Source organism: Streptomyces sp. NPDC127117, from assembly GCF_042677325.1.
Classification (GTDB): Bacteria; Actinomycetota; Actinomycetes; order Streptomycetales; family Streptomycetaceae; genus Streptomyces.
Genome location: NZ_JBHXTM010000002.1, coordinates 156260 through 213930 on the forward strand (window position 1 = coordinate 156260; position 57671 = coordinate 213930).

44 protein-coding genes, 1 tRNA gene and 1 riboswitch (2 of these 46 running past the window's edge) are annotated in these 57671 nt (G+C 70.7%); of the genes, 16 read left to right on the plus strand and 29 right to left on the minus strand.

Annotated features, from left to right (window positions below):
* Positions 1-510 carry the 3' portion of a cytochrome P450 gene (locus tag ACFVH0_RS02740; protein ID WP_385817647.1) on the plus strand. 858 nt of this gene lie to the left of the window's left edge, so only the last 510 of its 1368 coding nucleotides appear in the window; its start codon lies off the left edge, out of view; the stop codon is at positions 508-510.
* A 352-nt stretch (positions 511-862) separates the two neighbouring features.
* Positions 863-1384, plus strand: a complete 522-nt coding sequence (locus ACFVH0_RS02745; protein WP_385817648.1) for a DUF4232 domain-containing protein — start codon at positions 863-865, stop codon at positions 1382-1384.
* Positions 1385-1391: 7 nt separating this feature from the next.
* Here ACFVH0_RS02745 and ACFVH0_RS02750 read toward each other — a convergent pair whose 3' ends face one another.
* From ACFVH0_RS02750 to ACFVH0_RS02760, 3 genes are all read right to left on the minus strand, one after another.
* Positions 1392-1799 carry a hypothetical protein gene (locus ACFVH0_RS02750; protein WP_385817649.1) on the minus strand — a complete coding sequence of 136 codons (408 nt, stop codon included), beginning with the start codon at positions 1797-1799 and terminating at the stop codon, positions 1392-1394.
* 48 nt (positions 1800-1847) lie between these two features.
* Positions 1848-1957: riboswitch (SAM riboswitch) on the minus strand.
* Positions 1958-2007: 50 nt separating this feature from the next.
* Entirely contained in the window at positions 2008-3270 is a 1263-nt protein-coding gene (locus ACFVH0_RS02755; protein ID WP_385817650.1) for a cytochrome P450, read from the minus strand.
* Positions 3267-4580 carry a cytochrome P450 gene (locus ACFVH0_RS02760; RefSeq protein WP_385817651.1) on the minus strand — a complete coding sequence of 438 codons (1314 nt, stop codon included), beginning with the start codon at positions 4578-4580 and terminating at the stop codon, positions 3267-3269. The genes ACFVH0_RS02755 and ACFVH0_RS02760 overlap by 4 nt, the downstream gene beginning before the upstream one ends.
* 385 nt (positions 4581-4965) lie before the next feature.
* On the opposite strand from ACFVH0_RS02760, the gene ACFVH0_RS02765 reads away from it, so the two are divergent.
* Positions 4966-7638, plus strand: a complete 2673-nt coding sequence (locus ACFVH0_RS02765; protein ID WP_385817652.1) for a TIM-barrel domain-containing protein — start codon at positions 4966-4968, stop codon at positions 7636-7638.
* Between the two features lie 66 nt (positions 7639-7704).
* Here ACFVH0_RS02765 and ACFVH0_RS02770 read toward each other — a convergent pair whose 3' ends face one another.
* Positions 7705-8544 (minus strand): SAM-dependent methyltransferase, encoded by an 840-nt coding sequence (locus tag ACFVH0_RS02770; protein ID WP_385817653.1) that lies wholly within the window; start codon positions 8542-8544, stop codon positions 7705-7707.
* A 120-nt stretch (positions 8545-8664) separates the two neighbouring features.
* Complete coding sequence (locus ACFVH0_RS02775; protein ID WP_385817654.1) at positions 8665-9489, minus strand: SAM-dependent methyltransferase; 825 nt, start codon at positions 9487-9489, stop codon at positions 8665-8667.
* A 299-nt stretch (positions 9490-9788) separates the two neighbouring features.
* Here ACFVH0_RS02775 and ACFVH0_RS02780 point away from each other — a divergent pair, with 299 nt between their 5' ends.
* Positions 9789-10217: a GtrA family protein gene (locus ACFVH0_RS02780; RefSeq protein ID WP_385817795.1), complete on the plus strand. Its 429-nt coding sequence runs from the start codon at positions 9789-9791 to the stop codon at positions 10215-10217.
* A gap of 567 nt (positions 10218-10784) precedes the next feature.
* The gene (locus ACFVH0_RS02785; protein ID WP_385817655.1) at positions 10785-12197 is read left to right on the plus strand and encodes a hypothetical protein; all 1413 of its coding nucleotides are present in this window, start codon (positions 10785-10787) and stop codon (positions 12195-12197) included.
* Positions 12198-12216: 19 nt separating this feature from the next.
* On the opposite strand, the gene ACFVH0_RS02790 is transcribed toward ACFVH0_RS02785, so the two are convergent.
* A complete protein-coding gene (locus ACFVH0_RS02790) occupies positions 12217-14349 on the minus strand; it encodes a tetratricopeptide repeat protein (RefSeq protein ID WP_385817656.1) in 2133 nt (710 codons plus the stop codon).
* 400 nt (positions 14350-14749) lie between these two features.
* On the opposite strand from ACFVH0_RS02790, the gene ACFVH0_RS02795 reads away from it, so the two are divergent.
* Positions 14750-16582, plus strand: coding sequence for an AAA family ATPase (locus ACFVH0_RS02795; RefSeq protein WP_385817657.1), 1833 nt, complete (start codon positions 14750-14752; stop codon positions 16580-16582).
* A 26-nt stretch (positions 16583-16608) separates the two neighbouring features.
* Here the strand turns inward: ACFVH0_RS02795 and ACFVH0_RS02800 are convergent, their stop codons facing one another.
* A complete protein-coding gene (locus ACFVH0_RS02800; RefSeq protein WP_385817658.1) occupies positions 16609-17466 on the minus strand; it encodes a maleylpyruvate isomerase family mycothiol-dependent enzyme in 858 nt (285 codons plus the stop codon).
* Between the two features lie 315 nt (positions 17467-17781).
* Here ACFVH0_RS02800 and sph point away from each other — a divergent pair, with 315 nt between their 5' ends.
* From sph to ACFVH0_RS02830, 6 genes are all read left to right on the plus strand, one after another.
* Positions 17782-18759: a sphingomyelin phosphodiesterase gene (gene sph, locus ACFVH0_RS02805; RefSeq protein WP_385817659.1), complete on the plus strand. Its 978-nt coding sequence runs from the start codon at positions 17782-17784 to the stop codon at positions 18757-18759.
* A gap of 139 nt (positions 18760-18898) precedes the next feature.
* The gene (locus ACFVH0_RS02810; RefSeq protein WP_385817796.1) at positions 18899-19609 is read left to right on the plus strand and encodes a response regulator transcription factor; all 711 of its coding nucleotides are present in this window, start codon (positions 18899-18901) and stop codon (positions 19607-19609) included.
* The gene (locus ACFVH0_RS02815; protein ID WP_385817660.1) at positions 19599-21584 is read left to right on the plus strand and encodes a sensor histidine kinase; all 1986 of its coding nucleotides are present in this window, start codon (positions 19599-19601) and stop codon (positions 21582-21584) included. Before ACFVH0_RS02810 ends, ACFVH0_RS02815 begins: the two co-directional genes overlap by 11 nt.
* 125 nt (positions 21585-21709) lie before the next feature.
* A complete protein-coding gene (locus ACFVH0_RS02820) occupies positions 21710-22135 on the plus strand; it encodes a hypothetical protein (RefSeq protein WP_385817662.1) in 426 nt (141 codons plus the stop codon).
* Positions 22136-22265: 130 nt separating this feature from the next.
* Positions 22266-22898: a class F sortase gene (locus ACFVH0_RS02825; RefSeq protein ID WP_385817663.1), complete on the plus strand. Its 633-nt coding sequence runs from the start codon at positions 22266-22268 to the stop codon at positions 22896-22898.
* Positions 22899-23028: 130 nt separating this feature from the next.
* The gene (locus ACFVH0_RS02830) at positions 23029-24984 is read left to right on the plus strand and encodes a DUF262 domain-containing protein (protein WP_385817664.1); all 1956 of its coding nucleotides are present in this window, start codon (positions 23029-23031) and stop codon (positions 24982-24984) included.
* 346 nt (positions 24985-25330) lie between these two features.
* On the opposite strand, the gene ACFVH0_RS02835 is transcribed toward ACFVH0_RS02830, so the two are convergent.
* From ACFVH0_RS02835 to ACFVH0_RS02870, 8 genes are all read right to left on the minus strand, one after another.
* Positions 25331-26170 (minus strand): RimK family alpha-L-glutamate ligase, encoded by an 840-nt coding sequence (locus tag ACFVH0_RS02835; RefSeq protein WP_385817665.1) that lies wholly within the window; start codon positions 26168-26170, stop codon positions 25331-25333.
* Positions 26167-27126 (minus strand): RimK family alpha-L-glutamate ligase, encoded by a 960-nt coding sequence (locus ACFVH0_RS02840; protein ID WP_385817666.1) that lies wholly within the window; start codon positions 27124-27126, stop codon positions 26167-26169. Before ACFVH0_RS02840 ends, ACFVH0_RS02835 begins: the two co-directional genes overlap by 4 nt.
* A 157-nt stretch (positions 27127-27283) precedes the next feature.
* Complete coding sequence (gene rbsD, locus ACFVH0_RS02845; RefSeq protein ID WP_385817667.1) at positions 27284-27673, minus strand: D-ribose pyranase; 390 nt, start codon at positions 27671-27673, stop codon at positions 27284-27286.
* The gene (locus tag ACFVH0_RS02850; protein ID WP_385817668.1) at positions 27670-28614 is read right to left on the minus strand and encodes a ribokinase; all 945 of its coding nucleotides are present in this window, start codon (positions 28612-28614) and stop codon (positions 27670-27672) included. The genes rbsD and ACFVH0_RS02850 overlap by 4 nt, the downstream gene beginning before the upstream one ends.
* Before the next feature lie 111 nt (positions 28615-28725).
* Positions 28726-30699 carry a substrate-binding domain-containing protein gene (locus ACFVH0_RS02855; RefSeq protein WP_385817669.1) on the minus strand — a complete coding sequence of 658 codons (1974 nt, stop codon included), beginning with the start codon at positions 30697-30699 and terminating at the stop codon, positions 28726-28728.
* A complete protein-coding gene (locus ACFVH0_RS02860; protein ID WP_385817670.1) occupies positions 30689-32251 on the minus strand; it encodes a sugar ABC transporter ATP-binding protein in 1563 nt (520 codons plus the stop codon). The genes ACFVH0_RS02855 and ACFVH0_RS02860 overlap by 11 nt, the downstream gene beginning before the upstream one ends.
* Complete coding sequence (locus ACFVH0_RS02865) at positions 32248-33264, minus strand: LacI family DNA-binding transcriptional regulator (RefSeq protein WP_385817671.1); 1017 nt, start codon at positions 33262-33264, stop codon at positions 32248-32250. Before ACFVH0_RS02865 ends, ACFVH0_RS02860 begins: the two co-directional genes overlap by 4 nt.
* Positions 33265-33575: 311 nt before the next feature.
* Positions 33576-33663, minus strand: a tRNA-Leu gene (locus ACFVH0_RS02870).
* Positions 33664-34007: 344 nt separating this feature from the next.
* Between ACFVH0_RS02870 and ACFVH0_RS02875 the strand changes: the two genes are divergently transcribed.
* The 4 genes from ACFVH0_RS02875 to ACFVH0_RS02890 all read left to right on the plus strand — a co-directional run bounded on the left by ACFVH0_RS02875 (position 34008) and on the right by ACFVH0_RS02890 (position 40556).
* A complete protein-coding gene (locus tag ACFVH0_RS02875; RefSeq protein ID WP_385817672.1) occupies positions 34008-35690 on the plus strand; it encodes a thiamine pyrophosphate-binding protein in 1683 nt (560 codons plus the stop codon).
* A gap of 16 nt (positions 35691-35706) precedes the next feature.
* Positions 35707-36936, plus strand: coding sequence for a formyl-CoA transferase (frc, locus tag ACFVH0_RS02880; protein WP_385817673.1), 1230 nt, complete (start codon positions 35707-35709; stop codon positions 36934-36936).
* Between the two features lie 3 nt (positions 36937-36939).
* A complete protein-coding gene (locus tag ACFVH0_RS02885; protein WP_385817674.1) occupies positions 36940-39078 on the plus strand; it encodes an acetate--CoA ligase family protein in 2139 nt (712 codons plus the stop codon).
* Positions 39079-39146: 68 nt separating this feature from the next.
* Positions 39147-40556 carry an OFA family MFS transporter gene (locus ACFVH0_RS02890; RefSeq protein WP_385817675.1) on the plus strand — a complete coding sequence of 470 codons (1410 nt, stop codon included), beginning with the start codon at positions 39147-39149 and terminating at the stop codon, positions 40554-40556.
* A 45-nt stretch (positions 40557-40601) separates the two neighbouring features.
* Here the strand turns inward: ACFVH0_RS02890 and ACFVH0_RS02895 are convergent, their stop codons facing one another.
* The 14 genes from ACFVH0_RS02895 to ACFVH0_RS02960 all read right to left on the minus strand — a co-directional run.
* Positions 40602-41633 (minus strand): sugar phosphate isomerase/epimerase family protein, encoded by a 1032-nt coding sequence (locus ACFVH0_RS02895; protein WP_385817676.1) that lies wholly within the window; start codon positions 41631-41633, stop codon positions 40602-40604.
* A 30-nt stretch (positions 41634-41663) separates the two neighbouring features.
* The gene (locus ACFVH0_RS02900) at positions 41664-43070 is read right to left on the minus strand and encodes an alkaline phosphatase family protein (protein WP_385817677.1); all 1407 of its coding nucleotides are present in this window, start codon (positions 43068-43070) and stop codon (positions 41664-41666) included.
* Positions 43067-44242, minus strand: a complete 1176-nt coding sequence (gene eboE, locus ACFVH0_RS02905) for a metabolite traffic protein EboE (protein ID WP_385817678.1) — start codon at positions 44240-44242, stop codon at positions 43067-43069. Before eboE ends, ACFVH0_RS02900 begins: the two co-directional genes overlap by 4 nt.
* 4 nt (positions 44243-44246) lie before the next feature.
* The gene (locus ACFVH0_RS02910; RefSeq protein WP_385817679.1) at positions 44247-45095 is read right to left on the minus strand and encodes a TatD family hydrolase; all 849 of its coding nucleotides are present in this window, start codon (positions 45093-45095) and stop codon (positions 44247-44249) included.
* The gene (locus ACFVH0_RS02915; RefSeq protein ID WP_385817680.1) at positions 45095-45757 is read right to left on the minus strand and encodes an EboA domain-containing protein; all 663 of its coding nucleotides are present in this window, start codon (positions 45755-45757) and stop codon (positions 45095-45097) included. The genes ACFVH0_RS02910 and ACFVH0_RS02915 overlap by 1 nt, the downstream gene beginning before the upstream one ends.
* Before the next feature lie 21 nt (positions 45758-45778).
* Positions 45779-46636, minus strand: coding sequence for a sugar phosphate isomerase/epimerase family protein (locus ACFVH0_RS02920; protein WP_385817681.1), 858 nt, complete (start codon positions 46634-46636; stop codon positions 45779-45781).
* Positions 46633-47700, minus strand: a complete 1068-nt coding sequence (locus ACFVH0_RS02925) for an SCO3242 family prenyltransferase (protein ID WP_385817682.1) — start codon at positions 47698-47700, stop codon at positions 46633-46635. The genes ACFVH0_RS02920 and ACFVH0_RS02925 overlap by 4 nt, the downstream gene beginning before the upstream one ends.
* Complete coding sequence (locus ACFVH0_RS02930; protein WP_385817683.1) at positions 47697-48815, minus strand: inositol-3-phosphate synthase; 1119 nt, start codon at positions 48813-48815, stop codon at positions 47697-47699. The genes ACFVH0_RS02925 and ACFVH0_RS02930 overlap by 4 nt, the downstream gene beginning before the upstream one ends.
* A gap of 131 nt (positions 48816-48946) precedes the next feature.
* Positions 48947-52675, minus strand: a complete 3729-nt coding sequence (locus tag ACFVH0_RS02935; protein ID WP_385817684.1) for a ThuA domain-containing protein — start codon at positions 52673-52675, stop codon at positions 48947-48949.
* A gap of 313 nt (positions 52676-52988) precedes the next feature.
* On the minus strand, positions 52989-53993 hold the full coding sequence (locus ACFVH0_RS02940; RefSeq protein ID WP_385817685.1) for a sugar phosphate isomerase/epimerase family protein: 1005 nt from the start codon (positions 53991-53993) through the stop codon (positions 52989-52991).
* A gap of 12 nt (positions 53994-54005) precedes the next feature.
* Complete coding sequence (locus tag ACFVH0_RS02945) at positions 54006-55244, minus strand: Gfo/Idh/MocA family protein (protein ID WP_385817686.1); 1239 nt, start codon at positions 55242-55244, stop codon at positions 54006-54008.
* A 72-nt stretch (positions 55245-55316) separates the two neighbouring features.
* Complete coding sequence (locus ACFVH0_RS02950) at positions 55317-56354, minus strand: substrate-binding domain-containing protein (protein WP_385817687.1); 1038 nt, start codon at positions 56352-56354, stop codon at positions 55317-55319.
* Positions 56355-56425: 71 nt separating this feature from the next.
* Entirely contained in the window at positions 56426-57475 is a 1050-nt protein-coding gene (locus ACFVH0_RS02955) for an ABC transporter permease (RefSeq protein ID WP_385817688.1), read from the minus strand.
* Positions 57472-57671 carry the end of a sugar ABC transporter ATP-binding protein gene (locus ACFVH0_RS02960; RefSeq protein ID WP_385817689.1) on the minus strand. 1327 nt of this gene lie beyond the right edge of the window, so 200 of the gene's 1527 nt are visible here — the last part of the coding sequence; its start codon lies beyond the right edge, outside the window; the stop codon is at positions 57472-57474. Before ACFVH0_RS02960 ends, ACFVH0_RS02955 begins: the two co-directional genes overlap by 4 nt.

Genomic DNA, 57671 nt, shown 5'->3' on the forward strand with positions numbered 1-57671 from the left:
AATCCGCGGGTGCGTGCCGCGCTCGCCGAGGAGCTGGACCGGGTGCTCGGCGACCGGGAGCCGGAGTTCGACGACTACGCGCGGCTGACGTACACGCAGTCCGTGGTCAAGGAGACGCTGCGCCTCTACCCGACGATCTGGCTGATCACCGGTGTCGCGAAGGAGGGTGCGCGGATCGGCGGTGTGCCGATGCCGGAGGGCACCCGGGTGTGGACCAGCCAGTGGGTGACTCAGCGCGACGCGCGGTGGTTCCCCGAGCCGGAGGAGTTCCGTCCCGAGCGCTGGGATCCGGAGGCGGGCGACAGCATCGCGGAGTACGCCTGGTTCCCGTTCGGCGGCGGCCCCCGGGTCTGTCTGGGTACCCGGTTCGCGATGGTCGAGGCTGTGCTGATCCTGGCCGTGCTGGCCCGCCGCTTCGAGCTGGACGTGGACCCGGGCGTCATCGAGCCGGTCCCGTCGCTCACGCTGCAGCCGGACCGGGAGGTGCTGGCGACGGTCCGGACCCGGTGAGGCTCGCGGGGCGGGCCCGGTGGCCGCTCCGGTCGCTCTCGGGCCCGCCCCGCAGGCTGCTCCGGTCCGCAGTGCCGCACGCCCTCCGTGCCGGCCCGGTCCCCGGCCGAGGAGGCTGAAGGGCGGTTCCAGCAGGCCCGGCCGGCGCAGGGCCTCGTCCGCCTCCCTGGCGCACACCGCACGCCGGCCGCTCGGCTCCACCGCCCCGTCCCGCCGCCGGATATGCCGAACCGATATGTCCGATCTGTCGCGGAGGTCAGGTCATACGGTTCACACTGTCCATGTCGGCCGCACCCGCCGACGGGCCGTCCGGCCGCTATCCGCAGGCTGTCGATCCAACGGGAGAAACACCATGCGTCTTCGCTCCGCTCTCACCGCCGCACTCGCCGTCGCGGCCACCCTGCCACTGACCGGCACCACGGCGTCCGCGACGAACGGCACCGCGAGCCGCCTCGCGACCTGCCAGGAGAAGTCCCTCTCGGTGCACGCAGCACCCGGCGGACAGCGGAACGCGGCCCGGATCGACGTCGTCAACAACGGCGGCCGGGCCTGCGTGGTGGACCGGATCCCCACGATCACCTTCCGGGGCCTCGACGGCTCCGCCGAGGCCGTCCCGCCCGCCGGGAGCGGCCCCTACGAGCTGTCCCCGGGCGAGCGGGCGTACGCCGCCGTGCGGACCGCGGACCCGGCGGCCGCCGAGGGCCACGTCGTCGGCAGCATCTCGGTGGCGGCGGACCCCTCCCACCTGGGCGTCGCCTTCCGCGCGGCCGCCGTGGGCATGCCGCAGGGGATCCATGTGTGGGTGCCGCTGACCACCCGCTGGCAGGAGTCACAGGCGGCGGCGGACAGCGCGCTGGCGGACGCGCTGGGGTGATGTGCGGCTACAGTCCGTAGCTTGTGCCGCCGACCGTCCGCCGTGGGTCGGGGGCGGTCGTCGCGCACGGCGTGCCGCCCTCGAAACCCGCATTGACCAGGGCCGTGGCCCGGCCCGTGGAGTCCACCAGCTTCAGGGCGTGCCACCGCGGCAGCCAGAACACCCGTCCGCGGTGGACCGTGAGCAGTTCGGTGAGTGCCGCCGGGGCGTGCGTCCACACCTTCGGCAGCTCCTCGGCATGGTCGAAGGCGGGGCGCAGTGCGAACCAGCCGTCGGCGCCGATGTCACCGGAGGTGAGCAGCAGCTCCATGGCCTGGCCGGGCTCCTGGTGGCACTTCTTGGTGTGGATCCAGTGGACGTGGTGGCCGGGGCCGTAGCTGGTGCAGCCGTCGTTCCGGACGAGGTGGGGGAGCATGGTGCTTCGCCTTCCCGGGATCCTGGACCCCAGGTGCTCTGCCCCGACGGTCCGCTGTTCCCCGCGCGCTGCGCACGGGGCCGGTCGTCACCCGGAGCACCCGCAGCGGAGCGGGATGCCGTCCAGTTAGCCGGGGCTGTGCACTGGAACTCATGACCTGCGAGAACTGTATCCCACGGACGGCGGTGCCCGACGGGTGGTCAGGTGCTCAGCCGTGCAGCAGTACGGGGAAGGCCTCCATGTCGTTCTGTGTCATCACCGGCAGCTTGCGGACCTCCGTGTCCGGGACGGCCGCCCGCAGCGCGGGGAAGCGCGCGAAGAGTGCCGGCAGGGCGATGCCCGCCTCCACGCGGGAGAGCGCCGCTCCGGGGCAGATGTGCGGGCCGTGGCCGAAGGTCATGTGGCGGATCGGAGCCGGCCGGGCGATGTCGAAGGCGTCGGCGTCCGCCCCGTGCTGCTCGATGTCACGGCCGATGGCGCGATAGGAGATCACCACTCCCTCGCCCTTCGCGATCACCTCGTCGCCCACCTGGATGTCCTGGGTGGCGAACCGCATCAGCAGATGGGTGGTGGGGGTGTCCCAGCGCAGGGTCTCCTCGATCACCGTCTCCCACGGGATCTGGCCGTCGAGGACGCGTCGGAGCTGGTCGGGGTGGGTGAGCAGGGCCCGTACGGCGTTGAGGATCAGCCCGATGGTGGTCTCGTGCCCGGCGGCCACCATGGCCTTGAGGTTGCCCACCACCTCTTCCTCGGTGAGCGGTGCGCCGCCTTCCTCGGCCAGGATGAGCGCGCTGGTGAGGTCGTCGGTCGGGCGCGCCGTCCTCTCGCGTACGAGAGCGGCGTAGAACACGTCCAACTCGGCCAGCAGCGCCAGGCGTTCCTCCTGCGGGGTGAGCATGGAGAAGAACGCCTTGTACCGCTTCATCAGCATGGGGTGCTCGGCCTCGTCCACCCCCATCAGCATGCCGACGACGCGCATCGGCAGCGGCTGGGCGAACACGGACTTGAGGTCGACCACGCCGTTCTCGCTCCTGCGGCTCTGTTCGTCGAGCGCGTCGAGCAGTTCCTCGGTGAACTTCTCGATGTCCGGGCGGATCTCCTCCAGCCGGCGCGGGGTGAGCGCCTGGGAGGTCTTGGTGCGCAGCCGTCGATGCTCGGCGCCGTCCACGGTGAACATGGAGCGCCCGGCGTCGATCATGCCGATCAGCGGCCACTCGTGGGTGACCTCGCCGCGCTGCCAGAGTCCCCAGGCGTCGAGGTCCTTGACCAGGCGGGGATCGACGAGGAGTTGGCGGGCCAGCGCGTGCCGGGTGACGGTCAGGGCCGGAACGCCGAGCAGTTCGATCCTGGCGAGCGGACCCGCGTCGCGCAGTCGGGCCGTCTCTCCGTCCAGGTCCTGGACCAGCGGATCGATGACGACGGGAGCGCCGCTCGAAGCGGCACCCCGGGCGGCGGCGTGCGGGCAGTTCACGACGGGTCTCCTGTCGGACGGACGGGGGCGAACCGGACGGGCAGCGCGGTCATGCCCCGCAGGAAGGCGGACTGCCGCCGGACCAGCTCGGGGACGGGAACGGCGAGGTCCAGGTCGGGGAGCCGGTCGAGCAGCACCTCGATGCCGGTGCGGGCGATGATCTCGGCGATCTCCTGCGCGGGGAAGGGGCAGCGGTACTCGCCGTGGCTGAACGCCAGGTGGGCGCTGTTGCCGCGCTGACCGGACGGTCCGCCCGAGGCGGAGAGGTGCTGGCGGATGTGCGGATCGGCGTTGGCCGCGCCCAGGCCCAGCAACAGCATGTCCCCGGCGCGGATGCTGCGGTCCCCCAGCCGGGTGTCGCGGGCCGCCCAGCGCCCGGCGAGGATCTGCGTCGGACCTTCCTCCCAGAGCACCTCGTTCATGGCTTCGGCGACGCTGTGCCGGCCGCCGGTGAGCGCCACGGCGAACTGGTCGTCGGTGAGCATCAGCCGGAGCGAGTTGCCGATCCAGTCGGCGGTGGTGAGGTGTCCCGCGGCCGTGATGGCCATCAGGTCGAGTACGTACTCCTCGTCGGTGAACTCCCCCGCGTACGCCAGCATGCGCGAGGTGACGTCGTTCCCGGGCGAGGCCCGGCGGGCCGCCAGCAGGCGCTGCATGCTCTCGCCGAACCGCAGATGGGCCTCCTGCGCGCCCGGTCCGCCGTCGGCCAGGTCCCGGAGCACCTCGGCGATCCGCGGCCCGTCCGCGTCGGCGAAGCCGACCAGGCGGGCGAGCACGAGCACCGGCAGCGGAACGGCGAAGTCGGCGATCAGGTCGGCCGTGCCGCGGTCGCAGAACCCGTCCACGAGGCGGTCGGCCAACTCCTCGCAGTCCCTGCGGAGTTCGAAGTGCTCGACCTCTTCGAGGGCCTGCCCGACCATCGCGGCGTGACGCCGGTGCTCGGCACCGGCGGTGAAGTAGATGGACGGCATGGGCCGGCCGACCATCGGCAGCAGCGGCCAGTCCTCGGGGATGTTCCCCCACTGGTTCCACAGTCCGACGTCCCTGGGGAACAACTCGCCGTCACTGGTGACCTGGTGGAGTTCGCGGTAGCCGATGACCAGCCAGGCCGGAACCCCTCCGGGCAGCTCGACGGGTACGACGGGGCCGTGTTCGCCTCGCATGGCGCGGTAGACGACATGGGGTTCCGTGTGGAACTCGGGTCCGCTGAGCGGCACGGCGGAGCGGCCGGCTCCTGCCGGGCAGTGTCCGGCGGCGGTCGGCGTGGATGCGGTCGGGTGTCCTGACACCGCGGATGCGGGCGTCGTCATCGTACGGAATCTCCTGCGACGAAGGCTTCGCTCGTTGCGGTGGTCGGTTGATCAACGCGCCTTCACTATAGGGAAATTCGGTGAGCCTTCGGGCACTGTTCACAACCATTCCCGCCACTCTTGCGATCCTGTGAGCCCGTTTTTCGACCATGCCTGACCAAAAGGGCGGGATGCTCCCACCGCCCGCCCCCACCACCGCCCTTCCGTGAATTCACGATCCGGGCACTTTCCGGAACGTTGACCGGAGCACCGGCAAGGAACGCCGATCCGGACGTTGACATGCACCGGTCGCACGGTGAATTCTGATGCTCGAATCTCCCGAGTTTCAATCATGTCTGCGCAGGCATTGCCTATTTCACTGTTCGGTACGAACGGAGAACACTCCTTGCGGATACTCAAGAAACGTCCCGGTCGAGCGGCGGCCGGCACGCTCTCGGTGATCGTCCTCGCGCTCACCGCCCTGACCGCCCCCGCCCCGCGGGCACACGCCGCGGCCACCCCCTCGGGCACCCTGGACAGCACCACGAAGAACGTGACGTGGCAGAGCCCGGTCTACGCCAAGGGCACCGTCGACTCGCCCGCCAAGTGCGGCACGGCCGCCGAGGACCCCGACAACGCGGTCTGCGCCCGGTTCGACCTGACCGTCGACCCGCCCGAGGGCCAGTGGGACGACAACCCCGAGGGTGGTGTCCCGGTCTCCATCCAGTGGGAGACGCCCACGGACGACTTCGACATGTACATCTACGACTCGGCCGACAGACAGGTGGCCTCCAGCGCCGGCACCGCCGACCCCGAGTCCGCGGTCATCCCGAAGGCTTCCGGGACCTACCACGTGGTGGTCGTCCCCTACGACGTGCACAACAATTCCTTCAGCGGAAAGGCGTATCTGCCCGAGGCCACCGACGCCGGGAACCTCACCGGTTTCGGCGGCTCGCACGGCAGGTACGAGATCGCGGCCGGTGCGCTCAAGGCACGCGCCGAGTTCTTCACCGACGACACACTGCGGCTGCAGGCTTCCCCGGACGGCGTACTCGCCGACCCGAAGGACAGCCACATGATCCGGCAGCAGCCCAAAGCCCAACCGCGCACCGAGTCCTTCGACGCGGGCACCTATTACGGCATCCGCTCCAAGGGCGTCGTATTGCGTGTGTACAAGAAGCCCTTGCGTTTCGGCCTCTACAAGGCCGACAACCGCACGGCCATCTGGCAGGAGGCCGATCCGCTGCGCTGGACCGGCGGCGGCATGCGGCAGAGCCTGAAGCGCGGCGCGGACGAACAGTTCTTCGGCGGCGGCGAGCAGAACGGCAGCTTCTCGCACCGCGGCCGGCTCATGAACGTCGGCAACAACACCAACTGGAACGAGGGCGGTTACAACAACTCCCAGCCGTTCTATCTCTCCACTGCCGGCTACGGCGTGTTCCGCAACACCATGACGCCCGGCATCTACGACTTCAACTCCCCGGTACGGACCGGCCAGCAGGAACGGCGCCTGGACGCGTACTACTTCACCGGTGACACCAAGACGGTCATCGGCAAGTACACCTCCCTGGTGGGCAAGCCGTTCATGCCTCCGGTGTACGGGCTGGAGCCCGGCTCCGCCGACTGCTACCTCCACAACGCCAACCGGGGCGAGCGCCACACCCTGGACGCGCTGAAGGTCTCCGACAGCTACGTCGACAACGGGATGCCGCTCGGCTGGATGCTCGTCAACGACGGCTACGGCTGCGGTTACGAGAACCTGCCGGAGACGGGTGCGGGGCTCAACAAGAACCACGCCCAGCTCGGGCTGTGGACCCAGGACGGTCTGCCCGACGAGGCCTCGGAGGCCAAGGCCGGGGTACGCGTCCGCAAGCTGGACGTCGCCTGGGTCGGCGGCGGCTACGGCTTCGCGCTGGACGCCTGCGACCAGGCCAAGGCCGGCATCGAGAACAACAGCGACGCCCGCGGCTTCGTCTGGCTGCCCGTGTCCTGGGCCGGTGCGCAGCGCTGCGGTGTGCTGTGGAGCGGGGACCAGAGCCTGTCCTGGGACTTCATCCGCTGGCAGATCCCGACGTACGCCGGAGCCACCATGTCCGGCATCGCGTACAACACGGGCGACGTCGGCAGCATCTACCGTCACGACCCCGAGATGTACACCCGCGACCTTCAGTGGAAGGCGTTCCTCCCGGCCATCATGACCATGGACGGCTGGGCCAGTGACATCACCACCAAGCAGCCGCACGATCAGCAGCCGTGGCTGGACGGTGAGCCGTACACCTCCATCAACCGCAAGTACCTGATGCTGAAGGAGCGGCTGCTGCCGTACATGTACACCCTGTCGAAGGAGGCCACGGAGACCGGTGTCGGCGCGGTCCGGCCGCTCGCGCTGGAGTACCCCGACGACCCGGCCGCGCTCGGTCCGGACGCCAAGTACGAGTTCCTGGCCGGACCCGACTTCCTGGTCGCGCCGGTGTACAGCGACACGGACGTCCGTGACGGCATCTACCTGCCGAAGGGCACCTGGACCGACTACTGGACGGGCAAGACGTACCGGGGCCCGACCACGGTCAACGGCTACAGGGCTCCGCTCGACACCCTGCCGCTCTTCGTCCGGGGCGGATCGATCGTACCGATGTGGCCCGAGGGCACCGTGTCCTGGGAGTCCCGGGACCGCACCCGGCTCGGCTACGACATCCACCCGCAGGGCACCACTGAGTACACGCTCTACGAGGACGACGGCGTGACGCGGAAATTCGCCGAGGGCGCCTCGGCCACCCAGCACGTCCGGGTCCAGGCACCCGCCCACGGCAAGAAGGGCACCACCACCGTCAAGATCGGTGCGAGTGTGGGCAGTTACCGGGGCAAGGTGTCCGCCCGCTCGTACGACCTCACCGTGCACGGCGAGCACACACCGTCGCAGGTCGTCATGGGCCACAGCCGCCTGCACCGGGTGAGCTCGGCGGCGGAGCTCGCGAAGGCCGGATCGGGCTGGTTCACCGACCCCGCGACCGGGATCACGCAGGTCAAAACGCCGTCCCTCTCCACCGGACGCGGCTTCACGGTCGAGCTGCGGAAGTAGCCGGCCGGCACGGCAGCACATGGTCGGGGCCGTCTCCGGACGGCCCCGACCCCTGCGCCCGGGACGCTACGGCTTGCGGGCGACCGCACCGTAGATCGGCACCGGCTGCGTCTCCACCGGAAGCTCGCCGACGCTCAGCTCCGGATGCCAGTCGACGACCGGCACGAGGCCGGGCTCCACCATTTCCAGCCCGTCGAAGAACCGGCCGACGGCCCGGTGGGACCTCGGTACGAGCGTCACACCGCCCGCCGCGTACGAGGCCACCCCCTTCGCCACGCTCTCGGGGTCGAAGTCACCGGTGAGCTGCGACAGCACCAGGCAGCTCCCGGCGGGAAGCCGCCCCATCAACCGCTCCACCAGCGCGTACGCCCCCTCGCTCCGCCCCTCCCCCTCGCCGCCGTCCCCGTCGTCGATGAAGTGCATCAGGGCGATGAGGGAGAGCGCGACGGGCCGGTCGAAGTCGAGCACGCCGGCGGCGAGTTCGAGGATCCGCTCCGGCTGCCGCACATCGGCGTCGAGGTACGCCGTCACTCCCTCGGCGGTCCCGTTCAGCAACGCCCCGGCATGGGCCAGGACGATGGGGTCGTTGTCCACGTACACGACCCGGGCGTCGGGAGCCGTGCTCTGGACGATCTGGTGCAGGTTGGGCTCGGTGGGAATGCCGGAGCCGATGTCGAGGAACTGCCGCATCCCCTCCTCGCCCGCGAGCCGGCGCATCGCACGGTGCATGAACCACCGGTTGTGGCGAGCGATGCGCTTCGTGTCCGGCGAGAGCCCGGCGATCTGTCTCCCCAGCTCCTCGTCGACGGGATAGTTGTCCTTCCCGCCGAGAAACCAGTCGTACACCCGCGCGGGATGCGGCCTTGTGGTGTCGATGCGGTCCGCACCGGATCCGTACCCTGTCATCTGGCACTCCCCCTGGTACTGATCAGCTTCCTGCCTCAGGATCTCCCAGCGATCGCCCGGCCGGCCGCGCGGACACACGTGATCCGGCGGCCGGCCACCCTCATCGGGCCCCGGGGCACCTCACTCCTTCACGCCGATACCCCCGAAGGCGTCGACGTCCGCGGGCACGGTCGCGCTGTCGGCGTCGGGATGCCACTCGCTCAGCCGGACGAAGCCCGGGTCGAGGATCCGCAGTCCGTCGAAGAGCGTGACGATCTCGTCGGGCTCGCGCACGTAGTACGGCACCGCGCCGCTCTCGATGTACGCCTTCTCCGCGGCGATCATGCCCTCGCTGGTACGCGTCCCGTCGTACATCACGAGGTAGCTGCCGACGGGCAGCCCCGCCATCAGCTTGCCGACCACCTCACGCGCCTTCGCGAAGTCGCCCGCGTGACCGAGGATGCCGAGCAGCATCAGGGCCACGGGCCGGTCGAAGTCGAGCGTCCTGGCCGCCTCGGCGAGGATGGTGTCCGGGTCGTAGAGGTCGGCGTCGATGTAGTCGGTGACGCCCTCGGGGGAACTGGTCAGCAGCGCACGGGCATGGGTCAGCACGAGCGGGTCGTTGTCGACGTACACGATCCGCGATTCGGGCGCGATGTCCTGGGCCACCTGGTGGGTGTTGTCCGCGGTGGGCAGCCCCGTCCCGATGTCCAGGAACTGCCGCACGCCCCGCTCCGTCACGAGGTGGCCCACCGAACGCCGCAGGAACTGCCGCCCCGCCACCGCCACGTCGACGAGCCCCGGGAAGAAGGCCTTGATCTGGTCACCGACCTCGCGGTCGACCTCGTAGTTGTCCTTGCCGCCCACGAAGTAGTTCCAGAAGCGGGCGGAATGAGGCCTGGTGGTGTCGATCCGGTCCGACACCGGGTTGGCGGGAGGGGTGACGGATGACTGCTGCTCACTCATGAAGACCTCCGGACGCGGAACTGATCAAGCTATGGCCTTAACCTACCTGGGCGTCGCGAGAGTTATGGCCGGGTACGTCACCCAATACGTCTCCCGGGGCCGGTCCGGAGTGGGTTCCCGGTTGTTCCCCACTTGAACCGGACGTTATCGGGTCGCTCGAACGACGCTGACTCCGTAGGTTCTGGGGTGGAATCGAATCGCCGTTCCCCCGACCTTCCGGAGGCCAGCCCGTGACCGCCCCAACGCGTCGGCGGACGCGCGCCCTTCGGCCCCTGGCCTCGGCCTTCGCGCGGTTCGTCGTGTGTGGAGGCGGGGTCGGGCTGGCATCGAGCGCCGCGGTCGTGCTGCTCAGTGGGCGAATACCGATGGCCGTCGCGAACGCGCTGGTCACCGTCGTCTCCACGGTGGTCGCGACCGAGTTGCACCGGCGGATCTCGTTCCGGAGCGAACGCCGGGGGTGGCGGGTCCATCTCCGGTCCGGGGCAACGGTCGCCGTGAGCTACGCGTTCACCACGGGGGCGCTGCTCTGCCTGTACGCCGTGCGGCCCGGCCCCCCGCCCCTGGTCACGCAGACGGTCTATCTGTCGGCGTCCGCCCTGGCGGGGGTCGGACGGTTCGTACTGCTGCGGGTCGTCGTCTTCGGGAACCGGAACCCGAGCCGGAGCGGACACGGTCGCGCTGCGCACGACGACGCACTGAACAAGACATCGGTGGCGATGGCCGTGTGACGCCCCCTCGGTGGCCGGCGCGGCGATCGTGCTGGTTGACTGGCGTGGCCGGTCGCACGGGCGACGCGGAGCCCGCGGACGGGCCGGGGTGGATGAGGGGCGTGCGGATGGAGTACGGGCGGGCCGGGTGGGTCCGGGTGCCGGTGGGGGACGATGCGGCGCGGTGGGCGACCCGGGGGAAGTGCCTGCGGGTGCTGCTCGTCGTGCACAACGTGACCGCCGCGACGCGGCTGCTCGATGTACTGCCCCTGTTCGACGACGACCTGCGGGTGCAGTTGCTGGTGACCTGCACGGGCTCCTCCGCGTTCACGGCCGGCACTGCCGAACTGCTCGCCGACACTGGGGTGCCGGTACTGCCGTGGGAGCAGGCCGCCGCGACTGCGGTCGACCTGGTCGTCTCCGCCAGCTTCGGCGGTGAACTGGACGTATTTTCAGGGCAGTTGGCCGTCCTCTCGCACGGCGTTGGCTACACTAAGAGGCTGGCGACACCGGACACCGGACACCGGACACCGGACACCGGACACCGGACACCGGACACCGGACACCGGATCGGGGGCGAGGGCCGCGGTGCCCGCGCCCGTGTTCGGGCTCGCGCCTCCGTGGCTGCTGTCGGACCGGGGTGCTCCCGTCGCGGACGCGCTCGTACTCTCCCACCCCGAACAGTTCGAACGGCTGCGCCTCGCCTGCCCCGAGGCCGCACCCACCGCCGTGCTCGCCGGGGATCCCTGCTTCGACCGGATCCTCGCCGCACGGCCCCGTCGCGAGCGCTTCCGCCGGGCGCTGGGCATACGCCCCGGTCAGCGGCTCGTCCTGCTCACTTCGACCTGGAACTCCGAGTCGCTCTTCGGTGACGGGACCGAGGTCCCGGGGGACGGCTGGTGCGGAGGAGATGTCGTCGCCGCGCTGCTGGACCGGGTCGCCGACGAGTTCCCCGTGGACGAGTACCGGTTCGCCGCCGTGCTGCACCCCAACATCTGGCACGGGCACGGCCCCGGTCAGATCCGTGCCTGGCTCGATCGCGCACGGCGCGGCGGGATGGCGCTGATCGATCCGCTGACGGGGTGGCGGCAGGCACTGCTGGCCGCCGACGCCGTGATCGGGGATCACGGTTCCGTCACCTATTACGCGGCCGCCCTCGGCACTCCGGTGCTCCTGGGGGCCGTGCCGCTCCACGCCCTCGATCCCGACGCGCCGATCTCCGCGTTCATGCGGGAGGCACCGAGGCTCGACCCCGAAGCGTCCCTGGCCGCGCAGATCGACGAACTCATCCGCTGCCACCGGCCGTTGCCCGGTCCGGCCGAGTTCACCACCTCCGTGCCCGGTGAGTCGGCGGTCCGGCTCAGGAAGCTGTTCTACTCGATGATGGGTGCGCCGGAACCCGGTCGGCCCGCGACACTGGAGCCGCTACCGCTGCCCGGGTACGAGGCCGGAACGGTCACCGTGCCGCTGCGGGTTCTGACCCGGGTGCTCGGACCGGGGGAGATCGCCGTCGGCCGCTGGACGGGAGCTCGGCCCGGGGCCGGATCCGACCCTGCCGGCGAGCTGCACATCGCCGTCCACGAGGACACCCGCGAGGTGGACCGGTTGGAGCTGGCCGACGTCATCTTCCGGGAGGGCGAACCCGACGACCCGCGGTTCGGATCGCCGTCCGTCTGGACCGCCGAGGTGCTCCGCCGCCATCGCGGCTGCTCGTTGGCGGCCTATGTGACCGGCCCGTCGGAATGCGTGGTCCGGGTGCGTGACGAGGAGCCGCTCCGGATGGTGGCGGTGCCCGACACGGAGACGGCGGACGTGGCCGGCGCGGACCCCGCCGCGTACGCCTCCGCCCTGCACGCCTGGCTGGCCACGGAGAGCCCGGAGGCGGTCACCGCCCACGCGCGACTGGAGCGGGCAGTGACCGACGGGCTCGTCCTGCGGACGGGCGACCGGCTTCATCGCGTGCGGGTCGTTCCGCTGTCGCCGTCCGGCTCGGCGTACTGAGGAGAGCCGTGACGAGCGGCTACGGCGCCACGCAGCGTTCCCGGAGCCGTCGCAGATGGACCAGGTGGTACGTGGCACGCTGGCCGTCGAGGGTCCTGATCGCCGCCTCGACGAGCGGGCGCGCCGATTCGGTGTCGTCCTCGTCCAGCCAGGTCTCGGCGAGATCCGTGAGGCTCCGGGCCGTGTTGTACGTGTCACCGCTCGACCGGAAGTACGCCAGCGCCGTCTCCAGCTTCCGCCGGGCGTCCTCGCCTCGCCCGAGCCCGCGCAGCGCCCGCCCGCGATGGCGCTCCAGCAGTGCCTCGGCGCGCGGCACGTCGCCCGTGCCCTCGTCCTGTCCGTCCATGGTGCCCAGGATGCCGCCGGCCTCCTCGAAGCAGTCGTGGGCCTCCTGGTAACGCCACTGGCGCAGCCTCAGCAGCCCCAGGAATTCGACGGCCGAGGCGTGGCCCCGCTTGTGGCCTGCCGCCTCCTCGGCCTCCGCCGCTGCCCGAGCCTCTGTCTCCGCCTCCCGCCAGCGCTTCAACTCGGTCAGGGAGTGGGCGAGTTGTGCGTGGAGTGCTCCGGCGTCGAGGCTCGTGGGGCGATGGGTGTCGATGAGACGCGCCCCGATGCGGAGCGCCGGCAGCAGCATCTCGTGGTGGCCGGCCTTGAGCTGTAGCGGCCACAGGGCACGGCACAGGCGTACGGCGGTGTCCGGGTCGCCGGACTCCTCGGCGCAGCGCACCGCCTCGACCAGATTGCCCGATTCCGCGAGCAGCGCGTCGAGGGCGGCCCCCCGGTCCTCGTACATCTGCCCGGTGTGGCGCTCGGCGGGCGCGGGGACGCGCCAGCTCTCCGGGAGCGCCTGGTGGGCGGCCGATGCGGCCAGGTCGGCGTAGGCGCTCAGAGTGCGGGCGAGCGCCGCCGAGCAGGCCGCGATGCCGTCGTCCCGGATCGCCGCCGCCTCGGCGTGCGCGCGGACCGCGTGGCGGTAGTGGTAGCGACCGCTGCCGGTCGCGCCGGAGCCGCGCTCCAGGAGCATCCGGTCGGCCAGGTCCTCCAGGAGTTCCGCCGTCGCGTCGGGGTCGTGGCCGGTGGTCCGGGCGGCCGTGGCTGCGTCGAGGGCGGGCCAGTCGCGCAGCGCCATCAGCCGGTACAGCCGGGCGGATTCCGGGGCCAGGAGCCGGTAGTTGTCCTCGGCGGCCGCTCGTACCGGGTCGCCGTCCGCCTCGGCGCGACGCGGCGGGAGGGTGGGCGCGGAGAGCTGGTGCGCCGCGGCGCGCAGGGCGTACGGCGACCCGCCGCAGCGCTGGAGCAGCGAGGGCAGAGTGGCACGGGCCGCGGCGACCGTGGATTTGCCGGTGATGTCGGTGAGCAGCCGCACCGCGTCCCGGTCGGTGAGCGGGCCGACGGGCACCCGGACGGCGTCGATGCCGGGGAAGGGGGCGCGGGCGACCAGGATCGTGAACACGCCGAGTGCCGGGGTGAGGAACGGCCTCACCTGCGACGCGGAGTACGCGTGGTCGAGCACGATCAGGAGTTTCCGGTCCGCCACGCGGTGCCGGAAGAATTCGCCCAGCTCGTCGGTCCCGGTCGGCATCTCCTCGTTCGGCACCCGAAGTTGACGCAGCAGGGCACGCAGTACGGTTCCGACGTCCCGCGCGCCACCGACGCCTCGGCCACCGAGGTCGGCGTAGATCTGACCGTCCGGGAAGAGGCGGGTGGGCTGTGCTCCGAAGTGCACGGCGAGGGTGCTGGAGCCCATGCCGTCCGGACCGTGCACCAGGGCGAGCCTGGGCCGTCCGTCGGCGCGGCGCGACGCCTCCTTCCGGAGTTGCTTCATCGCCTCCTTGCGATCCGTGAAGAACCTTATGGAGGCGGGGAGGTCCGACCGGACGGAGCGGGCCGGGCCGGGGTCGCGGCGCGTCCGGGCGGCGAAAGCGGTCCAGGAGGCGGCGAGTTGCGGATCGGTACGGAGCCGGTCGTGGACCATGCGGGCCACGTCCTCCCGCTCGTCCGGGGCCACGGGGGCGGGAACCTCGCGGCCGACGATTCTCCGCACGACACCCCCGGTGGACTCCCAGGCCCATCTGCCGGCCTCGTTGGCCATCCCCGAGCCGACCGCGCCGAGTACCGCCGAAATCGCCGCCACCGAAGTGGGATCGAGCATGTCGCGCACTCCTCGTTCCCGGTGTTCCGCGCGGTGCGCCCTCCCCGGCACCGTCGCTGTCACCGTGCGGATCAACGTTAGCGTCACACGGGCCGGTCTCCCCCGGACATCGTGGCGGTGACCGTACGGGCCGACGCGGCCGACCGTTCAACTGCCCTGAAAGCGACCCTTCCATCGGTGTCCGGGCGGATTCGGCGCCTCGGCATCGCCGCCCCGTCGCCGCCCGTTCACCGTCTCTCGGCGTCTTTCGCCGCCCTTTCGCGGATGTGGCCGGACGGTCGTCGAGTGTGTTCACCGGCCGCCGGGTCGTGTTGGATATCCTGGCGGTTGTTCCAGGTCGTCACGGCGAGCCCCGTCGGCCGTCGGCGCGCGGGCCGGGGGCCCGTCGAGGGGAGTAACTGTGCACGGAGCAGCCGCACACCGGGGTTCGCCCAGGAAGGCCGAGCAGGCTTGGCAGCAGGCAGTGGCACTGCTCAACCAGGGCAATGAAGCGGCCGCCGCGGAACGGTTCTCGTTCGCCGCCGAGCAGGATCCCCTGGCCGCCGACGCCTGGCTCGGGCTGCATGCGACCGGGCAGCGCCAGAAGGAGGCGCTGGACGCCATGGTCCGGTCTTCCGGCTCCTTCGGCGCGCTGCGAACGAAGTTCGGGATGCCGCTCCGCTCCCGGTTCCAGCTCGGACACTACGTCACCTTCCGGCTTGAGAACGCCCGTGACCTGTGGGTGGCGGCGATGACCTCGCTGCTTGACGCCGGGAAGCTCGACGAGGCCTGGGCCGGGCTTTCCACGGCTCAACTGGACTGCGACGAGACCCGGTTCGTCTGTACGCGGTACGCCTTCCTCAAGGAGGACTGGGCCCTCGTGCTCCGTTTCGCCCCGGGGATCCGTGACGCCTTCCTGCACGACGAGTCACAGCTGTACGTGGGGGCGGCGCTGTTCGCGCAGGGGGTCTGCCACGAGGCGCTGAACGTGCTGGCGGAGCTGCCGAAGAAGCTGGAGTCGGGGAGCCGTTTCGACGCGGAGGTCAAGTACTTCATGGGCCGGTCCCTGGAGTCGCTGGGCCGGCCGGAGGAGGCTCTCAGGCGGTACCAGTACGCGTTCCGGTGTGCGCCGGGCCTCTTCGACGTGGACGTACGGGCGCAGGCCCGCTCCACGGCTCCGACGGCCTCGTCCGTGGCCGGGGAGGCTTCCGCACCCTCCCCCACATCTTCCTCCCCGTCCCCTTCCCCGTCGGTACCCCCGCGGCCCCGAACGCCCGCGCCCACCTCCGCACCCCCTGCCCCGGCGACCGCCCCGGGCGCGGGACAGGACTCCGGGCCGGCGGGGACGGACGGTGCGGACGGGCTGTCGCGGGAGGAGATGGCCCGCCTGCTGGCGGAGGCCCAGCAGGCGCTGGACGGCATGATCGGCCTGGAGCCGGTGAAGCGGCAGGTGCTGACGCTGATCGCTCAGCTGCGCATGGCGGCGCTCCGCGAGGAGCAGGGCCTGCCCAGCGGCGCCCGGCCCCGGCATTTCGTCTTCGCGGGTCCTCCCGGCACCGGCAAGACGACCGTCGCCCGCATCATCGGCAAGGTCTTCGCCGGACTGGGGCTGCTGCGTTCGGGCCATGTCATCGAGGCCCAGCGCGTCGACCTCGTCGGGCAGCACCTCGGATCCACCGCCATCAAGACCAGCAAGGTCATCGACTCCGCCCTGAACGGCGTGCTGTTCATCGACGAGGCGTACGCCCTGTCCAACAGCGGGTACAGCGGTGGCGACGCGTTCGGCGACGAGGCGCTCCAGGTGCTCCTGAAGCGGGCCGAGGACGACCGGGACCGGCTCGTCGTCGTACTCGCCGGGTATCGCGAGGAGATGACCGGTCTGCTCGCCGCCAACCCGGGACTGGTGTCCCGGTTCAACACCCGGGTCGACTTCCCCTCCTACTCCGCGGAGGAACTGCTCCTGATCGCCCGGTCCATCCTGGGCGATCAGGGCGACGTACCCGACGCCGCGGCCGCCGTCGCGCTCGGCGACCTCTTCGCCGCCGCCGTGGACGGCGGCATGGCCGACACCCTGGGCAATGCCCGCTTCGCCCGCGAGCTGTGCCAGAAGGCTGCCGCGCAGCGGGATCTGCGTCTGTACGCCGAGCACTCGGGCGGTTCGACACCGACCCGGGAGGAGATCACCACCGTGCTCACCCAGGACGTGATGGCGGCCCACCAGGAACTCATGGAGTCCCACGGGAACCCGGCGTAGGGCTCAGTCCGCCCCGGCCTCAGGGCTCAGGGGGCTTTGAACAGCCCCGGGAACCGGAGTGCGAGCCAGGGCTTGCGGCCCCGGGCGAACACCCGGCCCCGGGCCATGGCGCCGTTCGGGCCGATGCGGCCGAGTGCCATCAGGAGGAAGGTGACCGGCTCGATGAGGATGGTGCAGTCCGGGCGGGCCGGCGGCCGGGGGGTGACGGTCACGGCGCCGTCGGTGAACGTGACACCGAATCGGGTGCCGCCCCACAGGCGGATCGTGTAACTGGCGGTGAGCCGGGCGGTGGTAGCGGCATCGGTGACCCTGGGCATCACCGTGATCAGGAACGGCAGGGACAGTTCGACGCGAGCGCGGTCGATCATGTGAGGCCGCCCCAGCGCACGGGCGAGGTCGTAGCCATGGCCGAGCATGTGCGTCAGCAGGTACGAGCCCAGCACCTCCCGGCTCATCGGCCCGAGCGGTGTGACCACCGTCCCGGCCGCGTCACCGGTCCCGCCGCCGGTCTGGGTGCTGTCCGTCGCGCACCGGTCGAAGGCCGCGAGGCAGGCATCGGTGTGCGTCACGATCAGCTCCGCCAGCGGCCCGGCGGCCCGCTCGCCGAACTCCGCGAGCGCCCGCTCGTTGGCGGCGGCCAGGCTCTGCGGCGTGCCGTCCCCGTAGTTGCGTTCCCGGCCGGCCGCGATATCGGCCATCAGCTCGTTGGCCTGCGCCAGGTGTGCCGCGGCCTCCCCCACGGTCCACTCCGACCGGGGCACCGGAACGCTCGTGTCCGCGGCCCCGCGCAACACCGCCGCTATCTCCTCGGCGGTGGCCCGCAGGGCATCGCCGAGCCCTTCGGGCAGCGTGCCCCGCGCGTCGTGTCCGGTCGCTGATTCCACGCTTCTCCCCGCATCGGCCGGGCCTGCCCGCCCGGATGTGAACAGCCCGCCCGCGGGCTCCGTTCCGGGGCGCCGCACGGCGCCCGGGGTACAGAAGACCAGGTGGCGGGGGCTGCGACAAGGGCCGGAACGCCACCGGACCAGATCGGCCTCCGTCGCCGTGCGGTGCCGGGCGAGCCGGCACGGCCGCACCCCGGCGCCCATTCGTACGGTTGCGGCAAGTCTGACGGCATCCGATGTCTACCCACGGGTAACTCCCCCTGCTTTGATGGGCGGCACCACCTTCCGCCCCCTCCCCCCACACGAGGAGACCCTGTGCCGAATCCCGCGATCCGTCGTCTCTCCGGCGCGACTCTGGCCGGCGCGCTCGCCGCGGCGGCACTGGCCGCCAACGCGCCGCAGGCGTCGGCGGCCGAGACTCCGTCGCTGCGCGTCCTCACGTACAACACGTTCATCTTCAGCAAGACGCTGTACCCGAACTGGGGCCAGGATCACCGCGCCGCGGAGATACCGAAGACCTCGTTCTTCCGGGGCAATGACGTCGTCGTGCTCCAGGAGGCGTTCGACAACTCCGCGTCCGACGCTCTGCTGCGCAACGCGTCCGCCCAGTACCCGTACCAGACCCCCGTGGTGGGCCGGAGCAAGAGCGGCTGGGACGCCACCAGCGGGGCGTACTCGGCCGTGACTCCGGAGGACGGGGGTGTCACGGTGCTGAGCAAATGGCCCGTCGTCCGCAAGGAGCAGCACATCTACAAGGACGCCTGCGGCAGCGACAGCTGGTCCAACAAGGGATTCGCGTACGCCGAGCTGAACGTCCGCGGTGCACGGGTCCACGTCGTGGGTACCCACACGCAGTCGACGGACTCCGGATGCAAGGCGGGTGAGGCCGCCGCGAAGCGCAGCCTGCAGTTCAAGCAGATCGACGCCTTCCTCGACGCCAAGAACATTCCGGCCTCCGAACAGGTCATCGTGGCAGGAGACCTCAACGTCGACTCGCACTCTTCCGAGTACGCCTCGATGCTCGCCGACGCGGACCTGACCGCCGCCACCCGCACCGGGCACCCGTACTCCTTCGACACCCAGGACAACTCGATCGCCGCCGACCGCTACCCCGACGACCCCCGCGAGGACCTCGACCACGTGCTGCACCGCGCCGGGCACGCGCAGCCGTCCGGGTGGACGAACGAGGTGGTCCAGGAGCAGAGCGCGCCCTGGACCGTGTCGAGTTGGGGCACGAGCTACACGTACACGAACCTCTCCGACCACTACCCGGTGGTCGCGTCGGTCCGGTAGCGCTCCGGAGCGGGCGGGAAGCCGGCCGCGGTGCGGGAAGTCCGCACCGCGGCGGCCCGGCCGGCACGACCGGCACAATCCGGCGCCATGAATGGTCGCTTCGTGGTCATCTACGATCGTTCGCGTGTGCGCAAATGTCATGGTCGCCGAAGACGACGAGAAACAGGCCGAACTCGTACGCCGCTACCTCGAACACGAGGGCCACGCGGTCACGGTCGTCGGTGACGGACTCGCGGCGCTCGCCGAGGTCCGGCACCGGGAGCCCGATCTGCTGGTGCTCGATGTGATGATGCCGCGGGCCGACGGTCTGGACGTGGTACGTGTGCTGCGCGCCGAGCACCGGGAGCTGCCGGTGCTGATGCTGACGGCCCGCAGCACCGAGGACGATCTGCTGCTGGGGCTGGATCTCGGCGCGGACGACTACATGACGAAGCCGTACAGCCCGCGTGAACTGATGGCCCGCGTACGGACCCTGCTGCGGCGCAGCCGGCGGGGTGCGGAGGGCGCCGGGCCCGCCGTGGACCAGGCGCTGAGGGTGGGTGCGCTGGTCGTCGACCCGGACCGGCACGAGGTGTCCGTGGAGGGCAGGCCGGTGGATTGCACCCCCGGTGAGTTCCGGATCCTCGCCGCCATGGCGACCGAACCGGATCGGGTCTTCACCCGGCAGCGGCTCCTGGAGGAATTGCACGGCTTCGACCGGTACATCAGCTTCCGCACGGTCGATGTGCACATCATGAACCTGCGCAAGAAGACCGAACCCGAACCGCGCCGGCCGATCCGGCTGCTCACCGTCTTCGGTGTCGGCTACAAGCTGACGGACCCGGCGAGGAACGCCCCGCGTGCGTCGTGACCGGCGGCGGAACCGGCCGCCGCTCCGCAAGAGCCTGTTCGGCCGTCTACTGGCGGTGTCCGCGCTGGTGGCGGCCTGTTCGGTGGCCGCCACGGCCTGGCTGGCCGTACAGACCACTTCCGGCGCCATCAAGCAGGAGCAGGGCCAGAACCTGACCGCCGACGCCCGGATCTACAACACCCTGCTCGGTTACGCGGCCGGCCACCCCACTTGGGAAGGCGTCGACGGCACCGTGCGCGAGCTGGCGCGGCAGTCCGGCCGGCGGATCGCGCTCACCACCGAGCAGCGCCGTCCGCTCGCCGATTCCGCTGCCCGGTCGGCACCGCCCGCCCTGCCGCCCCGGGCATCGGCGATCGTCGACCCGCTGTCCGTGGACACGGCCCTGTCCCGGACGGCCGACCGGACCGGGAACGCGGCCGACCGGGTCGACCCCCGTGCGGTCGGCCCGTTCCGGTTGCCCGCGGCGGAGCGTACGGCGTTGCAGCGCGCCGCCGACCGGAGCGCGGCATGTCTGAGCCGGGTCGGGATCGCGGCGGACGTGGTCAGGGGCCCGAGCGGGCGTCCGCGCATGGAGATCGTGGGCAATGATCCGGACCGGGTGCACAACACCCGGTGCACGACCGAGGAGCTGGACTCCCCGACCGCGACCGAGAAGAAGGCCCTGGACGCGCTCGACCAGCTGGCCAACGCCTGTCTGAAGCGCCAGGACCGTCCGCCCGTACGGCTCAACCTGGACCTGTCCTGGGGAGACGGCCCCATGACGAAGGTCGCCGCCGAGGCCGAGGCCGCGACTCCCACACCCTCGCCACTACCGGGCGTCCGCACCGACGAGGACGACCGGGCCACCGCGTCCTGCGTGGACACGGCGCGCCGTGAACAGCTCAGCTCCTATGTCGCCTCGCCCGCCCTGCTGTTCATCGGCGACGAGGACAGCCCGACCGTGCCCGGTTTCGACCTCTCCCCCGCGAACACCGCGAAGATCGCGGGCGCGGCCGCGCTCGTCCTGGCGCTCACCGTCGGAGCCACGATGCTCGCCGGATCCCGGCTGGCACGACCGCTGCACGCGCTGACGGGCGCGGCCCAGCGGATGCGGGACGGCGAGGACTCCGCGCCCGTGCTGGTCACCGACGACAACGAGATCGGCCGGCTCGCCGCGGCCTTCAACGACATGGCCGACCACCGTGCGCGGCTGGAGGCGCAGCGCAAGGACATGGTCAGCGACGTCGCCCATGAGCTGCGGACCCCGCTGAGCAATATCCGGGGCTGGCTGGAGGCGGCACAGGACGGCCTGGCGGAGCCCGACCCGGCGTTCATCGCCTCGCTGCACACGGAGGCCATGCAGTTGCAGCACATCATCGACGACCTCCAGGATCTCGCCGCGGCGGACGCCGGTGCCCTGCGTCTGCACCCCGAGCCGGTACGTATCGAGGACGTGCTGGCACAGGTCGCCGCGGCGCACCAGGCGGGGGCCGAGTCCGCCGGGGTGGCGCTCTCGGCACTGCCGGCGGTGGACGACGCGCCCTCCCCCGTGTTGTGGGCCGACCCGGTGCGGCTTCGCCAGGCCATCGGCAACCTGGTCTCCAACGCCGTACGTCACACCCCGTCGGGCGGACGTGTGACGGTGCGCGCGTACGGCGCGGGAGTGTCGGCGGACGAGGCGGCGGCCGGCCGGGTGGTCGTGGTCGAGGTCGCCGACACGGGCACCGGTATCTCGGCGGAGCACCTGCCGCATGTCTTCGACCGCTTCTGGCGGGCCGAGAAGTCTCGCAACCGCCGCACCGGGGGCAGTGGGCTGGGCCTGGCGATCGTACGGAAACTCGTGGAGGCGCACGGCGGCTCGGTGAGCGCGGCGAGCGTCGAGGGTCAGGGTTCGGTGTTCACGCTCCGCCTGCCCGCGGGCGCGGCGGACGCACCGGGTCCGACGAGCGCCGTGGATCCGGTCGACGAGTCCCCGACCGCCGCTGACCGGGCCTGATGCGATGACCACAACGTTCTGACAGCTTCTTCATAACTTCACGCCAGCCTGTCGGCATGCCTCGTGCCCCGGTGCGAACCGGCACCCGGGCACCATCGAGGCCGACCTGGAATGGAGCGATGTCCATGCCCCACCGACTGTCCCTGCGCACTGCTGTCCTCGCCGCTGTCGCGGCCGGCGCGGTGCTCGTACCGTCCGCCGCCGCCTTCGCCGACTCCGCGCCGTCGCCTTCGGCGCCGTCCGTGAAGAGGTCCGCGGCAGCCCGCGCGGAGGGCGGTGCCACCGCCGAGCCCAAGAGCGCACAGCCGTCGGTGGCGCCCCGTGGCGGTGTCGCCGCGGGCGACAGCCCGGCACCGGCCAAGGCCGAGGCCACTGTCGAGCGTCCGGGGGCCGCCGCTCCGCGCGGTGGCGTGGCCGCCGGTGAGCGACCGGCCGGGACCTCCGGCGACCGGACCACCGCTCTTGCCGGATCGGCCGCGGCGGCCCTGCTGGTCGCCGGCGCGGGAACGATCGTGCTGCGCCGCCGCTCCGGCGCGCAGCGCAACGGCTGACCGGCGGCAACCGCACCGAGTCGACCGACTCTGCGGGCCGGTTGACGCCCGCCAACAGTTGACGCCCCCTCGTGGCGCCGCCCTCCCCGGGCGGCGCCACTGCCGATTCCCGCCCAGACCTGGAGCCCCCATGTTCCGCACCCCGCCCTCGCTCCGACGCGCCGCGCTGCCGCTGCTCGCCGGTCTCTTCCTCGCCGGCTGCTCCTCCGACGCCACGGACGGCGCGTCCGCCACGACACCCGGCAGCAGCAGGACGGCCACGGTCGACGCTTCGGAACAGGCCGGTTCGACAGGGACCGGGAAGTCCGGCGATGCCCCGGCAGCCGCCCCCGTCCACATCAGCATCCCGTCGCTCGGGATCGACAGCGAGCTGATGCGCCTCGGCCTCAACCAGGACGGCACCGTCGAGGTCCCGCCCGCGGAGAAGGGCATGACCGCCGGCTGGTACACCGGCGGCGCCGCTCCCGGCGAGCGCGGGGCCGCGGTCGTCATCGGACACAACGACACCCGCTTCGGGAAGGCCGTCTTCCACGATCTGAAGAAGATCGCCAAGGGGGCGGACATCGCCGTCCGCAACGACCGCGGCGCCGAACTCCACTTCCGGGTCACCGCCACCGAGTCGGTCAGCAAGAAGGCCTTCCCGACCGAGAAGGTCTACGGTTCCACCGGTGCACGCGCCCTGCGTCTCATCACCTGCGACGGCGCCTTCGACGCCCAGGGCCACCCGGTCGACAATCTCATCGTGTACGCGAACCGGAGCTGACAGCGGCACATCGATGCTGTCGTGAGCTGTCCTGATCAGGACCACACGATCCCGCCGACTGCTAGTTTCACAACGTCGCGGGTGCGGTTCACGGTGGAGGATCCGCCGGTCGGGAAGGCGGAAGAGCGGTATGCAGATCTCTCAGATCCTGGACAAGGTCGACGCGGGCGACATCGCCCTGCCGGAGTTCCAGCGCGGCTATGTGTGGACCCGCGACCAAGTGCGCGACTTCTTCAAGTCCTTGTACCGCGGCTATCCGATCGGCGGATTCCTCACCTGGAGCACCAAGGCCGAGACGGCCGACACTCGCGGCGGCGCGATGGGCAAGGACGGAACCATTCAGCTCCTGCTGGACGGCCAGCAGCGAGTGACCACCCTCTACGGTGTGACCCGCGGCCGGCCTCCCCGCTTCTTCGAGGGCAATCCGTCGGCACTGACCGGGCTGCACTTCAATCTGCAGACCGAGTCCTTCGAGTTCTACGCGCCGGGGAAGATGAAGGGCAATCCCCACTGGGTCGATGTCTCCGCACTGTTCCAGGACGGCCTGGCCGGCCAGTTGCTCGCCGTCACGCAACTCGCCGGTCAGGACGCGGTGTTGCAGGGAACGTTCATCGAGCGGCTCAACCGGATCACGCAGATCAAGGACCGCGCCGTCCACGTCGACGAGGTCACCGGTGCGGACAAGACCATCGATGTCGTCGTGGACATCTTCAACCGCGTGAACTCGGGTGGGACCAAGCTCTCCAAGGGAGACTTGGCTCTGGCCGCCATCTGCGCGACCTGGCCGGCCGCGCGGCCGACCATGAACGAGGCGCTGGACAACTGGTCCGCCGCCGGATTCGACTTCAAGCTCGACTGGCTGTTGCGCAACGTCAATGCCGTACTCACCGGCGAGGCACAGTTCTCGAAGCTCGCGGATGTCGATGTGGAGCTGTTCCGGACCGGGCTCAAGGAGACCGTCGACTCCGTCTCGTACTTGCTCAACGCGCTCGGCGGACGCCTAGGACTCGATCACGGGCGTGTGCTGAACGGCCGGGCCGCGTTTCCCGTCATGAGCCGCCTCCTGCACCATCACGGTGGCCGGTTCCCGGACGCCATGACCCGCGACCGTCTCTTCCACTGGTACATCCACAGCTTCCTGTGGGGTCGTCACACCGGAGCCACCGAGACGGCTCTCAACCAGGATCTGCAGGCGCTCGACGACGGTGGCGTCGAGCAGTTGATCGATGTGCTGCGCCGCAGTCGCGGCGGACTGCTCACGGTCCGGCCCGACGACTTCGCCGGCTCCAGCATGGGTTCGCGCTTCTATCCCCTTCTCTACCTGCTGACTCGGGTGTACGGGGCCCAGGACTTCATCAGCGGCGTGCCCCTGCGCGATGGCATGCTGGGCCGCCTCAGCTCGCTCCAGGTGCACCACATCTTCCCGAAGGCCCGTCTGTACGAGCACGGATACAGCCGCGCCGAAGTGAACGCCGTGGCCAACTTCTGTTTCCTGACCCAGGACACGAATCTGCGGATCGGGGCGAGGAATCCGGCGGAGTACCTGGAGGAGATCGAGACCCGCATGCCCGGTGCCCTGGCGACGCAGTGGATCCCGATGGATCGGGAACTCTGGCGGATCGAGAACTATCCGGATTTCCAGGCCGCCCGCCGCGCGCTGCTGGCCGATGCTGCCGACAGCTTCCTCCAGACTCTCCACGACGGCCCCTCGCCGGTCGGGCTCCAGGTGCCGACCGCCCTCACCACCACACGAACCGCCGTGTCGGTGGGCGGCTCGGACGAGGAAGAGGACATCCCGGGCCTGGCCGCCCTGCTGTCGGAACTCTCCGAAGCGGACCTGGCGGCACCGGAGCTGGACAGCGAGGTGAGCGACCCCCACACGGGCGCCGCCATCATCGTCGCCGCCGCCTGCTGGCCCAAGGGCCTCCAAGGGGAGGGCGGCGTCCCCGTGGTGCTCGCCCCCGACACCACACCCCAGGAGCAGGCCGCGCTGGAATCCGGCAACTACCGCGTGTTCCACAGCACTGAGGCCCTGCGCCGCTTCATCGGCAATGCTCGCGCCGGAGCAGAACAGGCTGCGGTCTGAACGGACAACGGGTGCGGGCAGAGCACTCGTTTCCGCTCCACCGGCCGACGCGGCACCCCGACCGCATCGTTGCCATGCGCCAAGTCGGAACCTGGCAGGGGCTGTTCGGGCAGCGGTGATCCGGTGTGCCGGGGCCATCACTGCGAGCCGCCGGTCCCGGAAGGAACCGGCGGGCGCGATGCGTCGTCCACCGGCCGCGGGTCCGGCGCCCGGCTTCGGCACCATGCAGGGGATCGCGTCGCCGGAGCCTTCACACCACCGCTGAAGCCGAGGCGTCCGGAGGGCGCGGCTGCGCGTGTCGTGGTCGGGCGCCCTCGGCGAGTTCCTGGCGGAGGCCGGGGGTGGCTCAGGTCTCGTAGGAGTGAGGGCCGGGCCGGGGACGTCGCAGGGCCAGGGCCGCCAGCGCCTCGGGGGCGCCTTCGGGGCCGCGGATGCCCGGGAAGGCGTTGATGTCGACGACGACGGGCGCCCCCTCGCGGTCCAGCAGGTCGACACCGTAGACGTCCAGGCCGAAGACCTCTCCCGTACGGAGGGCCAGCCGCGTCCAGTCCTGCGGCAGGTCCCGGACCAGCGGCGCGGGCCGCGCGCCGCCCGGCGGTGCGCCCACGGCTGCCGGGCGCACCCCCGTGAACACCTCTCCCGCGATCACCCACAGCTTGTGGTCCCAGCCGCTGTTCGTGACGAACTCCTGGAGCACGACGGACTCGTCGGACCATTTCGACGCCAGGTCACGGAGCCCGTCCGGGCCGTCCACGCGGGCGACCAGGTCCGCGCGCCGGCTGTGCCGGCTCTTGACCATGAGCGGGTAGCCGCTCTCCGCCGGCTCCGCTCCGTGGAGGGCTTCGGACAGCGCGTCCAGGGTCCGTGTCCGTGGCATCGGCAGACCGGCGCCTTCCGCCACGGCGGCGATCCGGCTCCTGTCCTGGCACAGCTCCGTCGCGGCAGCGGAGTTCACCACCCGGGCGCCGAGCCCTTCGAGGAAGCGTGCCAGCGCCAGTGCCCGGGGGGTATGGGCCTTCAGGAGGTAGACATCGGCGAGTCCGTCCGGGGTCACCAGTGGTGACGGGGACGCGGCTCCGGAATCCGGGTCCAGGAACGTCACCCGGTGCTCCGCCCCGACCAGCGTGGCAGAGACCGCGGCGAGCAGCGGATGATCCGGCTTGTCGGTCAGCAGACACACCCTCATATCCGCGCACCTTCGGGCACCGCCGCCACCATGTCGGCGTCTGCCCCGGGACCGGGTCCGGCGACGGGGTGCGGATGGGGCCGCGCGAGGGGGGCCTGCGGCTGTACGGGTACGCGCGGGGCGGGGGCGAACACGCCCGTCCGGTCGGCGCCGCCGGTCCTGGCCAGCTCAAGGATCGCGCGGGCCAGCCGGGACGCGGCGTCCGGGACCTGGCGGAAGCTCGGAAAGTCATTGATGTCGACGATCACGGGGCCCTCCGGGCCGAACACCACGTCGATGCCGTACAGATCGAGGCCGAAGACCGCTCCCACCTTCGCCGCCGCCGCGGCCACCTCGGCGGGCACGGGGACGGCCCTCTCGTCGACCGGCGCGTCCGGGTGGAGCGGGGAGCGGCGCACGGTCGCGTGGAACTCGCCCGCGAGACAGTAGACCTTCAGGTCGGAGCCCGCATTGGACACGTAGGGCTGTGCGATGAGCTGGCCCTCGTCCGCCTGCTCCGCCTCGGCCAGCCGCCCGGGGTCGGACACGAGCCGTACCCCGCGCCCCGAGCTGCCGTCGGCGGGCTTGACCACCAGGGGGAAGAGCTCCGCGGGCACATCCGCGAACAGTGTGGCCCTCGGTGCCGAATAGGTGACCGGAACCGGCAGCCCGTGCTGTCGCGCGATGACCGAGGTGAGGCCCTTGTCACGCACCGCGCGGATGGACCGCGCGTCGTTCACCGTGGTCAGTCCCACCGCCGCCGCGGCCTCCAGCAGAGTAAGTCCGGGGCCGCCGGACACGGTCTTGAGTACCCAGGCGTCATGGGTTCCCGCCCGCACCTCCTCCGAGATCCGCAGGAGTGAGCCGCCGGGGCGCACCACGTCCACCTGGTGTCCCCACGACGTCAGTTGCCGGACAACGTCGAGCGGCATGCCGTCATGCCGGTACAGCTCTTCGACGAGGAAGCAGAGCTTCATCCCAAAACCCCTCGGTGCCCCACAGCTGGTGAGGGCAGAACGGTGCCTCGCGGTGCTCCTTCGAACACCACCAAAAGGGCAACGCTACGTCACGCCTGCCCCAAAGCCACCTCGGCCGTGGGTTACTGATGGTGCGTTCCCTCACCGGCCGTTCCCGTCAGAAGAAGACCCCGCACCAAAGGAGCGCATTCGCGTACGGCCGCGCCTCACCCGTCCGTACCACCAGCCGGGCTCCCGCCGAGAGCAGCTTGAGCTCGTCGTGGGGTACGTGGGTGAGTCCGGGGAGGCGGGCGTCCAGGAGACGGGCGGCCTCCGGGTTGGCCCCCGTGATCTCCTGTGCCGCTGTGGCGCCCTCCACGACGAGTTCGTCCAGCAGGCCGTCGAGGACCTCGGCGAACGACGGGACGCCGGCGCGGAAGGCCAGGTCGACGACGCGGGGGCCGGCCGGGATGGGCATGCCCACGTCGCAGATCAGCACTCCGTCGCCGTGTCCCAGTTCGGCCAGGGCTCCGGCGAGGTGGCGGTTGAGGATTCCTGCCTTCTTCATGGGGCCGCGACTTCCGCTGCGGCCGGGACTTCGTCCGCCGTGGGGAAGGACTCCTGCGCGCCCCGCACGGTGACGGCCGCGGCCCCCACCCTCACGGCGAACGCGGCAGCCTCCGTGAGCTCTTCGCCCAGGCCGAGCCGCCAGGCCAGTGCGGCCGTGAAGGCGTCGCCCGCCCCGGTCGTGTCCACGGCTTCGACCTTGAGGCTCGGTACGGGTACGACATCGCCGGTACGGCCGTCCGCGACGAGCGCGCCCGCCGCTCCCAGCGTGACCACGACCGACCGCGGGCCGAGTCCGAGCAGTGCCCGCGCCCACTCCTGGGGCGTGCTGCCCGCCGCCTCGCCCAGCATGTAGCGCGCTTCGTGCTCGTTGACCACCAAGGGGTCGCAGGCGGCCAGCACATGGTCGGGCAGGGGCGCGGGCGGGGACGGGTTCAGCACCAGCCGACCGCCGGACGACATCGCACCGGCCACCTCGGCCACCGTCTCCAGCGGGATCTCCAGCTGGACGGAGACGACCCGGGCGGCACCGAAGAGCGCGCCGGCCGCCCGGACGTCCTCAGGGGTGAGGCGGGCGTTGGCCCCCGGTGACACCACGATGCTGTTGTCACCCGAGGGGTCGACGGTGATCAGCGCCACCCCGGTGGGGGCCCCGCCCACGAGGACACCGGAGGTCTCGACGCCCGCCGCCCGTTGCGATTCCAGCAGCAGACGGCCGTGCGCGTCGTCGCCCACCCGGGCCAGCAGGGCCGTGCGGGCTCCGAGACGGGCGGCGGCGACCGCCTGGTTCCCGCCCTTGCCGCCCGGGTGGACGGCCAGATCGGAACCGAGCACGGTCTCACCGGCCGCGGGCCGGCGTTCGACGCCGACGACCAGGTCGGCGTTGGCGGAGCCCACGACCAGCAGGTCGTACCGGTCGTGGTCGTGATCGCTCGCGTTCATCGTTCCTGCTTTCCGTGGCCGGGCACTGCTCGGCCCCCGCTCGGACCCCACTCATTCGCACACATTCGCACTCATTCACCGCCATTCGCGGCCATTCGCGGCCATTCGCGGTCAGGAGAAATCGGCGACGTTCTTCTCGGTGACGACCTTGACCGGCACCTTCACCAGGCTGTCGACCTTCTTCCCCTCTGCCGCCTTCACCGCGTTCTGCACGGCGATCCGGCCCAGTTCCTTCGGCTGCTGGGCCACGGACGCGTACAGCGTGCCTGCGCCGACCGCCTTCAGGCCGTCGGGGGTTCCGTCGAATCCGACGACGGACACCGACTTGCCCGCCTTGCTGCCGAGCGCCCTGACCGCGCCGAGCGCCATCTCGTCGTTCTCGGCGAAGACGCCGGTGATCCCGGGGTGGGACTGGAGCAGGTTGGTCATGACGTCCAGGCCCTTCGTGCGGTCGAAGTCCGCCGGCTGCCTGGCGACGACCTTGATGCCCGGATACGCCTTGAGTCCCTCGGCGAAGCCGGCTCCGCGCTCGCGGCTGGCCGAGGTGCCGGCCGTCCCCTGCAGCACGACGATGCTGCCCTTGCCTCCGAGCCGGTCGGCCAGTGCCTTGGCGGCGAGCCTGCCACCCGCGACGTTGTCGGATGCGACGAGCGTGGCGGTCCGTGCCTTGTTGACCCCTCGGTCGGCGGCGATCACCGGGATGTCCGCCTTGTTGGCGCCCCGTACCGCGGGGCCTGCCGCATCCGAGTCCACCGGGTTGACGATGATCGACTTCATGCCCGAACTCGTGAAGTTCTGGAGCTGGTTGGCCTGTTGCGAGGCGTCGTTCTGCGCATCCGTGACGGTGAGGTCGACCCCGGCCGTCCTGGCCTCGGCCTGCGCGCCCGCCTTCATCTGGACGAAGAAGGGGTTGTTGAGCGTGGAGAGCGACATGCCCACCTTGGTGTTGCCGCCGGAGGAGCCGGAGTTGAAGTAGGACACCCCGCCCACGACGACGGCCACGCACAGTGCGGCGATGCCGAACTTCAGCGCTCCCGCTCCCCTGCGGCCCGGCCCCGGCGAGCCCGGCGCGGCGGACGAACCGCCCGGGGCGGCGGCTCCGGACCCGGCCTTGCGGCGGACCGTGTCCAGCAGCACCGCCAGGGCGATGACGACACCGATGACGACCTGCTGCCAGAAGGCGGACACCGAGAGGAGGTTCAGCCCGTTGCGCAGCACGGCGAGGATGAGCGCCCCGATCAGCGTGCCGGACGCCTTGCCGACACCGCCGGCGAGGCTGGCCCCGCCGATGACGACCGCGGCGATCGCGTCGAGCTCGTACCCCTGCGCGGCCTGCGGCTGCGCGGAGGTCAGGCGGGACGCCAGGACGATGCCGGCGACCGCGGCGAAGAGCCCGGACAGGGCGTAGATGGCCAGCTTCTGCCGCTTGACGCGCAGCCCGGAGAGCCGGGCCGCCTCCTCGTTGCCGCCGATCGCGTACATCGAACGGCCGATGTAGGTACGGGCCAGGATCAGCGCCGCGATCAGTCCCATCACGACCATCACGAGGACGGGGACGGGCAGCCAGCCACCGAGCGTGTCGCCGAGCACGGAGACCGGGTCGGGGAAGTCGATCGGCTTCCCCTGGGAGATGACCAGGGACAGCCCTCGCGCGATCGACAGCATCGCCAGCGTCGCGATGAACGGCGGCAGTTTGCCGTACGAGACGAGGGCCCCGTTCACGAAGCCGCAGGCGATGCCGGTGGCGACGGCGAGGATGATGGCCAGCCAGACCGGTATCCCCTCCGAGGTGGCCGACCAGGCGAGGACCGTCGCGGAGAGCGCGGCCACCGAACCGACGGAGAGGTCGATGCCCGCCGACACGATGACGAAGGTGACACCGAACGCGAGGATCGCGGTGACGGCGGCCTGTACACCGACGTTCAGCAGGTTCTGGGTGGTCAGGAAATCTCCGGAGAGCAGCGACATCGCCACCAGGAGTACGACCAGGGCGCTCAGGGCGCCGTTGTCGAGCAGGAGCCGGCGGACCGTGCGCCCTGCGGCGCCACTGGCGCCCGTATTGCTCTTGAGCGTGTCAGTGGTCACGGGGGCTCTCCTCTTCGTTCACGGTCGGATCCGCCGCATTGGTTGTTGTGGGCGCTGTTGTGGGGGCGGCGCTGACGGCGAGGGCCATCACGGCGTCCTGGGTCGCTTCGTGTGCGGGGAGTTCTCCGGCGATCCGGCCCTGGGACATGACCAGCACCCGGTCGCTCATGCCGAGGACTTCGGGCAGGTCGCTGGAGATCATCAGAACCGCGTGGCCCGATGCGGTGAGTTCGTTGATGAGCTGGTAGATCTCGACCTTGGCGCCGACGTCGATCCCGCGGGTCGGTTCGTCGAGGATCAGCACTCTGGTGTCGGCGAGCAGCCACTTCCCGATGACGACCTTCTGCTGGTTGCCGCCGGAGAGCGTACGGACGTGCTGGCCGAGACCCGCCATCCGTACGCCGAGCTGTTCGGCGATCCGGGCCGCGGCCACGCGCTGTCCCTTGAGGTCCACGAGTCCGGACCGGCTCGCCGAGCGCAGGGTGACCAGGCCCAGGTTCTCCTGCACCGAGGCGTCGAGAACCAGGCCCTGCCCCTTGCGGTCCTCGGGCACGAGGCCGATTCCGGCGCCCATCGCGGCGGTGACGTCGTGCTTGGCCAGCCGCTCGCCGAGTACGTCGACGGTGCCGCCGTCGTAGGGGTCGGCGCCGAAGACGGCGCGGGCGACCTCGGTGCGGCCCGCGCCGACGAGACCGGCGAGACCGACCACTTCCCCGGCCCGCACCTCGAAGCTGATGTCGTGGAAGACGCCGTCGAGCGTCAGGCCGCGCACCGAGAGCAACGGGTCGCCGGTTTCCGGGCGTTCACGGGGATACTGCTGATCGATGCTGCGTCCCACCATCAGCTGTACGAGCTCCGCCTCGGGCGTCGAGGCGGGTACCTGGTCGATGGACCGGCCGTCGCGCAGCACCGTGACCCGGTCGCCGAGTGCCGCGATCTCTTCTAGGTGGTGGGTGATGAAGACGACCCCCACCCCGTCCTCGCGCAGTTGCCGCACGATCCGGAAGAGCTTGTCGACCTCTTCCGAGGTGAGGACCGCGGTCGGCTCGTCCATGATCAGCACGCGGGCGTCCAGGCTGAGCGCCTTGGCGATCTCCACCATCTGGAGCCGGGCGATGCCCAGTTCACGGACCTTGGCCTTCGGCGAGACGTGCAGGCCGACCCGGTGCAGGAGCACCTCGGCGTCCGCCTCCATGCGACGCCGGTCGATCATTCCGAAGCGGCGCGGCTGCCGGCCGAGGAAGATGTTCTCGGCCACCGTCAGATCGGGTACCAGGTTGAACTCCTGGTAGATCGTCGCGATGCCGAGCCGTTCGGCGTCCTGCGCGCTGTGGATGCGGACCTCGCGGCCCTTGGCGAAGATCCGTCCGCTGTCCGGGCGGTAGGCACCGGAGAGCATCTTGATGAGAGTGCTCTTGCCCGCTCCGTTCTCGCCGAGCAGGACATGCACTTCGCCGCTGCGCAGGTCGAAGTCGACGCTGTCCAGCGCGACCACACCGGGGAAGGTCTTGCGTACGCCTTCGATGCGCAGCAACTCGTCCGGCTTGCTCACAAGTTGCTCCTCTGGTCCGAAGCGGGCTCGCCGCAGGAACGGCGTACGACGAGGCGGGCGGGAAGGGTGACGGACTGCGGGGACCGGCCCTCGACCATGTCGATCAGCGCGCGGACGGCGGCGCGGCCGAGTTCGCCGGTCGGCTGGGCGATCGCCGTGATCGGCGGATCGGTGTGGACGAACCACGGGATGTCGTCGAAGGCGGCGATTCCCATGTCCTGCGGGACGCGCAGGCCGGCCGCCCGGATGGCGTCCAGCGCGCCGAGCGCCATCAGGTTGTCGGCGGCGAAGACGACCTCGGGCGGCTCGGGAAGCGCCAGGAAGCCTTCGGTGACGCGCCGGCCGCTGTCCGCCTGGAAGTCGCCCTGGCCGATGTAGACCTCGGGCAGGTCGATCTCGTACGCGCGAAGCGCCTCGCGGAAGGCCTCGACGCGCTCGTTGCCCGTCGTGGTGGCCGCGGGGCCGGCGATGATGGCGAGCCTGCGGTGGCCGAGTGCGTGCAGATGGGCGACCAGGTCCCGGATCGCGTGGCGGCCGTCGGCGCGTACGACGGGAACATCGACGCCGGGCATCCAGCGGTCCACGAAGACCATCGGCGTACCGCCGCGCGACACGTCCGCCATCAGCGGGGAGTCGCCGTCGGCGGGCGAGACGAGGAGTCCGTCGATCCTGCGGTCGAGGAGCGTGCGGACGTGGTGGTCCTGAAGCTCCGGCCGCTCGTCCGCGTTGCCGATGATGACGCTGTAGCCGAGGGCGCGGGCCTCCTCCTCGACGAAGCGGGCCAGTTCGGTGAAGTACGGGTTGAGCACATCACTGATGACCAGGCCGAGGGTGCGCGTCTGATCGGTGCGCAGCGAACGGGCGACGGCGTTGGGCCGGTAGCCGAGGGCGTCGACGGCGGCGAGGACCCGGGTCCGCGCGTCCGGGCTGACGGAGGGATGACTGTTGAGAACACGGGAGACCGTGGCGACAGAGACCCCTGCCTGAGCCGCGACGTCCTTGATGCTCGTCATGTCCGGACCACCTCCTTGTGGTTTCCGTGAGCCTCGAAACCAGCGGACCGAACCCGTGGAATCGATTACACGGAAGATTGGAAACGATTACACGGCCGGAAACAAGACCCCACCCGCGGTCCGAGACCGGATCGTGACGAGTGGCGAGCGACGGGCGACGAGCACCGAGCGGTGCTGGAGGAGAGGCGGCGCCGACACATGTGAGGGCGGGGCACGGCATCACAGGTGACATCCCGCATCGCGTTCGCGGGCCGGAGTAGGCGTAATGCGGGCCGGGAAGAATCCCGACCGGCACTTGACTGGTTTCCTGCTGGTGTCCGAGGGGGGACTTGAACCCCCACGCCCGATAAAGGGCACTAGCACCTCAAGCTAGCGCGTCTGCCATTCCGCCACCCGGACCAGGTGGTCGGCCCCGGTTTCCCGCGGCGACATGGAAAACAATACCAGGGGTTCGACGCGCCTCTCACCCGCGTTTCCGGTGGTCAGTGCGGCGCGTCGGGTGCGGCCGGCGCTCTCCCGCGGCACCCCGACCACCTCACCCACGGACCGTGTTCGCGACCGTACGCACAGTGCGAGCCCAAGGGCGGGTCATGACTCGTGAAAGTGCGGCACACCCTCTGGACACCACCCGCCGGATGCGGGATAACAAGGTCCATACAGTATTCGTCGACTGTATGCAATATTCCCAGCACCGAAGTACCGGATCGGCTTCCGCACTCCCCTACGAAGGGACAGGTACCGCCATGCCCGAGGACAGTCAGGAACTCATTTCCGGTGGGCATCTGGTCGCCAAGGCGTTGAGAGCCGAGGGGGTGGAACGCGTCTACACCCTCTGCGGCGGCCACATCATCGACATCTACGACGGTTGCGTGGACGAGGGCATCGACGTCGTGGACGTACGGCACGAGCAGGTCGCCGCCCACGCCGCCGACGGGTACGCCCGGATCACCGGCAAGCCCGGCTGTGCCGTCGTCACCGCCGGGCCGGGGACGACCGACGCCGTGACGGGGGTGGCGAACGCGTTCCGGGCCGAGTCGCCGATGCTGCTGATCGGCGGGCAGGGTGCGCACAGCCAGCACAGGATGGGATCTCTCCAGGATCTGCCGCACGTCGAGATGATGTCGCCCATCTCCAAGTTCGCGGCGACCGTGCCGGAGACCTCGCGTGCCGCTGACATGGTGTCGATGGCGTTCCGCGAGTGCTACCACGGGGCGCCCGGGCCGTCCTTCCTGGAGATTCCGCGCGATGTGCTGGACGCCGAGGTGCCGGTGGCCGAGGCCCGGGTGCCGGTGGCCGGGCAGTACCGGGCCTCGACCCGTACGGCCGGTGACCCCGAGGCCGTGGAGAGGCTCGCGGATCTCCTCGTACACGCGGAGAAGCCGGCGATCCTGCTGGGCAGCCAGGTGTGGACGACACGGGCGACGGACAGCGCGGTGGAACTCGTCCGCTCCCTGAACGTCCCCGCGTACATGAACGGGGCCGGCCGCGGCACCCTGCCGCCCGGCGATCCGCACCACTTCCAGCTGTCCCGGCGGTACGCCTTCTCCCATGCCGATCTCATCGTCGTCGTGGGGACACCGTTCGACTTCCGGATGGGGTACGGCAAACGGCTCTCCCCCGACGCCACCGTCGTACAGATCGACCTCGACTACCGCACCGTCGGCAAGAACCGGGACATCGACCTCGGGATCGTCGGGGATGCGGGACTGGTCATCGAGGCGGTCACGCGGGCCGCGAGCGGGCGGCTGAACGGTGGCGCGGTCAGGCGCAAGGCCTGGCTGGACGAGCTGCGCGCCGCCGAACAGGCCGCGATCGAGAAGCGGCTGCCCGGCCTGAAGTCGGACGCCTCGCCGATCCACCCGTACCGTCTGGTCAGCGAGATCAACGACTTCCTCACCGAGGACTCGGTCTACGTCGGGGACGGCGGCGACATCGTCACCTTCTCCGGGCAGGTCGTGCAGCCGAAGTCGCCCGGTCACTGGATGGACCCGGGGCCGCTCGGCACTCTCGGCGTCGGCATCCCGTTCGTGCTGGCGGCCAAGCAGGCGCGGCCCGACAAGGAGGTCGTGGCGCTCTTCGGCGACGGTGCGTTCTCGCTGACCGGCTGGGACTTCGAGACGCTGGTCCGCTACAACCTGCCGTTCGTCGGGATCGTCGGCAACAACTCCTCGATGAACCAGATCCGTTACGGCCAGCGGGCCAAGTACGGGGACGAGCGCCAGCGGGTCGGCAACACCCTGGGCGACGTCCACTACGACAGGTTCGCCCAGATGCTCGGTGGTTACGGCGAAGAGGTCCGCGACCCCGCAGACATCGCCCCGGCGCTGCGCCGCGCCCGGGAGTCGGGGCTGCCGTCGCTGATCAACGTCTGGATCGACCCCGACGCCTACGCCCCCGGAACGATGAACCAGACCATGTACAAGTAGCAGAGGAGCCGTTGGCATGACCAGAGCTCTTGAGGGCGTGCGCGTCCTCGACATGACGCACGTACAGTCCGGTCCCTCCGCCACCCAGCTGCTCGCCTGGCTCGGCGCGGACGTGGTGAAGCTCGAAGCGCCTAGCGGCGATATCACCCGCAGGCAGCTGCGCGACCTGCCGGGCGTCGACTCCCTCTACTTCACGATGCTCAACTGCAACAAACGGAGCATCACCCTCAACGTCAAGAGCGAGCGCGGCAAGGAGATCCTCACCGAGCTGATCCGCCGCAGCGACGTGCTGGTGGAGAACTTCGGCCCCGGCGCCGTCGACCGGATGGGATTCACCTGGGAACGGATCCAGGAGATCAATCCGCGGATCGTCTACGCCTCCATCAAGGGCTTCGGCGAGGGCCCGTACACCGCCTTCAAGGCGTACGAGGTGGTCGCCCAGGCCATGGGCGGCTCGATGTCCACCACCGGATTCGAGGACGGCCCGCCGCTGGCCACCGGAGCGCAGATCGGTGACTCGGGAACCGGGATCCACGCGGTGGCCGGCATTCTGGCCGCACTCCTCCAGCGCGAGAACACCGGACGCGGACAGCGCGTCAATGTCGCCATGCAGCATGCCGTGCTCAATCTCTGCCGGGTGAAGCTGCGGGACCAACAACGCTTGGCACACGGCCCGTTGGCCGAGTATCCGAACGATGACTTCGGTGACGAGGTGCCTCGCAGCGGCAACGCCAGCGGTGGCGGCCAGCCGGGGTGGGCGGTGAAATGCGCCCCCGGCGGACCCAACGACTATGTGTACGTCATTGTGCAGCCGGTGGGCTGGCAGCCGCTCTCCGCACTCATCGGACGTCCGGAACTGGCGGATGCCCCCGAGTGGGCGACGCCCGAGGCACGGCTGCCCAAGCTCGACAAGATGTTCCAGCTCATCGAGGAGTGGTCCTCGGCACTGCCCAAGTGGGAGGTGCTGGAGCAGCTCAACGCCCACGGCATCCCCTGCGGTCCGATCCTGTCCACCAAGGAGATCGTCGAGGACGAGTCGCTGGCCGCGAACGGGATGGTGGTCCGGGTCGAACACCCCGAGCGCGGCACCTTCTCCACGGTCGGCAGTCCGCTGAAGCTCTCCGACTCCCCCGTCGAGGTGGTGACTTCGCCGCTGCTGGGCGAGCACAACGAAGAGGTGTACGCCGGTGAGCTGGGCCTCGGTGACGAGGAGCTGCGGCTGCTGAAGACGGACGGAGTCATCTGAGCCATGGCCGGATCACAGGATCGTGAACGGGTACGGAAGCTGCTCGGCTCCGTCCGGGCCGCCGGGCGTGACGCGCTCACCGCGCCGGAGGGCAGGATCGTCGCCGAGGCGTACGGAATCGCGGTGCCCGGCGAGGAGCTGGCCCAGGACATCGACGAGGCGGTGGCATGCGCCGACCGGCTCGGCGGTCCGGTCGTGCTGAAGATCGTCTCGCCGGATGTGCCGCACAAGACGGACGCCGGTGGTGTCGTCGTCGGCGTGCACGGTGCGTCGGAGGTACGGGCCGCCTTCCGCCGGATCATCGAGAACGTGCGGGGGTACGCGCCGGACGCCCGGATCGACGGGGTGCAGGTGCAGCAGCTGGTGCCGCCCGGTCAGGAGGTCATCATCGGTGCGGTGACCGACCCGACGTTCGGGAAGGTGGTGGCCTTCGGGCTGGGCGGCGTACTGGTGGAGGTGTTGAAGGACATCACGTTCCGCCTGGCTCCGGTCACCGCGGACGAGGCGCGGTCGATGCTCGACTCGATCGGTGCGGCGGAGATCCTGCGCGGGGTCCGGGGCGCGCCGCCGGTGGACCGGTGGGCGCTGGCCGAGCAGATCCGGAGGGTGTCCCAACTGGTCGCGGATTTCCCGGAGATGGCCGAGGTCGACCTCAATCCGGTCATCGCCTCACCGGACGGTGCGGTCGCGGCCGACATCCGGATCCTGCTGGCGTCCCGGACGGACGCGCCGCGGCGCACGTACGGCCGTGAGGAGATCCTCGCCTCGATGCGCCGGCTGATGGAACCGCGCTCGGTCGCGGTGATCGGCGCCTCCGGCCGGCAGGGCAAGATCGGGAACTCGGTGATGCGCAATCTTGTCGACGGTGGGTTCTCGGGCGAGATCCACCCGGTGAACCCCCGGGCCGATGACATTCTGGGGCGCAAGGCGTACAAGAGCGTCACCGACGTTCCCGGTGAGGTGGATGTGGCGGTCTTCGCGATCCCCGCCAGGTTCGTGGCATCGGCGCTGGAGGAGGTGGGGCGCAAAGGTGTCCCGAACGCGGTCCTGATCCCCTCCGGTTTCGCCGAGACCGGTGAACAGGCCCTCCAGGACGAGCTCGTGGCCATCGCGGAGCAGTACGGCGTGCGTCTGCTGGGCCCCAACATCTACGGCTACTACTCGACGTGGCAGGACCTGTGCGCCACCTTCTGCACGCCCTACGGCGTCAGGGGCGGAGTGGCCCTGACCTCCCAGTCCGGTGGCATCGGCATGGCGATCCTGGGCTTCGCCCGCTCGACCAGGACCGGTGTGTCGGCGATCGTGGGGCTCGGCAACAAGTCGGACATCGACGAGGACGATCTGCTGACCTGGTTCGGGGAGGACCCCAACACCCGTTGCATCGCCATGCACCTGGAAGATCTCAAGGACGGGCGGGCGTTCGTCGCGGCGGCTCGGCGGACCGTGCCGAAGAAGCCGGTCGTGGTGCTGAAGGCGGGGCGTACGAGTGCCGGTGCCAGGGCCGCCGGTTCACACACGGGCGCACTGGCGGGCGACGACGCGGTGTACGACGACATCCTTCGCCAGGCCGGGGTGATCAGGGCGCCGGGGCTGAACGAGATGCTGGAGTACGCGCGGGCGCTGCCGGTGCTCCCGACGCCGAAGGGTGACAACGTCGTCGTCATCACCGGGGCCGGTGGTTCCGGGGTGCTGCTCTCGGACGCGCTCGTCGACAACGGTCTCGCCCTGATGGAGATCCCGCCGGATCTGGACACCGCGTTCAGGGCGTTCATCCCGCCGTTCGGTGCGGCCGGCAATCCCATCGACATCACGGGCGGCGAGCCGCCTTCGACGTACGAGGCGACGATCCGTCTCGGGATGCAGGACGCGCGCATCCACGCACTGGTCCTGGGCTACTGGCACACGATCGTCACACCGCCGATGGTCTTCGCCGAGCTGACCTCTCGGGTGGTCGAGGAGTTCCGGGAGCGCGGCATCGTCAAGCCCGTGGTGGCGTCGCTGGCCGGTGACACGGAGGTCGAGGAGGCCTGTGCGTATCTCTTCGAGCGCGGTGTCGTGGCCTACCCCTATACCACCGAGAAGCCGGTCGCGGCGCTCGGTGCGAAGTACCGCTGGGCAAGGGCCGCGGGGCTGCTGACCTGACCCTTCCCAGGCACGAAGAGTTTGGACAGGAACGCTGGCCAGGTTCTTTCGAAGCCAAGGGGAGATTCATGAGCACAGACGAACGACCGGGCGGAACGTCGGGTGCCGCGTTCCGCGAAGTGACGGACGGCAAGGGCCGTGTCTATCGCGTGGGCGAGTCCGACCGGGATCTCCTCGGTCACAGCCGCAAGCTGATGGTGTATCTGCCGTGGGTCGCGATGATGGCCATCAGTGTGTCCGAGTACGCCTACGGCTCCGCGGAGGACACCCTCTCCGCGGCCCATGGCTGGACGCGGAGCAACACTTTCTGGATCCTGAGCGTCTGGGTGTTCTTCCAGGCGGGGGTCGCCTTCCCCGCCGGGTGGTTGCGCGAAAGGGGGTTACTCACCGCCAGGCGCGCCATGTTCGCCGGAGCCGCGCTCTGTCTCGTCGGCTTCGTCGCACTCTCGCACCTGGACGATGTCTCCGCCGCGATCTGTGGGTTCGGTGTCATCGGCGGTCTGGGTTCCGGGCTCGTCTACGCCACCTGCATCAATATGGTGGGCAAGTGGTTCCCGGAACGGCGCGGGGCGAGGACGGGGTTCGTCAACGGCGGCTTCGCCTATGGCGCGTTGCCGTTCATCTTCATCTTCAACTACGCGTTCGACACCGGTGATTACAACGAGGTGCTGGACCTCATCGGTGTCTATGTCCTGATCGTGGTGGCGATCTGCGCCTGGTTCTTCAAGGACCCGCCGAAGAACTGGTGGCCGGCCGATGTCGACCCGCTGAGTCTGGCGGGCGACGCGAGGAGCGCGGCCGGTCTGGCGAAGAACCCTCCGGCGGTCAAGCAGTACACGCCCGAGGAGGCCATCCGGACGGGCGTGCTCCCGCTGATGTGGCTCACCGTCGTACTGACCGCCGGGGTGTCCATATTCGGCATCTCGTTCCAGGTGGACTTCGCCAGGGAGGTGGGTTTCGGCCCGCTGGTCGCGGCGTCGTCGATGGGCATCATGTCCGTGATCAACGGTGTCGGCCGCGCGGTCGTGGGCTGGCTGTCGGACCTCTGGGGCCGGAAGCCGACCCTGGTGTTCGTCATTGTCGTGCTGGGACTGGCCCAGTTCGGGGTGATCTGGGCCGGGCACGCGCGCAACGAGTGGCTGTTCCTGTTCTTCGCCTTTCTCTCCGGCTTCGGCGGCGGCGCCTTCTACCCGATGTTCGCCGCGCTGACCCCGGACTACTTCGGTGAGAACTACAACGCCACCAACTACGGCCTCGTGTACAGCGGGAAGCTGGTCAGCGGGCTGTTCGGCGGCGGTCTCGGCTCGATGGTGGTCGACGCCTGGGGCTACGACGGGGCCTACGCGCTCGCCGGTGGGATCTCGATGGTGGCGGCCTGCATCGCGCTGTTGCTGCGGCAGCCGGGGCGCCGTGAGCACGGGCGCCGGCGGCCCTCCTCGCCGGTCGCGGGGAGGGCCGTCGTGGGCGGGCGGCCCTAGGGTCTTTCGTCTGGATCACGCCGGGCTCGATCCAGACGAAAATCCCTAGCAGCCCTTGCGGCGCAGGGTGTGCAGGTAGGCGGCGGAGCGGCGGGCCGTGGTGAAGGAGTCCACTATCGGCTGATCGTGCTCCACCTGCCAGTGGTGGTCGCGGCGGCCGCCGTGGGTCCTGGTGACGGCGGAGAGGAACTTCTTGTAGTCGATGTCGCCGTCCCCGACGTCGACCATGCGGTAGCCGTCGCGGGCCGCGATGTCGTGCTCACCGTCCTTGACGTGGAAGAGCGGGTACCGGTCGGGCTGCTTCAGTACGTAGTGCAGCGGGTCGAAGGTGTCGGGGGTGCCGTCGGCCCGCTTGCCGAACCGGAACTGGCCGACGTAGGCCCAGTAGATGTCCATCTCCAGGAAGACCAGATCGGGGTCGGTCTCGGCGAGCAGTACGTCGTAGAGGCGGACGTCGGGCCGGTCGGTGGCGAAGGAGAACTCCTCGGCGTGGTTGTGCTGGTAGAACTTCATGCCGCGCTCCCTGGCCGCGGCGCCGTAGGCGTTGAAGTCCGCGGCGGCGCGCTTCCAGCCGTCGACCGTCGATCCGTAGCGGAACGGTCCCGAGGCGGTGCCGACGTGCTTGAGGCCGAGGGCCTGGGCGTCGTCGAGGACCTTGGTGAGGTTCTGCGCGAAGGTGTAGGCGTTCGCGTTGTTGTCGTCGTAGTAGCCGACGTGGCTGCCGATGCCCTTGAGGCCGTGGTCGCGGGTGAGCTGCTTGAGCTGAGCGAGGGTGATGGCACCGGCCGAGCCCTGGGTGTAGCCGGCGTACTCGACCTCGTCGTAGCCGTACGCCTGGAGTTCGGCGAAGACCTTGTCGAAACCGAGGGTCGAGACCTTGTCGCGGAGGGTGTAGAGCTGGATTCCGAGACGGCCGGGCGGCAGCAGGGGGTCGCCCTGGGGCCTGCCGTGGGCGGAGGCGGCCGGGGCGGCGGCGCCGAGGAGGGCGGCTGCGGTGGCGCCGGCCGCGACGCCGAGCATGGAGCGTCTGCTGAGCTTGTGGGCGAGTTCGGCGTCGACGGGGGTGCGGCGGCTCATGGTGGAACTCCTTCTGGGGGCGGGACGTTGTCAGTGCAGTCCGGCGAGTTCGAGCAGCAAGGACTTCACTTCGGTGGCCCGGACGGGGCCGGTGAACGCGTGGGGGGTGGAGCACAGGATGAGCGGACCTTCTTCGTCGCTCTGCGGGAGGCGGCCGTGGCTGCCGCGAATAGGTGACGGGTCCAGCGGCACGACCGCCATGCGGTAGCGCATGCCCAGCTTCTTCCGGGCGACGGCCGTGGCCGCCTTGACCCGGACGTACGGGTCCTGGGGGTCCAGAAAGAGTTCGACGGGGTCGTAGCCGGGTTTGCGGTGGATCTCGACGAGCTGTGCGAAGTCGGGCGCACGGGCGTCGTCGAGCCAGTAGTAGTACGTGAACCAGGCGTCCGGGTCCGCGACGGCGACCAGCTCGCCCGAGCGCGGGTGGTCCAGGCCGTGTGCCTTCTTGCCCTCGTCGTCGAGGAGCTGCTCGATGCCCTGGAGGTCCTGGAGGGCTTCGCGGGTGGCTTCCAGGTCCTCGGGGCGGCGTACGTAGATGTGGGCGAGCTGGTGGTCGGCGACGGCGAAGGCGCGGGAGGCCATCGGGTCGAGGTACTCCATGCCGTCCTGGGTGTGGACCTCCAGGAGGCCGGCGCGGCGCAGGGCCCGGTTGATGTCGACGGGCCGGTCCACGCGGGTGATGCCGTATTCGGAGAGGGCGACGACGGTGCGGCCCTCGCGGCGGGCGTCGTCGAGGAGGGGGGCCATGGCCCGGTCGAGTTCGGCCGCGGCCCGGTAGGAGCGCGGGTCGTCGGGGCCGTAGCGCTGGAGGTCGTAGTCGAGGTGCGGGAGGTAGCACAGGGCCAGGTCGGGGTGGCGGGTGTCGAGGATGTGCCGGGTCGCGTCGATGATCCACTGCGAGGAGACGAGGTCCGCGCCGGGGCCCCAGAAGTGGAAGAGGGGGAAGGTGCCGAGTTTTTCGGTGAGTTCGTCGTGGAGGGCGGGCGGCCGGGTGTAGCAGTCGGGTTCCTTGCGGCCGTCGGCGTAGTAGACGGGGCGCGGGGTGACGGTGATGTCGGTGTCGGCGCCCATCGCGTACCACCAGCAGATGTTGGCGACGGTGTAGCCGGGGTGGGCGCGGCGGGCGGCGTCCCAGAGTTTGTCGCCCGCGACCAGTCCGTTGTGCTGGCGCCAGAGCAGGACGTCGCCGAGCTCGCGGAAGTACCAGCCGTTGGCGACGATGCCGTGCTCGGCGGGGGTGGTGCCGGTGAGGAAGGTGGACTGGGCCGCGCAGGTGACGGCGGGCAGGACGGTGCCGAGTGGGGCGTGGGTGCCGGACTGTCCCAGGGCCTTCAGGTGCGGCATGTGGTCGAGGAGCTGTGGGGTGAGGCCGACGACGTCGATGACGAGGAGAGGGGTGGGGGTGGCGGTCCCGGTGGGCTGCTCGGCTGTGGTCATGGGAGCTCCTTGAGGCCGAGGTCGACCAGGAGGTCGCGGGCGAGGGTGAGTTCGGCGGCTATGCCGTCGGCGAGCTGGGTGCGGGTACGGGGGCGCAGCGCGGCCGGGAGCGCCTGCCAGGTGTACGTCTCGACCTCCAGGTGCCTGGTGAGGGGGCGTGCGCCGCCCACGAGGCGGGTCAGGGTGGATCGGAGTACGGGAAGGGTGGAGGTGAGCGGTGGTGCGGGTGGTGCGTGCAGAGGGACGTGGAAGTGGGCGCGCCAGGGGGCTCCGTCCGGCAGGGCCCGGCCGGTGACGGCCTCGTCGAGGTCGTCGGTGCCGCGCAGTCCGGCGGCGGTGCTGGTGCGGGTCTGGTGCAGGAAGCGGGGTTCGGCGAAGGCGGCGAGTGCGGTGCGCACCTCGGGGAGGTGGGGGTGTTCGGCGTGCAGTGCCGCGGAGAGCTGTGACTTGACGATCGGGACGTCCGCGGCGCGGAGTGCGTCCAGTGCGGTGCCGGGGTCCTCGAAGGAGGTGGCGAGGTGGCAGGTGTCGACGCAGATGCCGATGCGTGGGTGTGCGACGGCGGTGAGTGGGGCGATGGCGTCGGCGGTGGTCTCGACGGTGCAGCCCGGCTCGGGTTCCAGGCCGATGCGGATGGATCTGCCGGTGAGTTCGGCGAGTGCGTCGAGGCGTTCGCCGAGGGTGGTGAGCGCGGTGTGTACGGTGCGGGCCGCTTCCGGGTCCGATCCGAAGGGGGTGCGCCAGGCGATCGGGAGGGTGGAGATGGTTCCTTCTGTGGTGTCGTCGGGGAGCAGTCCGGCCAGGAGCCGGGCGAGGTCGGTGGTGTGGGAGAGCCGTTCCGGGTCCGTCCAGTCCGGCTTGTACACCCGGTACTTGACCTCGTCGGCGCCGAATCCCTCGTACGGGAAGCCGTTGAGGGTGACGACTTCCAGGCCGCGGCGGTCCAGTTCGGCGCGCAGGGACCGCAGTTCGGCCGGGTCGTTGATCAGGGTGCGGGCCGCGTCCCTGGCGAGCCAGAGCCCGATGCCGAGGCGGTCACGGCCGAGGCGTCTGCGGACGGGTTCGCAGTGGTCGCGCAGTTGGGCGCGGACGCCGTCGAGCGTCTCGGCGGGATGGACGTTGGTGCAGTACGAGAGGTGGACGGTGGAGCCGTCGGGGTGGCGGAAGCGCATCGCTTCACTCCCCGCCGCGCAGGATGGAGTTGCCCTCGTGGAGTGGTTCGGGTGTGGCGATGCCGAGCTGGAGCCGGCCGCTCTGCCCGTAGAACTCGACGGGGTTGCGCCAGAGCACCTTGTCGACGTCGTCTTCGCCGAAGCCGGCGGCGAGCATCGCGTCGCCCACCTTGCGGGTCTTGAGCGGATCGCTCCGGCCCCAGTCGGCCGCCGAGTTGACCAGGATCTTCTCGGTGCCGTGGATCCTGAGGATCGCGATCATGCGGTCCTCGTCCATCTTGGTGTCGGGGTAGATGGAGAACCCGGCCCAGCAGCCGCTGTCCCTGGCGTCCTTCACGGTCGTCTCGTTGAGGTGGTCGAGCAGGATCCGCTCCGGGGGGAGGTGGGATTCACGGATGACATCGATGGTGCGGTGCAGCCCGGCGAGCTTGTCCCGGTGGGGGGTGTGCACGAGGGCGGGCAGGCCGTGGTCGGCGGCGAGCTGGAGCTGGGTGGCCAGGGCGGTGTCCTCGGCCGGGGTCATGGAGTCGTAGCCGATCTCGCCGACGGCGACGACGGAGTCCTTGACCAGATAGCGGGGCAGGGCGTCCAGGACGGGGACGCAGCGCGGGTCGTTCGCCTCCTTGGGGTTGAGGGCGAGCGTGCAGTGGTGGGCGATGCCGTACTGGGCGGCGCGGAAGGGTTCCCAGCCGAGCAGGGCGTCGAAGTAGTCGAAGAAGCTGGCGGGCGAGGTGCGGGGCTGGCCGAGCCAGAAGGAGGGTTCCACGAGTGCGCGGACCCCGGCGTCGTACATCGCTCGGTAGTCGTCCGTGGTGCGGGAGGTCATGTGGATGTGCGGGTCGAAGATGCGCATCAGGACTCCTCCGTGGGGGCGGCACCGGGGGTGGTGAGTTCGAGGACGCGGGTCAGACCGTCGGGGACGCTGCGTCCGGCGGCGGTGCGCTCTGCGGCGAAGTCTCCGAGCATGCGGGCGAGTTCGGCGTCTCCGCGGGCGCGGCGGGCCAGTGCGTCGACGGCTTCGACATCGACCCCGGTGAAGAGGCACTTGAGAACGGCGTGGCGCCAGTTGTGCGCATCGAGGTGGGTGGCGGCGTACGGGCCGACGGCCGCGGCGATGAGCCGGGTGTCGTTGGTGCGCAGGGCGTCCTCGACGAGCGAAAGGGCGGTGGGGCCGAGGTCCAGCCGGTGCAGGGTGAGCAGGACGGCGCGTCGTTCGGCGGCGGTGCCCTGTTCGTAGAGCCTGGTCAGGGCGGGCAGCGCGGCTCGGGCTTCGATGAGCAGGAGGGCGCGTACGGAGTCGGCGTGTTCGAGTCCGCAGTGCCGGCCGGCCGCGGCGTAGCGCAGTTCCCACGGTGGGGCGGCGTAGGGGCTGCCGGGCTGTTCGGTGTCCTGGTGGGAGGCGGCGTGTTCCGCCTCGGCGAGCGCCTCGTCGAGCCAGGCGCGCGCGGCTCCGCCGAGCTGTGCGTCGAGTTCCTTGCGGGTCAGCAGCGGGGGGTTCGTCGGGGGTACCGGCATGGCGTCGCTCCCTTCGGCGGTTCAGCGGCTCGACGGACGGTGCTTGCGGAGGAACTCGATGGAGGTGCGGGCGAGTTCGGGTCCGGCGTGGGAGTGGCGGGGCAGTTCGACGACGGTGAGGCCCCGGTAGCCGGTGTCCGAGAGGGTGTCGAGTGCTTCGAGCACCGGCGGGAAGTCGATCTCGCCCTCACCGAAGGGGAGGTGTTCATGGACGCCGCGGCGCATGTCCTCGATCTGGACGTGGCGCAGCCAGGGGGCGGCCTCGCGGACGCAGTCGACGGGCATGGCGGGTTCCAGGCATTGGCAGTGGCCGATGTCGAGGGTGAGTCCGAGCGGTGCCGGATCTCCGCTGAGGACGCGCAGATGGTGGAAGTCGGCGAGTGTGGCGAGGAGGTGTCCGGGCTCGGGTTCGATGGCGAGGGGGATGCCGGAGCGGTCGGCGGCTTCCAGTACCGGGGCGAGGGAGCCGGTGAGCCGTTGCCAGGCGGTGTCGGGGGTGGTGTCCGGCGGGGTGATGCCGCTGAAGCAGTGCACGGCGTGGGCGCCGAGGTCGGCGGCGATCCCGACGGCCCGGACGAGCAGCCGGATGCGGGCGGCGCGGGCCTCCGGGTCCGGGTCGAGGAGGGAGGGGCCGTGCTTGCGGCGCGGGTCGAGGACGTAGCGGGCGCCGGTCTCGACGGTGACGCCGAGCCCCAGCTCCTGGAGCCGGGCCGCCACGTGGGCGGTGCGGGCGGCGAGGTCCGGGGCGAGGGGGTCGAGGTGCATGTGGTCCAGGGTCAGGCCGACCCCGTCGTACCCGAGGTCGGCGAGGAGTCCGAGGGCGTCGTCCAGGCGGAGGTCGGTGAGCCCGTTGGTGCCGTAGCCGAGGCGGATCGTCATGTCGGGCTCACCTTCCGGGCGAGGGTACGGGCGATCGGTACGAGTCCCATGACGGCGAGCGCCGTGCCGACGGCTCCGGTGCGGGCTGCGAGGGCGGCCTGGAGCGGGATCATCGCCCGGATGCCGCCGCCGACGGCGCGCTGGGTCAGCGGCGGTGAGGGGTTGAGCGCGGCGTGCAGAAGCGGGACGGCGGCGGTGCGGACGTAGGAGCCGGTGAGTGCGGTGCGCACGAGGCCGGGGGCGGTGAGGGCGAGGGGCGCCGTTGGGCGGTACGCGGGACGCGGCCGGGACTGGTCCTCGCCCCGCCCACTCCGCGTGCGCAGGGCCGTGCCGGGTTCCCCGGCCCGCCGACGCTCCGTCTGCGCGGTCGTCCCCCGGGCCGTGCCGGGTTCCTCGCGCCGCTCACGCCGCGTGTGCAGGGTCGCCGCGCCCAGTGCGGTGATGGCCGCGAGGGCGGCGAGGGGGGCGGTGGTCGATCCGCCGTGTGCCTCGTGGCGGGAGACGGCGGTGACTGCGTAGGTGTGCGCGCCCAGCAGACCGGCGGCCGGGAGCGCGCCGAGAACGGAGCCGCGCGCCGCCGGATCCGGTCCTGTCCCGGGCCCCGCCGTCCGCCGGCCCGTCCCGGTGGCGGTGGCCCCGAGGAGCAGATCGAGTCCGCGTGCGGCGGCCATCGCCGCAGGTCCGGCCGGGGTGTGCTTCAGCCGCAGGTCGTAGGCCCATACGGTGGCCGCCAGACCGGTGGCCACCGCGAGGGCCGGCCGGCCGGCCCGGGCTGCGAGTCCCAGCCCGGCGGCGGTCAGCGCGCCCGCCGCCGCGAGGGCCGCTCCGGGTGCGATCCGTCCCGAGGGGATGGGCCGGTGCGGGCGGTCGACGGCGTCCTCCTCGCGGTCGGCCCAGTCGTTGAGCGCCATGCCCGCCTCGTACAGGCAGAGCGAGGCGCCGACGGCGAGCACGGTCGAGCCGTTGGGGCGCCGGCCGCTCGCCGCCGCCCCGGCCAGCGCGTCGCCGGGGACGGTGAACAGCGCGGACACCCGTAGCAGCTCCGCCCAGGCGCGTGCCGTCATCGTTCCCCCCGCAGCGTCCCGGCGAAGGCGAGCAGCTCCTGGTACTGCTCGAAGAGCGCGGCCGGGCCGCCGTCCGGGTCCTTGAAGTAGAAGCCGAGCTGGGGCAGCGGGCCGCTCAGTCCGCGCTCGTGGGCGCGGGCCACCAGCCTGGCGAGGTCCAGGACCAGGGGCGCGGCCAGTGCCGAGTCGCAGCCCTGCCAGGTGGTCTGGAGCACCATCCGCGCGCCGAGGAATCCGTCGAACGCGATGTGGTCCCAGGCGGTCTTCCAGTCGCCGAGCGCCGGTACGTCGTCGATGTGGACCTCGCCCTCCGGCGCGGTGCCCAGGGTGTCGGCGAGTACGCGTTCCTTGCCGGCGTTCTTGGCGGCCGCCGCGCCCGGGTCGGCCAGCGCCGCTCCGTCGCCGCCGCCCAGCAGGTTGGTGCCGGACCAGGCCCGTACGGGCAGGGCGCGTTGCACGAACATCGGGGCGAGTACGGAGCGCAGCAGTGTCTGGCCGGTCTTGCCGTCGCGGCCCGCGTGAGGAAGTCCACAGTCCGCGACGGCGTTCTGGAGGGCGGGGGTGCGCAGCCCGGTGGAGGGGGTGAAGTTGATGTAGGGGCAGCCGGCCCGCAGTGCCGCCGCCGCGTAGAGCGAGCTGGCGGGCAGCCGTTGTCCGCCGGGGTCCGGGACGGGTTCGGTGGACGCCACGTTGATGACGACCGTTCTGGCCAGTTCGTTGCGGCGCGTGAAGTCGGTGAGGTCGGTGGCGAAGGCGGCGATGAGTTCCTCGTCGCTGCGGGTGTCGCCGGGCAGTGGCCCGCCGGGCCGGATCCCGGCGTCGGCGGCGGCGAGTTCGGCGTGCACCGCCGATGGCAGTCCGTGCGGCAGCACTCCGCCGGCCGCCAGTGCCTCGGCGCGTTTGGGCAGTGGGCAGCCGGCCGTGTCGTGCCCGCCGAAGACGAGTGAGGTGAGTGCGGGCAGCCCGCTGTCGGCGAAGGGTGGGGTCTCGGTGACCATGCCTGCCGCCGGGTGGAGCCCTGCCGCGACCGCCGCGCACCCCGCGGTGGCGGTGGTGGCGACGGAGCCGCGTGCTCCGATGAACCAGACTCCGGTACGAACGGCGGGTGCTGACACGGGCTGCCTCCCTGGCTGGGGGTGCTGGCTGGGCAGAGCGAGTGGCGCTGTTCGACGAGGGGGTGGGAACCGGTCGGGGACGGCGGGCGGGGGCTTTGTCGTCTCCCCCGCCCGCCGTCGCCGGGGGCGTGCTACGCCGAGGGCAGTTCCTTCAGCTGGATGTTGCGGAAGGACACATGGTCGTCGGCGCCATGGTTCTGGATGCCGATGTAGCCGTTCTTCAGGCTCCGTACCGGGTCGGTGTTGGTGAAGTCATTGATCTTCACTCCGTTGAGGAAGACCTGGAGACGTTCGCCCTGGACCTTGATCTCGTAGCTGTTCCACTGGCCGGGCGGCCGCAGGACCTGGTCACGGGCCTTGGCGTTGGCCGCCTTGAAGGTGTAGACCGAGCCGGTGGTGCGGTCGGCCGCGTCGGAGGCGTCGATCTGGACCTCGTAGCCGTTGTTCACCGCGGACCAGGGGTCGTCGGACTCCGGGAAGCCGACGAAGACACCGGAGTTGTCGTCGCCCTGCATCTTCCAGTCGAGCTTGAGCGAGTACGACCCCAGCTCCTTGGCCTGGTAGGTGAGCAGGCCCATGCCGCCCTCGGAGCGGAGTTCACCGTCGACGACGTCGAACTTCCCGGGGCCCGCCTGCTTCCAGCCTTCGAGCGTCTTGCCGTTGAAGATCGGCCGGTAGCCGGTGTCGGGCTTGCAGTCGGCCTTCACCTGACCGGCCGCGTACCGCATGCCGCCGAGGAGCAGCTTGCGGAAGTCCGCTTCGGCGTAGGACTCCTTGGTGTGGCCGAGGCCGGTGTAGAAGGAGCGGCCGCCCTGGTAGGTCTGGCACCAGGTGATGGGGTGGTCGCCCTTCATGGTGCCGCCGGTGTAGGTGGTCTCGTCGAGGGTGGCGAGGACCTTGGCCTGACTGCGCGGGTTCGTGCGGTAGTTGTACCACTCGTCGGTGCGGTTCCACTCGTCGCCGAGGTGCGCGGTGGCGGGGTGGTCGTGGTCCTCCACACGGACGGTGGCGGGCTGGATGGCGGGGTGCGAGGAGAAGTACGCCCCGACGAGTCCGCCGTAGAACGCCCAGTCGTACTCGGTGTCCGCCGCCGCGTGGACGCCCATGTAGCCGCCGCCGGTGGCCACGTAGTTCTCGAAGGCCTTCTGCTGGTCGGCGTTGAGCACGTCACCGGTGGTGGAGAGGAAGACGACGGCGTCGTAGCGGGCCAGGTTGCTGGTGGTGAACTGGCCGGCCGTCTCCGTGGCGTCGACGGTGATGTTGCTGTCCTTGCCGAGTTCCTTCAGCGCCGCGATGCCGTCCGGGATCGCGTCGTGCCGGAAGCCGGCCGTCTTCGAGAAGACCAGGATCCGCTTGGCGGTCCTGTCGGGGGCGCTGTTGGAGAGCTCGAAGTCGTCGATGTCGTAGAGCGCTCCGGCGCCGCCCTTGAAGACCAGGAAGAGTTCGGTGGACTTCTTCGGGACGCCGCGCAGCGGTACGTCGATGTCCTGGAAGTTGTCCCAGGCACCGGTCACCGGGACGGGTGCGGAGCCGAGGATCTTGCCGGTCGGCGAACCGGTCCGGACTTCGAGGAAGCCGCCGGCACCGCCGGAGGAGATCCGTGCGGTCAGCTTGGTGGATCCGGTCAGGAGGTACGGCTTGAAGGAGATCCAGTCGTCGTTGTGGATGTCGCCGACGGTCTTGCCGCCGTGCGCGGTGGGCTTGTTCTGCGGGGCCACGCCGTGCGAGTCGCCGTAGTGCTCGGCCTGCCGGTGGCGGGGCTGGAGCTCGGACTGGTCGTGGCCGGACAGGGATGCCTGACCGCCGCCGCCGCCGTCCGTGTACGAGGCGTCGATGACGCCGAAGATGTTGGCGTTGGGATCGTGTCCGCCGTCCATCTCCGTCTTGATGGTGCCGGAGCAGCCGTGCGCCGAGGTGATGGGGTGGCCGTGGCTGTCGTGGCCGAGGATGAAGCGGACCTCGATCTTGGAGCAGTCGATGGTTCCGTCCTCGGGGTCGGTGACGGTCACCTTGAACGGGATCTCGTCGCCGAAGGCGAACAGCTGCCCGTCACCGGGGAGTTCCAGGTTCACCTTGGGAGCGGTGTTGCCGACCGTCACATGGACGTTGGCCGAGCCGGTGCGGCCGGTGGGGTCCGTCGCGGTGACGGTGGCGGTGTAGGTGCCGTTCTTCTTGTACGTGTACGTGGGGTCGGCGGCGGTCGATGTGCCGCCGTCACCGAAGTCCCAGCTGTAGCTGAGGGTGTCCCCGTCGGCGTCGGTGGTTCCGGCCGATGAGAAGGCGACCTTGAGGGGTGCGGTCCCGGAGGTCTTGTCGGCGGTCGCCTCGGCGATCGGCGATCGTCCGCCGGTGGCGTTCTCGATGCGGTAGAGCGCCGAGTTCTGGTCGCCGCCGAAGTAGCCGGTGCCGTAGTCCAGGACGTACAGCGCGCCGTCGGGACCGAACGTCATGTCCATCACCTGGGTTCCCGACCACGGGAAGGCGTTGATGGACTTGACCGTGCCCTCGGTGTCCTGGTCGATGCGCTTGATCCAGCGCCGGCCGAACTCACCGGCGAAGAAGTTGCCGTCGTACGCCTCGGGGAACTTCACCGGCGAGTCGAGGGCGGCGTCGTAGTGGTAGACGGGTCCGCCCATCGGGGACTCGGAGCCGGTGCCGAACTCGGGCACGGACGCGCCGTCGTACGGGATCCAGGCGGGCTGGGCCGGCGGCAGGTCGACCAGACCGGTGTTGTACCGGGAGGTGTTCTTGGGCGCCGCGCAGTCGAAGGCCGCGCCGGAGGTCTTGGTCGCGAAGTCGTAGTCGATGAACGGGTCGTTCTTCCCGGTGCAGAACGGCCAGCCGAAGTTGCCGGCCTTGGTGACGCGGGCGAACTCGACCTGACCGGCCGGTCCGCGCTTCGGGTCGGCGGCACCGGCGTCGGGCCCGTAGTCACCGACGTACACGATGCCGGTGGGCTTGTCGACGGTGAAGCGGAAGGGGTTGCGGAAACCCATCGCGTAGATCTCGGGCCGGGTCTTGTCGGTGCCCGGGGCGAAGAGGTTGCCGTCGGGGACGGTGTACGTGCCGTCGTCGGCAACCTTGATCCGGAGGATCTTGCCGCGCAGGTCGTTGGTGTTCCCGGCGCTGCGGCGGGCGTCGAACACGGGGTTGCGGTCCGGCCGGTCGTCGATCGGTGTGTAGCCGTCGGAGGCGAACGGGTTGGAGTCGTCGCCGGTCGACAGGTACAGGTTGCCCTGCGCGTCGAAGTCGATGTCACCGCCGACGTGGCAGCAGATGCCGCGCGAGGCCGGGATGTCGAGGACCTTCTTCTCGCTGGCGGTGTCGAGCGTGCCGTCCTCCTTGAGGACGAAGCGCGAGAGCCGGTTCACACCGTCGAACTTGGCGAAGTCGGCGGCGGTGCCGTTCTCGGGGGCGTCGCCGGACGGGGTGTCCAGCGGGGGCGCGTAGTAGAGGTAGATCGCCCGGTTCTCGCTGAAGTCCGGGTCGACGCCGACGCCCTGCAGGCCCTCCTCGTCGTGGGAGTAGACGGGCAGGACACCGGCGAGGGTGGTGTCCCCGCCGCTGTCGGTGAGCCAGAGCTCGCCGCCGCGTGCGGTGTGCAGGACGCTGCGGTCGGGGAGCACCGCCAGCGTCATGGGCTCGCCGGTCTCGGCGACTCCCTTGGCGAGGGTGACCTGCTGGAATTCCTCGGCCGCCGCATCGGTGGCGGCCGGCGATGACGGCCCCGTCGCGGCTGCTCCGGGCGTGGCGCCCAGGGCCAGGGTGGCCGCGGCGAGCAGGCCGCCGGTGAACAGTGCGAGGGATTTACGGACGCGGAGCCGTGTTCTGCTTCTGTTTCGGGTGGTGGTTCGGTGCACGAGTGTCCTCCGGAGTGTGCCGGTTGTACGGGCGGGGGTGCTGCCGTGCCGTGCTGCGCGGGGACTGCCGCGCGGGTCGTCCGGGGTGCGTGGGACACCGGCGACCCGAGTCATGTCGTGTACACGTTGTGGACCGTAGACCTGTTCGTCCGGGACGGAAAGCCCTTGCGCAGCGGTCCGGTTGAACTTTTTCCTGCGCCAGGACAAAGCGGGACGAGGGCAGGGGTGGGCCCGGGGCGGCCGTGGAGCTCTCTCCCGGCCCGCCCCTGCCCGGACCCCGGGTGGGGGTATCGGCGCCCCTGGTGGGAGGCGGTCAGTCGCCGCCCCCGAAGGCCGCGTCGAACGACGCCGCCGGCGGGTCGAAGTCGTACCGCTTCAGCGTGGCCAGCGCTTCCGGCGCACCGGCCAGCCGGTCCATCCCGGCGTCCTCCCACTCCACGGAGACCGGCCCGTCGTATTCGATGGACCGGAGCATCCGGAAGACGTCCTCCCAGGGCACATCACCGTGCCCGGCCGAGACGAAGTCCCAGCCGCGCCGGGGATCGCCCCAGGGCAGATGCGAGCCGAGCCGGCCGTTGCGGCCGTCGAGGCGCTTGCGTGCCTCCTTGCAGTCCACGTGGTAGATCCGGTCCCGGAAGTCGTACAGGAAGTTGACCGGGTCCAGGTCCTGCCAGACGAAGTGGCTGGGGTCGAAGTTCAGCCCGAACGCTGCCCGGTGGCCGACGGCCTCCAGGGCGCGGTGCGTGGTCCAGTAGTCGTACGCGATCTCGCTGGGGTGCACCTCGTGGGCGAACCGCACGCCCTCCGCGTCGAAGACGTCCAGGATCGGGTTCCAGCGCTCGGCGAAGTCCTCGTACCCCCGCTCGATCATGTGCGGCGGAACGGGCGGGAACATCGCGACCAGGTGCCAGATGGAAGACCCGGTGAATCCGACGACGGTACGCACTCCGAAGGCGGCGGCGGCCCGCGCGGTGTCCTTGATCTCCTCGGCGGCCCGGCGGCGGACCCCTTCGGGCTCGCCGTCGCCCCAGATGCGCGCGGGCAGGATCCCCCGGTGCCGCTCGTCGATCGGGTCGTCGCAGACGGCCTGGCCGACCAGGTGGTTGGAGATCGCCCAGCACTTCAGTCCGTACTTGTCGAGCAGCCGGCGCCGGCCGTCCAGGTAGCCCGGGTCGGCCAGGGCCTTGTCGACCTCGAAGTGATCTCCCCAGCAGGCGAGTTCAAGACCGTCGTAACCGAAGTCCCGGGCGTGCCGGCAGACCTCCTCCAGCGGCAGGTCGGCCCACTGGCCGGTGAAGAGTGTGAAGGGACGGGGCATGGGCAAGGCCTCCTAGAGAACCACTGGGGTGTGTACGGAGTTCTTCTCGGCGCTCTCCTCCACCGCTGCGAGCACCCGCTGCACCTGGAGTCCGTCGGCGAACGACGGTGCGGGGGCGGTCCCTTCGGCGATCGTCCGCACCAGGTCGCGGGCCTGGTGGACGAAGGTGTGCTCGTAGCCGAGGGCGTGGCCCGGCGGCCACCACGCCTCCAGGTAGGGGTGTTGGGGTTCGGTGACCAGGATGCGCCGGAACCCCGCGGTGGCGGCGGGTTCGGTGTGGTCGTGGAAGGACAGTTCGTTGAGCCGTTCCAGATCGAAGGCGAGCGAGCCGCGCTCCCCGTTGATCTCCAGCCGCAGTGCGTTCTTCCGCCCGGCCGCCATCCGGGTCGCCTCGAACGAGGCCAGCGCCCCGGAGGCGAGCCGGCCGGTGAAGAGCGCCGCGTCGTCGACGGTCACCGCCCCTCGCGCACCGCTGTCCGCCGCTCCCGAGAGCCCGGCCGACGGGCCCGCGAGCCGGGGCCGTTCGCGTACGAATGTCTCGCTGACCGCCGACACCCCGACCAGCGGCTCCCCCGCCAGATACTGGGCCAGGTCGACGATGTGCGCGCCCAGGTCGCCGAGCGCGCCCGAGCCGGCCCGTTCACGTTCCAGCCGCCAGGTGAGCGGTGATTCCGGGTCGACGAGCCAGTCCTGGAGGTAGGCGGCGCGGACGTGCCGCAGGGTGCCGAGCCGCCCCTGTGCGATCAGCTCCCGGGCGTAGGTGATCGCGGGCACCCGGCGGTAGTTGAAGCCCACCATGGCGACCTGACCGCGGGCCGCCGCGCGTGCCGCGGCCTCGGTCATCGCCTCGGCCTCGGCGACCGTGTTGGCGAGCGGCTTCTCGCACAGCACGTGCTTGCCCGCCTCCAGCGCCGCGATGGCGATCTCGGCATGGCTGTCGCCTGGGGTGCAGATGTCGACGAGTTGCACATCGTCCCGGGCGATGAGCGCGCGCCAGTCGGTCTCGGCCGCCGCCCAGCCGAGGCGGGCCGCGGCCGCGTCGACGGCGGCCCGGTCGCGGCCGCAGATCGCGGCGAGAGCCGGTTTCATCGGCAGGTCGAAGACGTGTCCCGCGGTGCGCCAGCCCTGTGAGTGGGCGGCGCCCATGAACGCGTATCCGACCATGCCGACTCCGAGCACCGGCACACTCGTCGCCGGCCGCTGCGTCGGCGGCGCTGCGGCCTCCTGATCCGTCTCTTCCCTACGGGCCATCGGGGCTTCCTCCTCGTCGGTCGTTCGATGAATACGGCAGGAGGGACGGTCAGCACCCCCCTGCGGGGCGGATCAGCTGAAGCCCGTCGGCAGGTACTGCTCGATGTTCTCCTTGGTGACCACCGCCGAGTAGAGGGTGAGGCTGGTCGGGATCTCCAGCTCGGCCAGGCCGCCGACGCCCTTGCCCTGGGCCAGCGCACGGGCCAGGTCGATGGCGGACGCGGCCATCGTCGGCGGGTAGAGCACGGTGGCCTTCAGGACGCTGTTGTCGGCCTTGATGGCATCCATCGCGGACTTGGCCCCGGCGCCGCCGACCATCAGGAACTCGTCCCGGCCGGCCTGCTGGATGGCGCGCAGCGCGCCCACGCCCTGGTCGTCGTCGTGGTTCCACAGCGCGTCGATCTTCTTCTGCGCCTGGAGGAGCTGGGCCATCTTCGCCTGGCCCGACTCGACGGTGAAGTCCGCGGCCTGACGGGCCACCAGTTTGATGTTGGGGTAGTTCTTCAGCGCGTCGGCGAAACCCTGGCTGCGCTGCTTGGTGAGCTCCAGGTTGTCGATCCCCGCCAGCTCGACGACCTTGGCGTCCGCCTTGTCCTTGAGCTGTTCCCCGATGTACGTGCCAGCGTTGAGGCCCATGCCGTAGTTGTCGCCGCCGACCCAGCAGCGGTAGGCCTGCGGGGAGGCGAAGATCCGGTCCAGGTTGACGACGGGAATGCCCGCCCGCATGGCTTCCAGGCCGACCTGGGTGAGCGCCTTGCCGTCGGCCGGGAGGATGACCAGGACGTCGACCTTCTTGTTGATGAGGGTCTTGACCTGGCCGATCTGGGCGGCGGTGTCGTTGGATCCCTCGGTGGACTCCAGCGTCACCTCGGAGTATTCGGCTGCCCGCGACTTGGCGTTCTCGTTGATCGCGTTCAGCCAGCCGTGGTCGGCCTGCGGACCCGCGAAGCCGATGGTGACGGGCTTGCCCGGCTTGTCGTCGGCGGCGGGGCCGGTGTTCTTGGCGGTGTCCTCGGTCTTGGGATCGTTGCTGGTGCAAGCGGTGAGCAGGGCGCCCGCGGAGACGGCTGCGGTGCCGAAGAGCAGTCGTCTGCGGCTGGTTTCTGGCATGGCTGTCAAACCCTTCATCCGGTGCGTGGCATTTCGCGTGGGGCGGGAGGGGCGGTGGGCGAGGTGGTGGATCAGGTCTCGCCGTGCGCCGGTGTGCGGCGCTGGACCAGGACGGCGGCGACGATGATCGCGCCCTTGGCGATCTGCTGGACGTCGCTCTGCAGATTGTTGAGCGCGAAGATGTTGGTGATGGTGGTGAAGACCAGCACACCGAGCACGGAGCCGACGATGGTGCCGCGCCCGCCGCTGAGCAGGGTGCCGCCGATGATCGCGGCCGCGATGGCGTCGAGCTCGTACAGATTGCCGTTGGTGTTCTGTCCCGAGCCGGACAGGATGACCAGCATGAAGGCGGCGATGCCGCAGCACAGTCCGGAGAGCAGATAGAGGTACAGCCGCTGGCGCCGTACGTCGATGCCGGCCAGCCTGGCGGCCTCCGCGTTGCCGCCGACCGCGACCGTGCGCCGTCCGAACGTCGTACGGTTCAGCACCAGCCAGCCGACGACGGTCACCGCGGCGAACATCATGACCAGCGGCGGGATGCCGAGGAAGTAGGAGTCGGGCAGGCCCAGGTCGAGGACCGATTCGACGGTGACGATCTGGGTCTTCCCGTCGGTGATCTGGAGGGCGAGCCCGCGGGCCGAGGCGAGCATGGCCAGCGTCGCGATGAACGGCACGATCCGCCCGTACGCGATGAGCAGCCCGTTCACCAGCCCGGCGCCGAGTCCGACGATCACCGCGGTGAACAGGACCCCCGCGAAGCCGTATTCCTGGGTGGCGACCGTGGTCGCCCATACCGAGGCGAGTGCGACCATCGCGCCGACCGACAGATCGATGCCGCCGCTGGTGATGACGAAGGTCATCCCGACGGTGACGACCCCGATGACGGACGACTGGGTCAGGATCAGCTGAAGGTTCCCGGTGTCCAGGAAGGCGTCGGGCTCGGTGAATCCGCCGACGACGACCAGTGCGACGAGGACGCCGAGGAGCGAGAGGCTGCGGACGTCCAGGCGCAGGCCACCGGTGCGTGCGGGTCCGTCCTTCTTCCGGGGTCCGGAGACCGGGGCGGCTGCGGCTCCCTTGTCCGGCCCGCCCTGCTGCGTCGGGGTAACGGGCTGCGTCATGACGTCGGGCTCCCTTCCATCACTAGGTCGAGTACGCGGTGCTCGTCGAGCTCCCGGGCGTCGGCCGTGTGCACGACGCGGCCCTCACGGAGCACCAGCACCCGGTCGGCGAGGCCCAGCACTTCGGGCACCTCGCTGGAGACGAGCAGGACGGCGAGGCCTTCGTCGGCCAGCCGGCGGATCACGGCATACAGCT

Coding starts and splice junctions, on each gene's coding strand:
- ACFVH0_RS02940 (WP_385817685.1), bottom strand. CDS start 53,993: ATGCCCCGTCCCTTCACACTCTTCACCGGCCAGTGGGCCGACCTGCCG.
- ACFVH0_RS02830 (WP_385817664.1), top strand. CDS start 23,029: ATGCAGATCTCTCAGATCCTGGACAAGGTCGACGCGGGCGACATCGCC.
- ACFVH0_RS02770 (WP_385817653.1), bottom strand. CDS start 8,544: ATGACAGGGTACGGATCCGGTGCGGACCGCATCGACACCACAAGGCCG.
- ACFVH0_RS02925 (WP_385817682.1), bottom strand. CDS start 47,700: ATGACGGCACGCGCCTGGGCGGAGCTGCTACGGGTGTCCGCGCTGTTC.
- ACFVH0_RS02895 (WP_385817676.1), bottom strand. CDS start 41,633: ATGAGCCGCCGCACCCCCGTCGACGCCGAACTCGCCCACAAGCTCAGC.
- ACFVH0_RS02885 (WP_385817674.1), top strand. CDS start 36,940: ATGGCCGGATCACAGGATCGTGAACGGGTACGGAAGCTGCTCGGCTCC.
- ACFVH0_RS02900 (WP_385817677.1), bottom strand. CDS start 43,070: ATGACCACAGCCGAGCAGCCCACCGGGACCGCCACCCCCACCCCTCTC.
- ACFVH0_RS02840 (WP_385817666.1), bottom strand. CDS start 27,126: ATGAAGCTCTGCTTCCTCGTCGAAGAGCTGTACCGGCATGACGGCATG.
- ACFVH0_RS02760 (WP_385817651.1), bottom strand. CDS start 4,580: ATGACGACGCCCGCATCCGCGGTGTCAGGACACCCGACCGCATCCACG.
- ACFVH0_RS02750 (WP_385817649.1), bottom strand. CDS start 1,799: ATGCTCCCCCACCTCGTCCGGAACGACGGCTGCACCAGCTACGGCCCC.
- ACFVH0_RS02820 (WP_385817662.1), top strand. CDS start 21,710: ATGCCCCACCGACTGTCCCTGCGCACTGCTGTCCTCGCCGCTGTCGCG.
- ACFVH0_RS02910 (WP_385817679.1), bottom strand. CDS start 45,095: ATGCGCATCTTCGACCCGCACATCCACATGACCTCCCGCACCACGGAC.
- ACFVH0_RS02790 (WP_385817656.1), bottom strand. CDS start 14,349: ATGCTCGATCCCACTTCGGTGGCGGCGATTTCGGCGGTACTCGGCGCG.
- ACFVH0_RS02810 (WP_385817796.1), top strand. CDS start 18,899: ATGGTCGCCGAAGACGACGAGAAACAGGCCGAACTCGTACGCCGCTAC.
- ACFVH0_RS02875 (WP_385817672.1), top strand. CDS start 34,008: ATGCCCGAGGACAGTCAGGAACTCATTTCCGGTGGGCATCTGGTCGCC.
- ACFVH0_RS02745 (WP_385817648.1), top strand. CDS start 863: ATGCGTCTTCGCTCCGCTCTCACCGCCGCACTCGCCGTCGCGGCCACC.
- eboE (WP_385817678.1), bottom strand. CDS start 44,242: ATGCGCTTCCGCCACCCCGACGGCTCCACCGTCCACCTCTCGTACTGC.
- ACFVH0_RS02890 (WP_385817675.1), top strand. CDS start 39,147: ATGAGCACAGACGAACGACCGGGCGGAACGTCGGGTGCCGCGTTCCGC.
- rbsD (WP_385817667.1), bottom strand. CDS start 27,673: ATGAAGAAGGCAGGAATCCTCAACCGCCACCTCGCCGGAGCCCTGGCC.
- ACFVH0_RS02955 (WP_385817688.1), bottom strand. CDS start 57,475: ATGACGCAGCCCGTTACCCCGACGCAGCAGGGCGGGCCGGACAAGGGA.
- ACFVH0_RS02915 (WP_385817680.1), bottom strand. CDS start 45,757: ATGCCGGTACCCCCGACGAACCCCCCGCTGCTGACCCGCAAGGAACTC.
- ACFVH0_RS02950 (WP_385817687.1), bottom strand. CDS start 56,354: ATGCCAGAAACCAGCCGCAGACGACTGCTCTTCGGCACCGCAGCCGTC.
- ACFVH0_RS02835 (WP_385817665.1), bottom strand. CDS start 26,170: ATGAGGGTGTGTCTGCTGACCGACAAGCCGGATCATCCGCTGCTCGCC.
- frc (WP_385817673.1), top strand. CDS start 35,707: ATGACCAGAGCTCTTGAGGGCGTGCGCGTCCTCGACATGACGCACGTA.
- ACFVH0_RS02850 (WP_385817668.1), bottom strand. CDS start 28,614: ATGAACGCGAGCGATCACGACCACGACCGGTACGACCTGCTGGTCGTG.
- ACFVH0_RS02945 (WP_385817686.1), bottom strand. CDS start 55,244: ATGGCCCGTAGGGAAGAGACGGATCAGGAGGCCGCAGCGCCGCCGACG.
- ACFVH0_RS02920 (WP_385817681.1), bottom strand. CDS start 46,636: ATGACGATCCGCCTCGGCTACGGCACCAACGGGCTCACCGACCTCCGC.
- ACFVH0_RS02865 (WP_385817671.1), bottom strand. CDS start 33,264: ATGACGAGCATCAAGGACGTCGCGGCTCAGGCAGGGGTCTCTGTCGCC.
- ACFVH0_RS02775 (WP_385817654.1), bottom strand. CDS start 9,489: ATGAGTGAGCAGCAGTCATCCGTCACCCCTCCCGCCAACCCGGTGTCG.
- ACFVH0_RS02825 (WP_385817663.1), top strand. CDS start 22,266: ATGTTCCGCACCCCGCCCTCGCTCCGACGCGCCGCGCTGCCGCTGCTC.